The sequence below is a fragment of the Delftia sp. HK171 genome (assembly GCF_001886655.1).
Taxonomy (GTDB): domain Bacteria; phylum Pseudomonadota; class Gammaproteobacteria; order Burkholderiales; family Burkholderiaceae_C; genus Comamonas; species Comamonas acidovorans.
Genome location: NZ_CP018101.1, coordinates 6,200,459 through 6,256,100, shown reverse-complemented (window position 1 = coordinate 6,256,100; position 55,642 = coordinate 6,200,459). Strand labels below are relative to the sequence as shown.

Below are 55,642 nucleotides of genomic sequence, written 5' to 3'. Positions count from 1 at the left end.
GCTTCGCCTGTGTGGGTGCAGAGGACTTGGATGCGGATGGGGTCTTGTCTTTCATGGCGTCTTCCTTTCGTTCGCGGGCCTGCGCAGGCGGCGCTTGGGCCATGGTCTCTTCGCCCGTGCGCAGCCGCCGTGGGACCACGCCGAAAGCGCAGGAACGAAAAGATGCCTCGCGCATGAACGCCGTTCTCAGGCACGTCGTTTGCCCTGTGGGAGACGCCCCACGCCGGCGGGCGCCCATGGCCCGCTGCCTGGGCCTTGCGCGCTGCCTAGACTGGAAGTCCGGCCCTGCAGCGATGGGGCCCGGCACCCTAGACAAGGAGCGCGATATGAGCAGCGACAGACAGGAGCCCGGCAAGGGCAAGGTGGAGAACGATCACAACCGCCAGGGCGCGAAGCCGCCCACGCAAAGGAACGAAGGCCAGCGAACGCCCGAAAGCCGCCATGACCGCGAGGCCCATGTCGGCAGCGGCAACCAGGCCCAGACGCGCCAGAACAAGGGCGGCGGACCAGGCGGTGACCGCGGCGCTGGATGAATTGCCGTTTCCTCGCGACAAGGGCACCCTCGGGTGCCCTTTTTCATGGCGTGCAAGGGTGCATCACCGCCCGTTCTTGCGGTCGCTGGGGCCATTGCGGTCGGACAGGATTTCGGCGGGCGGCCTGAGGCTGCCGCTGTCCGCGCCCTCGGCCTGCCAGGTGCCGCCTTCGCGCTGCGTGTTGCCGCGCGGGTGGCCCATGTCGGTTCCATCGTCGAAGTTCAGCGGGCCGTCCTGTGGCATGTCGTCGAAACGGTGCGCCGAGGCCTCGGCGATGGAATCGGCCACATCCTTTTCCGCGCTCAGGTGCTCGTTGATGTCCTTGCCTTCGGGCAGGTCGGCGCTGGCGTCTTCGCTGCGGTCGATCTGGGGAGTGTCGCTGCCGGTGGCAGCCGTGTTGTTCGGGGTGCGCATGGTGATCTCCAAGGGGGTCCGGCCACCGTGGCCGGGTCATGGACCAAGCCTGCCTGCGCGGGCTTGCAGCGGGGGTGGGCACAGCACTTTCCTGGAGGTAGGAGCGTGCCGATGCGCTCGGATGCAGTCCGATGCGGGAGGGCCGGCAGGCACGTCGATTGCCCTGTGTTTGCCCTGCGCCGGGGTGCGAAAAATGGCCACAGGCCGCTGGCGCGATGTCCGCAAGGGCAGGGCGCTGCGTTCCTACGGCACATGGCCGCAAGCGCGCACGCCGGACGGCCTCCGCGGCCATCAGCATAGGAATCACTTTCAACTGCCAAGGAGCACATTCCATGACGCAATCGAACCCCGCAAACCGTGACCCGCTGTCCGACGCACCCGGCGCGCACCCGGTGGGCACCGGCATAGGCGCAGCAGGCGGCGCCGTCACCGGCGCTGCATTCGGCGCAATGGGTGGCCCCATCGGCGCTGCCGTGGGCGGCGTGGCCGGTGCCGTGGTCGGCGGGCTGGCCGGCAAGGGTGCGGCCGAGGCCGTGAACCCCACGGTTGAAGATGCCTACTGGCGCGATGCCTACCAGAGCGAGCCCTATTACGTGGCTGGCCGCAGCTACGAGGAATACCGCCCCGCCTACGAGCTGGGCTGGAACGCTGCCGCCGCACGCCGCGATGCCGACTTCGATGCCTTCGACGCCGAGTGGGAGCGCGAATGGACCACGCGCCGTGGCGCCAGCCATCTGGACTGGGACCAGGCCCGTCCCGCAGCCCGCGCCGCCTGGGCGCGCGCAGGCAGCCGTGATGTCCGTGACGAGACGGGCACCATCGTCGCCCCCGCCTACACGGGCGATATCGACAACGACGATGTGGTGGACGTGCTCAACGACCTGCTTGAATCCTGCCGCGATGGCGAGTACGGCTTTCGCACCTCCTCCGAGAACGCCGACTCGCCCGACCTCAAGGCCCTGTTCATGCGCCATTCCACCGAGTGCGGTGTTGCCGCGCGGGAGCTGGAAGCGGAAATCCGCAGGCTCGGCGGAGAGCCGGCATCGGGCGGCACGGTGGCCGGCGCGCTGCACCGGGGCTGGGTGTCCGTGAAGACGGCCCTGACCTCGCAGGACGACAAGGCGGTGCTGGAGGAATGCGAGCGCGGCGAGGACTCCGCCCTCGCCCAGTACCGCAAGGCGCTCAAGCAACCGCTGCCACCGGCCGTGCGCGTGGTGGTGGAGCGCCAGGCCCAGGGTGCCCAGCGCAACCACGATGAAGTGCGCGACCTGCGCGACCGTTACCGCAGCGCAGCCTGACCGCGCATCCCGCGCACCGCGCGGGCCACGGAATCGTCAGCCGCCCACGCCATAGGGTGCAAAGCGGCTGGCGTTCTCATCCACATGCAGCGCCTTTCCCACATAGGGAAAGGCGCGCTGCGTGCACTGGTCGCGTTCGCAGACCTTGCAGCCCATGCCGATGGGCGTGGCCGATTCCGGATCGCCCAGGTCCAGTCCCTTGGCATAGACCAGGCGCGCGGCATGGCGTATGTCGCAGCCCAGGCCGATGGAGAAGGTCTTGCGCGGCGAACCATAGCCGCGCTGCCCGTGCGAGACCGAGCGTGCAATCCACAGGTAGCGCCGCCCGTCGGGCATGCTGGCCAGCTGGCGCAGCACCTGGTCGGGCTGGCCGAAGGCCTCGTACACCGTCCACAGCGGGCAGGTGCCGCCCGTGCGGCTGAAATGGAAATGCGTGGCCGACTGGCGCTTGGAGATATTGCCCGCGCGGTCCACGCGCACGAAGAAGAAGGGCACGCCCGGTGCGCCCGGCCGCTGCAGCGTGCTCAGCCGGTGGCAGACGGTTTCAAAGCCCACGCCAAAGCGCTGGCCCAGCAGGTCGATGTCGTAGCGCAGTTGCTCGGCCGTCTCCAGGAACAGGTCGTAGGGCAGCAGCAGCGCGCCCGCAAAGTAGTTGGCCAGGCCCACGCGGGCCAGCTTGCATGACGCCGGATCGCCCTGGAAGGCGGCGGTGGCGAGCAGCCGGTCCAGCGTATCGCCCATCTCCAGCAAGGCCAGCTGCGTGCCCAGCTGGAAGGCCTGTTGCGCAGGCTCCAGCGCCGAGGACAGCCACAGCGAGCGCGTGGCCGGGTCGAAGCGGCGCTGGCTTTGCCGGGAGTCTTCCGAGCGATGCACCTGAACACCGTGGCGCTGCTGCAGCCGCCGGACCAGCCAGTCCGCCAGATGGCCCGGGTCCGCGCGCGCCTCGCCGGCCAGGGCCTGGGCCGCGCGGTCCACTTCATCGAAATAGTTCTGGTGCGCAAAGAAGAAATCGCGCACGGCCTCGAACGGCATGGTGCGCGCCACCGGCATGTCCGAGCGGTCATCGCCCAGCCTGAGCGACATGCTCTCGATGCGCTCCAGGGCTTCCAGATGGCGGCGGTGCAGCGCCATCACCGCACGCCCCAGCGCCGGCATCTGCGCGGCGACTTCCTGAAGCTCGGGCAGGGCAATGGATTCGGGCGCCTCGGCAAGGGCCTCGCGCAGGCCGGCGACCAGGCGCGCTTCCTCGTCCTCCGAGAACTGCTGGATATCGACGCCCAGCGCACGGTTGAGCTTGAGCAGCACCGACACCGTCAGCGGCCGCTGGTTCTGCTCCAGCTGGTTCAGGTAGCTGGGCGACAGGCCCAGCGCGTGGGCCAGGGCGATCTGGGACAGGCCGTGCTCCGCGCGCAGTTTGCGCAGCTTGACGCCCATGAATGTCTTCTTCATGCCTGTTTCCTCGGATGGCTGTTATTCGCAGAATTCGCAATATCGTGGGTTTCGTTTCGCAAGAATTCGCCTTTTCAGCCCTATGGCTGAGCCGCTATTTTGCGTAGATTGCGAAGCATGACAACACCTACTGGAACCGCCGAGCTGCGCGAACTGGTATTGCCCACGCTGGCCAACCACCACGGCACGCTGTTCGCAGGCCAGGGCCTGCAGCTCATGGCCAAGGCCGCCTTTCTGGCAGCGCGCAGCCTGGCGCAGCGCGAGGTGGTGATGGCCGCCGTCACCGGCGTGGACTTCCTGGCGCCCGTGCCCGTGGGCCACGAGATCGTCCTGCGCGGCTGGGTCAGCCGGGTGGGGCGCAGCTCCATGACGGTCTGCGTCACCGCATCGGCCCAGGCGCCGGGCATTGCCTGCGAGGACGTGCTCAAGGGCCTGTTCGAGATGGTGGCTGTCGACCACAACGGCCTTCCTGCCGCCATTGCCCATTCCTATCTGAACCAGGAGACCCTTCCATGAGTACCACGATCATCGACGCGCCATCTGCGTCCGCATTCAAGCCCAAGAAGTCCGTGGCCCTGTCGGGCGTGACCGCCGGCAACACGGCGCTGTGCACCGTGGGCCGCTCGGGCAACGACCTGCACTATCGCGGCTACGACATCCTGGACATTGCCGAGGTCTGCGAGTTCGAGGAAATCGCCCATCTGCTGGTGCACGGCAAGCTGCCCACGCGCCCCGAACTGCAGGCCTACAAGACCAAATTGCAGGCGCTGCGCGGCCTGCCGGCCAGCGTAAGGCAGGCGCTGGAGCAGCTGCCTGCCGGCGCCCACCCGATGGACGTGATGCGCACCGGCGTCTCGGCCCTGGGCTGCGTGCTGCCCGAAAAGGACGACCACAACCTGGCGGGTGCCCGCGACATTGCCGACCGGCTCATGGCCAGCCTGGGCTCCATGCTGCTGTACTGGTACCACTGGAGCAATTCGGGCCGGCGCATCGAGGTGGAGACCGATGACGACTCCATCGGCGGCCACTTCCTGCACCTGCTGCACGGCCACCGGCCGTCCGAAGGCTGGGTGCGCGCCATGCACACCTCACTCAACCTCTATGCAGAGCATGAGTTCAACGCCTCCACCTTCACGGCGCGCGTGATCGCGGGCACGGGCAGCGATATGTATTCGTCCATCGCAGGCGCCATCGGTGCGCTGCGCGGCCCCAAGCATGGCGGCGCCAACGAGGTGGCCTTCGAGATCCAGAAGCGCTACGACACACCCGACGAGGCCGAGGCCGACATCCGCCGCCGCGTCGATGCCAAGGAAGTGGTCATCGGCTTCGGCCACCCGGTCTACACCGTCAGCGACCCGCGCAACGTGGTCATCAAGGGCGTGGCCAAGCGCCTGTCCGACGAGGCGGGAACCACCCGCATGTACGACATTGCCGACCGGCTGGAATCGGTGATGTGGGAGGTCAAGAAGATGTTCCCCAACCTGGACTGGTTCAGTGCCGTCAGCTACCACATGATGGGCGTGCCCACGGCCATGTTCACGCCGCTGTTCGTGATCGCGCGCACCAGCGGCTGGGCAGCGCACGTGATCGAGCAGCGCCAGGACAACAAGATCATCCGCCCCAGCGCCAATTACACGGGGCCGGAGGACCAGAAGTTCGTGCCCCTCGATGCGCGCGCCTGAGCCGCCGCTGTTCTGAACCTGGCGGGCGGGCTGCAGGCCCGCCCGCATTGCATCCGCCCCATGAACCACACCCACAAGAAACCCCTGCCCGGCACCACGCTGCACTACATCGACGCCCGCGCCGCCGTCGATGCCCTGTCGCCCGGTGCCTGGGCACGCCTGCCCTACACCGCCCGCGTCCACGCCGAGAACCTCGTGCGCCGCGCCGATCCCGCGCAGCTGGACAGCTACCTGCTGCAGCTCATCGAGCGCCGCCGCGACATCGACTTTCCCTGGTACCCCGTGCGCGTGGTCTGCCACGACATCCTGGGCCAGACCGCCCTGGTGGACCTGGCCGGCCTGCGCGACGCCATCGCGGCCGAAGGCGGCGACCCGGCCCAGGTCAACCCCGTCGTGCCCGTGCAGCTCATCGTGGACCACTCGCTGGCCGTGGAGTGCGGCGGCTTCGATCCCGATGCCTTTGCGAAGAACCGCGCCATCGAGGACCTCCGCAACGAGGACCGCTTCCACTTCATCGAGTGGACAAAAAAAGCCTTTGCCAACGTGGATGTGATCCCCGCAGGGAACGGGATCATGCACCAGATCAATCTGGAAAAAATGTCCCCCGTGGTCACCGTGCAGGATGGCCTGGCCTTCCCGGACACCTGTGTCGGCACCGACTCGCACACGCCCCATGTCGATGCCCTGGGCGTGATCGCCGTGGGCGTGGGCGGGCTGGAGGCCGAGAACGTCATGCTGGGCCGCGCCTGCTGGATGCGCCTGCCCGAGATCGTGGGCGTGCGCCTCACGGGCCGGCGCCAGGCGGGCATCACCGCCACCGACATCGTGTTGGCCCTGACCGAATTCCTGCGCCAGCAAAAAGTTGTCGGGGCCTATGTGGAATTCTTTGGCGAGGGCGCCGACAGCCTGAGCATTGGCGACCGCGCCACCATCTCCAACATGTGCCCCGAATACGGCGCCACGGCGGCCATGTTCTCCATTGATGCCCAGACCCTGGCCTACCTGCGCCTGACCGGCCGCGACGAGGCCCAGGTGCGCCTGGTCGAAGCCTATGCGCGCACCGCAGGTTTCTGGAGCGACAGCCTGGCCGATGCCCAGTACGAGCGCCTGCTGCAGTTCGACCTGTCCACCGTGGTGCGCAACATGGCCGGCCCCTCGAATCCGCACCGGCGCCTGCCCACCTCTGCCCTGGCCGAGCGCGGCATTGCCGATGCGGCCAAGCTGCAGGCCGCCCGCGCCCAGGAGGCGCAAGGCCTGATGCCCGATGGGGCCGTCATCATCGCGGCCATCACCAGCTGCACCAACACCAGCAACCCGCGCAACGTCATCGCCGCGGCGCTGCTGGCGCGCAATGCCAACCGCCTGGGTCTCACGCGCAAGCCCTGGGTCAAATCCTCGCTGGCGCCGGGCTCCAAGGCCGTGGAGCTGTACCTGAAGGAGGCCGGGCTGCTCACCGAGCTGGAGCAGCTGGGCTTTGGCATCGTCGCCTTTGCCTGCACCACCTGCAACGGCATGAGCGGCGCGCTGGACCCCAGGATCCAACAGGAAATCGTCGAGCGCGACCTCTACGCCACGGCCGTGCTCTCGGGCAACCGCAACTTCGACGGGCGCATCCATCCCCAGGCCAAACAGGCCTTCCTGGCCTCGCCGCCGCTGGTTGTGGCCTATGCGCTGGCGGGCACGGTGCGCTTTGACATCGAGCAGGATGTGCTGGGCGTGGTGGACGGCCGCGAGATCCGCCTCAAGGACCTGTGGCCCGCCGACGAGGAGATCGACGCCATCGTCGAGCAATCGGTCAAACCTGCGCAATTCCGCGCCGTCTACGAACCCATGTTCGCCATCCGCAAGGACGATTGCGACAAAGCCTCGCCCCAGTACGACTGGCGCCCCCAGTCCACCTACATCCGCCGCCCGCCCTACTGGGATACCGAAGGCGTGGGCGCGCTGGCGGCCTTCCCGCGCACGCTGCGCAACATGCGGCCGCTGGCCCTGCTGCCCGACAACATCACCACCGACCACCTGTCGCCCTCCAACGCCATCCTGGCCGACAGCGCGGCGGGCGAATACCTGGCGCGCATGGGCCTGCCCGAGGAAGACTTCAACTCCTACGCCACCCACCGCGGCGATCACCTGACGGCCATGCGCGCCACCTTCGCCAACCCGCAGCTGGTCAATGAAATGGCCGTCATCGACGGCGTGCAGCACAAGGGCTCGCTGGCGCGCATCGAGCCCGAAGGCCGCGTGGTGCGCATGTGGGAGGCCATGGAAACCTACCTGAACCGCCGCCAGCCGCTGATCATCATCGCGGGCGCCGACTACGGCCAGGGCAGCTCGCGCGACTGGGCGGCCAAGGGAGTGCGGCTGGCCGGAGTCGAGGCCGTGGTGGCCGAAGGCTTCGAGCGCATCCACCGCACCAACCTCATCGGCATGGGCGTGCTGCCGCTGCAGTTCCTGCCGGGCACCGACCGCAAGACCCTGGCCCTGGACGGTACGGAGGTCTATGGCGTGGAAGGCGAGCGCACGCCGGGCACCCAACTCACGCTGGTGATTGAACGCAGAGACGGCCAGACGCTGCGCGTGCCCGTGACCTGCCGGCTGGACACGGCCGAGGAGGTATCGGTCTACGAGGCGGGCGGCGTGCTGCAGCGGTTTGCGCAGGACTTCCTGGCGCAGGCTCAGGCAGCCTGAGCAGGGGGGGCGCCAGCGGCCAGCGGCTGGCGCGCCAGCTCGATGAAGGCCTGCAGATAGTCGGTCTGCAGGTCCGCCACGCGCGCGCCCAGGAAGATCTGCTTGGCAATGCCCTTGGCGCCCAGGCGCACGGGCACCACGTCCAGCTTGCCCGCGTACTCCTGCACCAGCCAGCGCGGCAGGGCCGCCACGCCCCGGCCGCTGGCCACCATCTGCATCATGATGTCCGTGGTCTCTATGGCCTTCTGGCGGCGCGGCGTGATGCCGGCCGGCATGAGGAACTGGTTGTAGATGTCCAGCCGGTCCATGGGCACGGGATAGGTGATCAGCACCTCGGGCGCGAGCTGGGCGGCTTCCACGAAATCGGCCCCTGCCAGCGCATGCGCGCTGGAGACCACCAGCACCTGCTCGTAGTCGAATACGGGCACGAACTCCAGGCCCGTCTTGAACAGCGGATCGGGCGTGACCAGCAGGTCGATCTCGTAGCCGAACAGCGCGCCGATGCCGCCGAACTGGAATTTCTGCTTCACATCCACATCCACATCGGGCCAGCTCGCCAGATAGGGCGCGACGATCTTGAGCAGCCACTGGTAGCAGGGATGGCACTCCATGCCGATGCGCAGCGCGCCGCGCTCGCCCTGGGCGAACTGGCGCAGCCGCTCCTCGGCCAGGTCCAGCTGGGGCAGCACGCGCTGGGCCACGACCAGCAGGTACTGGCCGGCCTGCGTCAGGCGCAGGCTGCGGCCTTCGCGCAGCCAGATGTCCGTGCCCAGCTGCTGCTCCAGCTTCTTCATGCTGTGGCTCAACGCCGACTGCGTTACGCACAGCACGCCGGCCGCCGCCGTCAGCGAGCCCTGTTTTTCGACTTCACGGACGATGGCAAGGTGGGTGCGTTCGAGCATTTTGGTGAGAAAAATTCATGGATTTATGAGCTAAAAAAATTCTAGTTCATTGATGTGAATCCATTCCATGGCTGCCTTCATCGATTGAAAGCAGTGCATGACCATCATTCATCACCTCGGTTTCCCCATCGGCGCCCTGCGCGCTACGCGGCTGGTGCGCCGGGCTGCAGGGCGCCGTGCAGGAAGGCCTGCTCCATCACGGCCGCCACGCTGGCCCGCGCCACACGGCCGCGCCGCTCCGCATCCAGCAGGCCCACGGCCATGGAAAGCCACAGCTCGGTCATGGCCGCGGCCGTGATGTCGATGCGGAACACGCCGGCCTGCTGGCCGCGCAGGAAAAAGGCATCCATGGCCGCCACCCATTCGCTCTCTATCTGGCCGACCACCGAGATGTCGGAGCGCCAGAAATACATCAGGAACAGCAGCAGCGTCTGGTGGTCCTGGCAGTGGGCGGTGAGGCGGCGCAGCGCCTCCAGCGGCGCGTGGCGCTCCAGCTCGGCCGCGTGCATGGCGCGCGACAGGGTGTCGGCCGCATGCCCTATGAGCCGGTCGATGAGCTGGTCGCGCGTGGGGCAGAAGCGGTAGAGCGTGGCCTTGCTGATGCCGATGGCGCGTGCCAGTTCCTGCAGATTGGCCTTGGGATCGTCCAGCAGCGCCAGTGCCAGTGCGCCCAGCAGCTTGCCTTCGTCCTCTTGCTTGGTGCTCGTCATCGCTTGTCATGCCTCCTTGAAAAGTGCATGGATTTTATCTGTTGATGTTTTAAAGCATCAAATGAATCGATGTTGACTCATTTGATTCTGATATGTACCATCGCGGCCTTCGTATCGAACTCAATCAGGTTGTGAACATGAGCATGCGTCTGAACAAGCGACGTGGCCTGCCGCTGGCGGCCCTGGTGCTGGCCGCCCTGGCCGCCCTGGCAGCGGGCTGCGGCCGCAACGAGGCTCCGGCCGCAGCGGGTGATGCGCTGCCCGTGGTGCAGGCCGTCACCGTGCAGCCCGCGCCGCTGGCCCTGTCCAGCGAGCTGCCGGGCCGTATCGAGCCCGTGCGCGTGGCCGAGGTGCGTGCGCGGGTGGCCGGCATCGTGCTGCGCCGCCATTTCGAGGAAGGTGCCGATGTCCGGGCCGGCCAGGTGCTGTTCCAGATCGACCCGGCGCCCCTGCGCGCCGCCCTGTCCCGCGCCCAGGGCCAGCTGGCCAGCGCCGAGGCGGCCCTGCTCGATGCGCGTGCCGTGGTTGGCCGCAACGCGCCGCTGGTGGCGCAGGAGGCAGTCAGCCGCCAGGACTTCGAGGCCATGCAGGCCCGCCTGCAGGCGGCCCAGGCCGCGCGGCAGTCCGCCCAGGCCGAGGTGCAGGCGGCCGCCTTGAACCTGGAATACGCCACGGTCAGGGCGCCGATCGCGGGCCGCATCGGCCGTGCGCTGGTCACCGAGGGCGCCCTGGTGGGCCAGGGCGAGGCCACGCCCATGGCGCTGGTCCAGCAGCTCGACCCGGTCTATGCCGACTTCCAGCAGCCCGTGGCCGAAGCCCAGCGCCTGCGCGCGGCCCTGGCCGAGGGCCGCCTGGCACAGACAGCGGGCAAGGACGGCACGCCGGTCTCCCTGAAGGTGGACGGCACGGGCCTGCAGCGCACGGGGCGGCTGCTGTTCTCGGATGTGACGGTGGACCGCGGCACCGGCCAGATGGCGCTGCGCGGGCGCTTCGACAACCGCGACGGCATGCTGCTGCCCGGCATGTATGTGCGCGTGACCGTGGGCCAGGGCGTGGACCCTGCCGCCATCCTGGTGCCGCAGCGGGCGGTGCAGCGCAGCACCGACGGGCAGGCCCACGTGCTGGTGGTGGATGGCCAGGACACGCTGCAGATGCGCCCCGTGCAGACCGCGGCCATGCATGGCGCGCAGTGGCAGATCAGCGCAGGCCTCAAGGGCGGCGAGCGCGTGGTGGTGGGCCGCATGGCGGGCCTGCAGCCCGGGGCGCGGGTTCAGGTCACGGCCCTTTCCGATGCCGCGGCCTCCCCTACGGCGGGGCTGTCCGGCACCTTCAGCGCCTCCGGCAGCTCCGCCACGTCCAGCGACTGAGCCGGCGCCTGCCCAAGGAATAGACCATGTCCAAGTTCTTCATCAACCGCCCCAACTTCGCCTGGGTGGTGGCCATCTTCATCATGCTCGCCGGGCTGCTGGCCATACCGGCGCTGCCCGTCTCCCAGTTTCCCAACGTGGCGCCGCCGCAGATCTCGATCACCGCCAACTATCCGGGCGCCTCCGCCACCACGGTGATGGAGTCGGTGACCAGCGTCATCGAGGAGGAGCTCAACGGCACCAAGGGGCTGCTGTACTTCGACTCCTCCAGCGGCTCCACGGGCCTGGCCGAGATCACGGCCACCTTCGCCCCGGGCACCGAGCCCGCGCTGGCCCAGGTGGAGGTGCAAAACCGCATCAAGAAGGCCGAGGCGCGCCTGCCCGCGTCCGTGATGCAGATGGGCCTGCAGGTCGAGCAGGCCAGCGCCAACTTCCTGATGATCTACTCGCTGACCTACAAGGACGGCAGCGGCAGCGGCAACAGCGAGGTGGCCCTGTCCGACTACGCCGTGCGCAACATCAACAACGAGATCCGCCGCGTGCCCGGCGTGGGCAAGGTGCAGTTCTTCGCGGCCGATGTGGCCATGCGCGTCTGGGTCGATCCGAACAAGCTGCTGGGCTACGGCCTGTCGGTGGCGGACGTGAACGCGGCCATCGCCGCCCAGAACGCGCAGGTGCCGGCCGGCAGCTTTGGCGCCTCGCCCGCAGGGCCCGGCCAGGAGCTGAGCGCCACCATTGCCGTCAAGGGCACGCTGGCCTCGCCCGAGGAGTTCGGCCAGATCGTGCTGCGTGCCAGGGCCGATGGCTCGGCCGTGCGCCTGGCCGATGTGGCGCGGCTGGAGGTCGGCCAGCTGGACTACAGCTTTTCCTCGCGCGAGGACGGCCGCCAGGGCGTGGCCGCCGCCGTGCAGCTGGCGCCCGGCGCCAACGCCATGCAGACCGCCAAGGCCGTCAAGGCGCGCCTGGCCGAGCTGTCGCAGAACTTCCCTGCCGGCATCCAGTACGCCGTGCCCTATGACACCTCGCGCTTCGTGGAAGTGGCCATCGGCAAGGTCATCCAGACCCTGGTGGAGGCCGTGGCGCTGGTGTTCCTGGTGATGTGGCTGTTCCTGCAGAACCTGCGCTACACGCTGATTCCCACCATCGTCGTGCCCGTGTGCCTGGCCGGCACCCTGGGCGTGATGTATGCGCTGGGCTTTTCGGTGAACATGATGACCATGTTCGGCATGGTGCTGGCCATCGGCATCCTGGTGGACGACGCCATCGTGGTGGTGGAGAACGTGGAGCGCCTCATGGCCGAGGAGGGGCTGTCGCCGCTGGCCGCCACGGTCAAGGCCATGCAGCAGGTCTCGGGCGCCATCGTCGGCATCACCCTGGTGCTGGTGGCGGTGTTCCTGCCGCTGGCCTTCATGAGCGGCTCGGTGGGCGTGATCTACCGGCAGTTTTCGCTGTCGCTGGCCGTGTCCATCCTGTTCTCGGGCCTGCTGGCGCTGACCTTCACGCCGGCGCTGTGCGCCACGCTGCTCAAGCCCGTTGCCAAGGGCCACCACGCCGAGCGCAAAGGCTTCTTCGGCTGGTTCAACCGCCGCTTCGCGGCGCTGACCGAGCGCTTCGACCTGCTCAACCAGCGGCTGGTGCGCCGCGCCGGGCGCTGCATGCTGGTGTATGCCGCCATCGTGGCCGGGCTGGGCGTGGCGTACACGCGCATGCCCGAATCCTTCGTGCCCTACGAGGACATGGGCTACTACATCGTCGGCGTGCAGCTGCCGCCGGGCGCCACCACGGAGCGCACCAAGGCCATGGTCAAGGACATGGAGGACTACATCCAGGGCCGCCCCGCCACGGCCCAGGCCGAGTTCCTGATGGGCTACAGCTTCTCGGGCATGGGGCAGAACGCGGCCCTGGCCTTCGTCACGCTCAAGGACTGGTCGGTGCGCGGCGCCGGGCAGGCGTCGTGGGACGAGGTGCAGGCCTTCAACCAGCGCTTTGCCAGCCTGTCCGACGGCACCGTCATGGCCGTGGACCCGCCGCCCATCGACGGCCTGGGCAACTCCGGCGGCTTTGCGCTGCGCCTGCAGGACCGCGCCAACCTGGGCCGCGAAGCGCTGATCGCCGCGCGCGACCAGCTGCTGGCCAAGGCCAATGCCTCGCCCATCATTGCCTACGCCATGATGGAAAACCTGGAGGATGCGCCGCAGCTGCGGCTGGACATCGACCGGCGCAAGGCGCAGGCCCAGGGCGTGGATTTCAGCGCCATCAACACCGCCCTGTCCACGGCCTACGGCTCGGCCGTGATCAACGAGTTTCCCAACGCGGGCCGCCTGCAGCGCGTGGTGGTGCAGGCCGATTCCCAGGCCCGCGCGCGGCCCGAGGACATCCTGCGCCTGCACGTGCCCAACGCCGGCGGGCAGCAGGTGCCGCTGGCGGCCTTTGCCTCGGTGCGCTGGGAAAGCGGGCCGGTGCAGATCTCGCGCTACAACGGCTATCCGGCCTTCCGCATCTCGGGCGATGCCAGGCCCGGCCACACCACGGGCGAGGCCATGGCCGAGCTGGAACGCATCATGGCCGAGATGCCGCGCGGCATCGGCTACGAGTGGACGGCCCTGTCCTTCCAGGAGAAAGCCGCCGGTGCCCAGGCGCCCAAGCTGTTCGCGCTGGCCATCGTGGTGGTGTTCCTGCTGCTCGTGGCCCTGTACGAGAGCTGGAGCATTCCCGCCGCCGTGATGCTGATCGTGCCCATCGGCGCGCTGGGATCGGTGCTTGCCACCTCGGCCGTGGGCCTGTCCAACGACGTGTACTTCAAGGTGGGCCTGATCACCATCATCGGCCTGGCGGCCAAGAACGCCATCCTGATCGTGGAGTTCGCCAAGGACCTGCATGCGCAGGGGCACAGCCTGGCGCAGGCCGCGCTGCAGGCGGCGCGGCTGCGCTTTCGGCCCATCGTCATGACCTCGCTGGCCTTCATCCTGGGCGTGGTGCCGCTGGCGCTGGCCTCGGGCGCGGGCGCCTCCAGCCAGGCCGCCATCGGCTTCGGCGTGATCGGCGGCATGCTGTCGGCCACGCTGCTGGGGGTGGTCTTCGTTCCCGTCTTCTTCGTCTGGGTGCTGTCCCTGTTCCGGCGCAAGGCGCCGGCCGGCACCCCGCCTGCCCTGCAGGCCCCGGCAACCCCCACGGAGTAAGCGCCATGTCCATGCACTTCTTCCCACGCGCCCTGTGTGCGCTGGCCGCCAGCCTGGTGCTGGCGGGCTGCTCCCTCGCCCCGGTCCACGAGCGTCCGCAGGCGCCCATTCCCACGCAGTGGCCGCAACAGGATGCGGCGCCCGTGCTGTCCTCGTCGGCGGCCACGCTGGACTGGAACAGCTTCATCGCCGACCGCCAGCTGCGCCAGCTGGTGGACCTGGCCCAGGCCCACAACCGCGACCTGCGCCAGACCCTGCTCAACGTGGAGGCGGCACGCGCCCTGTACCAGGTGCAGCGCGCCGACCGCCTGCCGGGCGTGGGCCTGCAGGGCGGCGGCACGCGCCAGCGCCTGCCGGGCGACATGAATGCCACGGGCCAGCCGCAGGTGCAGGGCAGCTGGCAGGCCGGCCTGGGGCTGGCCGCCTTCGAGCTGGACCTGTTCGGCCGCGTGCGCAACCTGTCCGAAGCCGCCCTGGGCGAGTACCTGGCCACCGAAGAGGCCGCGCGCGCCGCCCGCATCAGCCTGGGTGCCGAAGTGGTGCAGGCCTACCTGTCCCGCGACGGGGCACTGCGCCGCCTGCAACTGGCGCAGCGCACACTGCAAAGCCGTGAATCCTCGCTGCGGCTGACCGCGCAGCGGCGCAATGCGGGCACGGCCACGGCCCTGGACCACCAGGACGCCCTGGGCCTGGCCGCCCAGGCCCGCGCCGACGTGGAGCGCAGCGAACGCGAGCTGCGCCAGGCCGGCAACGCCCTGCTGCTGCTGACGGGCGTGGAGGATCTGGGGCCGTACCTGTCCGCACGGTCCGCAGGGTCTGCACAGTCGGCAAAGTCGCCCGACGTACCCATGCTGCTGCAGGATTTGTCGGCCGGCACGCCTTCCGAACTGCTCATCCACCGCCCGGACATCCAGGCGGCCGAGCACCGGCTGCGCGCGCGCAGCGCGGACATTGGTGCGGCGCGCGCGGCCTTCTTCCCGCGCATCTCGCTCACCGGCTTCCTGGGATCGTCCAGCGCCGATCTGTCCGACCTGTTCCGCTCGGGCCAGCGCGCCTGGTCGTTCACTCCCCAGGTCACGCTGCCCCTCTTCGACGGGGGGCGCAACCGCGCCAACCTCGACCTGGCCGTGCTGCGCAAGGACATGGCCGTGGCCGCCTACGAGCAGGCCATCCAGACCGCCTTCCGCGAAGTGGCCGACGCCCTGGCCGCCACCGACACGCTGCGCCGCGAGGAAGCCGCGCGCCTGGCGCTGCGCGACAGCAGCCGCGAAAGCCTGCGGCTGGCGCAGGCCCGTTACCAGGCGGGGGTGGACGACCATCTGCGCTACCTGGACGCACAGCGCAACGCCTTCGCCAATGAAAGCGCCTACATCGATACCGTGACCCAGCGGCAGCTGGCGCTGGCCCAGCTGTTCCGCGTGCTGGGCGGCAGCTGGACTGCGCCGCCGCCACCACCACCGCAGTCCCAGCCTGTGGCGGCCTTCCAGCAGCCCTGAGCACCGAGCAGCCCTGAGCCCCGGCTACGCCGCCTCCACCCGCGCGTTGTAGGCCGCCAGGGTCCGCTGCCAGGCGGGCCGGGCCAGGCATCTGTCGCGGTAGGCCACCACGGCGGGGCAGGGCGCGGTCAGCGTGCTGTCCGGGATGCAGGCGAGCACATGCGCCATCAGGATGTCGGCCACCGTGAATTCGTCGGTGGCAATGAAGCGGCGCCCGTCCAGCCAGCGCTCCAGGTTGCCCAGCATGCGATGCGCCCAGCCCACCAGGAATTCGCGGTGCTTGCCGCAGCTGCCATCGGCCGTCCAGTCCAGAACCATCAGGCTGAGCAGCGGCGGCTCCACCGTGTTCATGGCTGCAAAGCACCAGCGCAGCACCTGTGCCTCGCCGGTTGCATCGGAGGGCATCAGCCGGCCGCACTTCCTGGCCAGATGCAGCACGATGGCGGCCGACTCCGAAATCACCTGCCCGTCATCGTCCAGCGCAGGAATCTGCTCGAAGGGGCTGAGCCGGCGGTAGGCCTCGGTGTTCAGGTCGTGCGCGGGATGGTCCATGCCCGCGATCTCGAAGGGCAGCTGCATCTCTTCGAGTGCCCACAGCACGCGCAGATCGCGCGTGCGGCCGCGCGCGCCGGCATTGACCCTGGAAAAACCATAGAGCTTGAGCATGGTGGCGTTCTCCGCAGTGGTGATCCTGCCGGCCATGCTACTCGCGGCTGCCGAGGTGCGGGCACCACCTGGCGTCCCGTTCACGGCAGCGCGTTCACAGCGCCCCGAACACCTCGGGCAAGGCGGCATCGCGGGGCATGCCGCCATAGCTCTTGGTGCCGCCCTGGCTGTCGATCACCACGATGCCCGGCGTGCCACGGAAGCCCAGGGACATCATCAGCTTGCGGTGGGCCTCCAGCGTCTTGCGCACGTCGGGGCTGACGCTGAAGGCGGGGCCTATGCCGCCCTGGGCGGACTTCTTCTCGTGCTCCATCAGTGCGGCCGCGCGGTCCGGGGCCTGCAGGATGGCGGCGGCCTTGGCCGGGCTGTCGTCCCGGATCACGCCCACCAGGATGTGGCGCAGCTGCACCTTGCCTGCGTCCACCCAGGGACGCGCGGCCTCCCAGAACTTGTGGCAGTACTTGCAGTTGGGGTCGGTGAAGGTATAGATCACGCGCGGCGCATCGGCCTTGCCGTCGGGCACCCAGTTGGAGGCCTCCAGCTGCGCCTGCACGGTGTCGCCCGCCGGCTTGGCGGCCTGAGCCTTGGCCTGGGGGGCCTGGGCGGTGGCAGGACCTTCTGCGGCCATGGCCCATCCCGCCGCCAGAAAGAGGCTGGCAGCCATGCCTGCAAAAAGGACGGTGCGTTGAAGATGCATGGGAACTCCTTGAAACGGTTGAATAGGGGGCAGCGGGTTTCGCAGGGTGGCTAGTCTATTGCCCGCACGTCCTGCCCGCCGCATCCCCCTGGCCGACCGTCAGAACGAGCCACGCAGCGTCAGCATCACATTGCGCGGATCGCCGTAGTGACTGCTGTTGAGCAGATTGCCCACGGAGACGTAGTAGGTCTTGTCGAACATGTTGTTGAAGTTCAGCGACGCTTCCCACTGGCGATTGATGCGATAGCGCACATAGCTGCTCCAGACCGCGCGGCCGGGCACATGCACGGCCACGGCGCCGACTTGGCGGTAGTTGGAGCTTTGGGCATTGACGCCGCCACCTATGGTGAAGGCATTCCACTCACCGGGCAGCTGGTAGGTGGTCCAGGCGCGCAGCAGGTGGCGCGGCGTGTAGGTGTTGAAGCTCTTGCCCTGGTTGTTCAGGTCCTGGGCGTACTTGTTGCTGTTGTAGGTGTAGCCCGTGAACAGCTTCCAGCCGCGCGCCAGCTCGCCGCTGACCTCGGCATCCAGCCCCTGGCTGGTGACCTTGCCGGTGTCGGTGTAGCAGTAGTAGCCGTCGCGGCAGGTGGGGCTGGTGCTCAGGTCCTCCTGGGCGCGGTGGTTCTGGTTCACGCGGTACAGCGCAAGCGACGTGTTCAGCCTGCCGTCCATCAGCTCGCCCTTGATGCCGACCTCGTAGGTGTCGCCCATGATGGGCTTGAGGTTCTCGCCGGCCGCGTTCAGCAGCGTCTGGGGCTTGAAGATGCTGGCGTAGCTGGCATAGGCGTTCCACTGCGGATTGATGGCGTAGATGGCGCCCGCGAACGGCATGAACCGGGTATTGCCCTGATGGGTGCTGTTGAAGCTGGGCACGCCAGCGCTGCGCAGGTAGGTGTCCCAGTCGCTCTTGTAGTTGCTCAGCCGTCCGCCCACCACCAGCTTGAGCGGATCGCTGACCTGCAGGCGCAGCGCGCCGTAGACGCCGGCCTGCTGCACCATGGCCCTGCGTTGTTCGTTGAACACGGCTGCCAGGGCGGCATCGCTGGGCTCGGGAATGTGGGCGTTGGGCGCCGTCACATCGATGGGGTTGGCCGCCGTCAATGCGTTGTAGGTGGGGTTGGCGTGCGAGCGGCTGTAGGTGGCGCCCAGCACCAGCTCGTGCTGGCGGCCGAAGGCATCGATGTCGCCAGTCACGTGGGCATCCAGGCCGGAGGCGTTCATGCGCGCCTGGGTCATGGCCGCGATGTTGCCCCCCAGCATGGTGGAGGGATTGACCGCGCGCAGCGAGGCCGCGTACTTCATGTCCAGCTCCTCGCGCACGTGGATGGCCGAGACCTTGGCGCGCCAGCGGTCGTTGAACTGGTGAGACAGGTCTGCGTACAAGGCCTTGTTGCTGTTGTCCTGGCGGTTCCAGTCGGCGCCCAGGAAGGTGGAGCGCGGCAGGCCGATGTCGGCGCCCGTGGAGTAGCGCGGCAGGCCCGAGATGAAGGGCCGGCCCTTCATGCTCTCGATGCTGGCGCCCACGCTGACCTGCGTGTCGGCCGACAGCCGGTAGTCCAGCGTGCCGTACAGCGTGGTGTTCTTGCTGTTCACGTAGTCGATGAAGGAGTGCTCGTCCTGTCGGTCCAGCACGGCGCGGCCGCGCAGCGTGCCGTCCTGGTTGAGGGAGCCGCTGGCATCGATCTGCGCGCCATAGCGGTCCCAGGAGCCGGCCTTGGCCATGACGCTGACGCCTGGCTCGGTCAGAGGGCGCTTGCGCACCAGGTTGACGGCGCCGCTGGGGTCGCCGCCGCCCTGCACCAGGCCCGTAGCGCCGCGCAGCACTTCCACGCGGTCATAGATGACCGAGCTGCCTGCGTAGTTGCTGGCGCGGCCGTACAGGCGCTCCACGGGAATGCCGTCGTACTGCATGCCCGTCACGTCCAGGCCGCGCGAATAGATGTACTTGCCGCCCTGCGGGCTTTGCAGCAGCGTGATGCCCGTGGTGCTGGCCAGGGCCTCGTAGACCGAGGTGATGTTCTGCTCCCTCATCAACTGGTCGGTGACCACGCTGACGGATTGGGGCGTGTCCTTGAGCGCCTGCTCGCTCTTGCCGATGCTCACGGCCCGCGCCGCATAGGCGCCCGTGCCTTCGGTGGCCGTGCTGCGCAGGGCCTGCGCGGTCACGTGGACCTCGCCCAGCGTCAGCGCGCCGGCCGCGGGCCGGGGTGCGGGCTTGAGCGTGAAGCCGCCGCTGCGCTCCGTGGCCACGGCCATGCCCGAGCCGCCCAGCAGCTGCTCCAGCGCCTGGCGTGGCGTGAACCGGCCCTTGACGGCCTGGGCGCTGCGCCCGGCCAGATCGGCCTCGTCGAACAGCACCTGCTGCCCGGACTGCTTGCCGAACGCACCCAGCGCCGTGGCCAGCGGCTGGGCCGCAATGTCGAACGGCAACTGCTGCGCACGCGCCTCCTGTGCCGGTACCTGCGCTTGCGATGGAACAGGCAGCGCCATCGCTGCCACCGCGCCGGCCACCAGCAGCGCCATGGCGCCCTGGCGTGCCGTGCACATCTGTGCTCCCGCTTGGTCGTGGCGCGTCTGCGCCGTCAGTCCCTGGCCCCCCAGGGCCCCTCTCAGTTGTCTTGCCCGCTTCACGTTTGAATCCTGCGTCATGTCTGCACGGCGCCCATGCGCCCCATCGCACCGTGCGCGCAGGCCCGGGCCCTTGCCCGGCATACCCACCAGTCCATGCCGGCCCGGCCACCAGGCCCAGCCCGCCGGTCTGCGCGCGCGGCGCACCGCGTTTGCGGCCGTTGGCTGGGGGGCGAAGTCCTGCTTCGGCCCTGCTGGCTGGCAGCCGAGGGAGTGCCGGAAAAATCCGGTCCCTATCTGTTCAAGACGAGGTTTTGGCGAAGACCACGAACCTGTGTTGCCGTGGTTGATTGAAACAATTTGTAAACAGAGTGGTTTCGCCGGTCGGCTCAGCGCCTGGCAATCAGCCAGCCGCCCGAGGCCTGCCTGCGCACGCGCACGGGAATCAGGTCCGGCAGCAGCTCGATGAAGGGCTCGGGCGAGGCCGTGGAGAAAAAAGCCGAGACCGGCAGGCTGCCCAGCTCCTCGGAAGCCAGCACCACGGGCTGGCCCAGGTAGCGCGACAGCTCCCGGGCCACCTCGTCCAGCGGCGTGCGCCTGAACCGCAGCTGCCCGGTGCGCCAGTCGCCCACCGTGTCCGCAGGCGCGGCCACCGTGTCATGGCCGCCCGTCACGGGGTCGATGGACACGCCGCTTGCCGGGCCCAGCAGCATCACCGGCCCGTCTGCGGCATCGCGGTCGGCGCGCACCTCGACCTTGCCGCGCAGCACCTTCACCACCAGGCGCGGCGGCGCAGCCCGCACGTTGAAGGCCGTGCCCACCACCTTCACGCGGCTGCGGCCCGAGTCCACGGTGAAGGGCCGCGATGCATCCGGCGCCACCTCGAAGAAGGCCTCGCCGCTGTCCAGCACCACCTCGCGGCGGCGCGGGTAGTAGCGTACCTGCAGCGTGCTGCTGAAATTCACGGCCACATGGCTGCCGTCGGGCAGGTCCACCTCGCGCCGCTCGCCGGGCCCGGTCGCCATCTCCAGCGTGTAGCGCGCGGTGTTGTCCCAGGCATGCCAGCCGCCCACCAGCAGGGCGCAGCACAGGGCAACGCCTGCCGTGGCGAAGGCGGCCCGCCAGCGGCCAGGCCAGGTCTGCATGGCAGACGGCGCTGTGCGCCGACGCGCAGGCTCATGGGCCGGCGGGCGCTGTGCCTTTACCTGCTTCTGTGCCTGTGCCTGTGCCTGCACGCGCTCCTGCTGCAGCTGGCCGAACAGCTGGCGCGTGCGGCCCATGCTGTCGAAGATCTCGCGGTGAAAGGGGTCCGCCTGCAGCCAAGCGTCCAGCGCGCGCTCGTCCGCGCCCGTCCAGCCCGCCGTCTGGCGGCGCGTGAACCACTGGGCGGCGGCTTCGTGCAGGTCCACCAGCGTGTCTGGCGCCATTCCTGGGGGCGGTGTCTTGTTCATGGCGTGGGGCCGCGTCCTGGGGCGTGTTCGGAAGGGGCTGCGGCATTGGTGCGCAGGCGCTGCATCTGTTCCAGGCTCCCGTATTGCAGCCGCAGTTCGCAGTAGGCGTAGGCCCGGCTCACATGCCTGGACACCATGCGCAGCGAGATGTCCATGCGCTGCGCCACTTCCTCCTGCGTGAATCCTTCCATGATGTGCAGCGTGAACGCCTCGCGCTGGCGCTCGGGCAGCTCGCCCAACGCATCGTCCAGGCGGGCCAGGTACTGGCGGTTCTGGGCCTGGCGCACGGGGTCATGGCTGTCATCGGCCGCCAGGCCCTGCAGTTCATCACCGCAGTTGTCGGCCGACACCGTGGCCAGGGCCTGGGCTCCGCCCTGCCGGCGCCACTGGTCCACGGCGAGATTGCTGGCGGCGCGGCTCAGGTAGGCCTGCTCCTTGCCCTCTTCGGGCAGGCGGCCCGAGGCCGCCATCTGCGTGAACACCTGCTGGGCCGTGTCCTCGGCCTGCGCGCGGCTGCCCAGGCGCCCCTGCAGCAGCCGCACCAGCGGCTGGCGCCAGCGCGCATACAGCGCGGCCAGTGCGGAGGGTGGTGCCATGCCGCCCTGCGTGGCGAAGGGGTCCCGTTTCACGGCCGCCGCCCCGCATCAGGCAGCCATGGCGCGGCCACCCGGGGCAGGGCGCGGGCGGCGGTCAGGCAGGCGGTGGTCGGGGAGTGCAGGGGCACGGCGCGCGGCAGCTTGCCAGCGGTCCGGAGCGGCTGCCGGGCCTGGGCTGGCTGAAAACAGCGGCGATTGTACTGAGATTGATTCTCATTGGCGCGGGTGCGGGGGCGCTTTACATGGGTGGGACGGCACCGTGCCGTGGCTCCGGCTCCAGAACCACGGCGTCCAGCCCGCTGTCCTGGAACCAGCAGCCATCCTGCGCAACCACTTCATGCGGCCCGTGCGGTTGAGGTCCCTTTGCATGCAGGCGTACCCGGGCGGTATGGCCGGTGGCCCAGGGCATGTCCTGGCCGAAGGGAACGATCAGCAGGGCTCGCGGGGACAGGTGCTCGGCCTGCAGGCTGCCTGGCGCCAGCCCCTGAAGGGATTGGCGCGCCTGGACCTCCACCCCAACCACCCATGCCCAAAGAATGCTGGGCGCGCTCCTGGCCCAGACATGCAACTGCAGCAGCGCGCTGCCGCCGTTCTCAAGCGCGTGGGTACAGACCTGCACGCTGGCCGGCGCAGCGCTCCAGCCCGGCAGCCATTGCTGCAGGACATGCGCCATCTGGCGGGCATCCGGCTGCGCAGGCAGGCCGGGCGGCAGTTGCATGGACCGCCATGGCCGCTGCGCCAAAACGGCGGCGCACCGCTGCGCACACCACCATGCGCCATGGGGATCGGCCTGTGCACAGGCGTCTGACACCATGGGCAGCCGCGCCCAGCGCACCCTGCCTGTGGAGCCGCGTGCCTGGTAGTACCAGAACGAGTGGAAGCGCAGGCCGGGGATGAAACGGTGGAACAGGGTTTTGCTGGCTGCATTTTTCATGGGAAAAATTTAGCATAGCTATCAAAAAATTAAAAGCATTGCTAATGCTTTCGATTATTAGCATCGCTACATGAAAGTTTGGACCACCGAGCAAGAGGCGGCGAACCTCAAGCGCCTGCTCTCTACTGTGAAAAGCAAGGCCGAGTTCGCAGAGAAGGCAGGCATTCCTGGCGGCTCCTCCATGGTCTCCCAGCACCAAAGCGGCAACCGGCCCATCAGCCTGGAGGCGGGCATTGCGTATGCCAAGGGCTTGAAGGTTTCGCTTTTCGAAATCAGTCCCAGGCTGGTGAAGATGGTTTCCGATCTGCCGGCCCTGCTTCCAGATGGGGACACGCCCGGCACCAATCTGCCCGAGTTTCCCAAAGGATTGCGCCAATATCCCGTTCTCTCGCATGCCCAGGCTGCAGCCCTGACAGATGACGGCGCATTCCCTGATTCCGCTGAAACCCTGGACATCGAATTCGGCAAGGACAACGCATCGCCCGGTGCGTTTTTTCTTGCGCTGGAGGGCGAGGCCATGTCGCCCGAATTGCGCGAGGGCGACCGCGTGCTGATCGATCCGCAGGCCAGCCCCCGGCCCGGCGACCATGTGCTGGCCAGGAATGGCAAGCGGCAGGTGCTGCTCAGAAAGTACCGCGTGCGCGGTGTGGGAGAGGACGGCATCGAGGTCTTTGATCTGGTACCGCTCAACGAAGACCATGCCGTGCTGCGCAGCGACAGGAACCGGCTGGTTCTGCTGGGCACGGTGGTCGAACACCGGCGCCGGCTGCGGGGAAGCTGACGACCGAGCTGTTTCGATCAACCGCCGCGCGGCCCCGGCGCCCCGCCTCCGTGCTCAGGGCGCAGCGGCAATCTCGGTCTGGCCATCGGGCCCGGCCACCAGAGTGACGGGCAGGATCTGGGCCAGCATGCGTGCGAACTCGGCGGGGCGGCTGGTCTGGTAGCTGCCGCCGATGCGCAGGGCCGCCACGGCCGGGTCGTGCACCACCAGGCCGGTCGGCCCGTAGCGCTCCAGCTCCGCCAGGGCGTCGGCCAGGGGCGTGTTCTCGAAGCGGATCAGTCCCTTGCGCCACAGCGCAATGCTGCCGGGCGCCACAGCCGACACCGGACCGAGCACGCCTGCAGGCGACACGCTCAGGGCCTGGCCAGCGACCAGGGCGGCGGGCGCGGCGCCAGCGGCTGCCGCGCCTTGCGCACCGGCCACGCGCACATGGCCTTCCTGCACGGCCACCTGGGCGCTGCCCGCCTCCATGCCCGTGGCGCGATAGCGCACGGAAAACCGCGTGCCGCCCACGGTGACGCGCGCCGGGCCGGCCAGCACATGAAAGGGCCTGGCGCTGTCGGGCGCCACGGCAAACAGGATCTGCCCTTGCGTGATGCGCACCTCGCGCCGGTCGCGGTACAGAGTTACCTGCGCCTGGGTATCGGCATCCATGGACAGTGCGGTGCCATCCGGCAAGGTGATGGTCTTGGCCTGGCCGCGTGGGGTCAGGTGGCTGCTGGTGAAGGTGGGCTGCTGCTGCCACTGGTGCCAGCCCACGCCCACGGCCAGGGCCAGGGCCACCGTGCAGCACAGGGCCGCCAGGGCAGGGCGCGGCAGCAGGCGGGACCAGCTCCAGCCTTGGCGCTCTTCGGAGGACGGGCGCTGCGGGGCCGGTTCCGGGTGTGCGTGAGGCGCCGACTGCGAGCGCCGGCGTGCCTGCTCCGCGCGCAGGCGTGCCACCTGTTCGGGGGGAGTGGACCGCGCGGCCGCCAGGCTCTGGCCCAGGTGGCGCAAGGCGGCCTCGTGCGCCGTGCTGGCTGCCAGCCATTCAGTGAATTCGGCTTCTTCCTCGGCGGTCAGGCCTTGCTCCATGCGCGTGTGCCAGTCGGCCGCAGCGAGGTCGATGGGGTTTTGCCCGCGGAAGAACTCTTCCAGTTCGCGCACCTGCGCAGCCTTGTCCAGGGGCGCGGTGCAGGAGCGGTAGCGGCGCATGCGTGCGGATTCCCGGCCTCAGAAGCTGGTCCAGTCCTGCGATTCGGCAGACGGTTTGGCCGCAGCGAGGCGTACAGGTCGTGCAGGGCGAGCACCGGCTGAGGGCTGTGCCGGCGCAGGCCTGGCCGGGGCCAGAGCAGATGCCGTGGCCGCCCGGGTGGGCACGGACGCCGGCAGCGGCGCCTGCAAACGCGGCTGCTGTGCCGCGCCGTCCTGGTCGCCCAGGCGGAAGATGGCCACGGCCTGCACCAGGCGCTGGGCCTGGGACTTGAGGCTGGAGGCCGCCGCCGCGCTTTCCTCCACCAGGGCGGCGTTTTGCTGCGTGACCTGGTCCATCTGGCTCATGGCCTGCCCGACCTGGGCCACGCCGGCGCTTTGCTCGTCGCTGGCATTGCTGATCTCGCCCATGAGGTCGGTCACGCGCTGTATGGATTGCAGCACCTCGGCCATGGTGGCGCCGGCCTGGTCGGCCAGTTCCGCGCCCTGGCTGACGCGCGTGGCGCTGTCAGTGATGAGCTGCTTGATCTCGCGGGCAGCCTGCGCGCTGCGCTGGGCCAGGGTGCGTACCTCGGCGGCCACCACGGCAAAGCCCTTGCCCTGCTCGCCGGCGCGCGCGGCCTCGACGGCGGCGTTCAGGGCCAGGATGTTGGTCTGGAAGGCGATGGAGTCGATCACGCCCACGATGTCGCCGATCTGGCGCGAGCTGGCATGGATGTCCTGCATGGCGCCCACGACTTCCTGCACCACGGTGCCGCCCTTGGCCGCGATCTGGCTGGCGCCGCGCGCGAGCTGGTTGACCTGGCGTGCGTTGTCCGCGTTCTGCTGCACGGTGGAAGACAACTCGTCCATGGAGGCTGCGGTTTCCTGCAGCGCGCTGGCCTGCTGCTCGGTGCGGCGGCTCAGGTCGGCATTGCCCTTGGCGATCTGCTCGCTGGCCACGGCCACGCTGTCGGCGTTGTTGCGCACATCGCTGACCACGCTGGCCAGGCTCTGGTGCATGGCGTTGAGCGAGGCCTGCACGCTGCCTGCGGGCGCTTCGCTGCGCACCAGTCCGGGGTCGAGGTTGCCGTCGGCGATCTGGCGGGCGACTTCACCGAGCTGGGCAGGCTCGGCCCCCAGCGCGCGTGTCAGGCCGCGCGCGATCAGCCGGCCCATGAGCAGGGCCAGCACGAAGGCGACCGCGCTCACGCCGATCTGCATGTTGCGTTGCTGCACATAGGACTGCGTGGCCTGCTCCACCATGACCTGGGCGTGCTGGCGCGTGAGCTGGCTGTACTCGTCGGTGGCCGCGATCAGCTGGGCCAGCAGCGGCCGGCACTCGCTGTTCATCTTGGCAATGGCCTCGTCCCTTTGCTGGCGCAGCGCCAGCGAAACGATGTCCAGCGCCACCGGGCCATATCGCTGCTCTATCTGGTCGATGCGGGCGACCAGGGCGCGAGCCTCCTCGCCTACCCCGGGCGCGGCCACCAGGGCCTTGAGCTGGTCCAGGTGGGACTTGACCGCGGCATGGGCGGCGTACACGGCCGTTTTTTCCATGTCCAGATCGGCTGGCGTGTTCACCAGCACCAGGTTGCGCGCCGCGATGGCGCGGCTGTCCACGGCCGCGCGCACCTGTTCGGCGAGATGGGCGCGGGCGTTCACGCCGTCGACGAACTGCGTCAGGTTGCGGTTGGAACCGTCCAGCGCATGAAGGGCAGATACGGAAACCAGTGCGACCAGTAAAGCCAGGGCGGTAAAGGCGGCGTAGAGCTTGGTCTTGACGGTCCAGGTGCGGAGATTCATGGCGCTTTCCAGGTAGGTGGTGCAAGTATCAGTTTCTATCAAAAATAAATGATCAATTTGATAAAAACCCTAAGGGTGAATTGTTAAATTTCAACTTGAATTGACAAATTCAGGCTAGGTGGGTGCCAGGCGTTACAGCCCGCTTCCCAGGCGGGCTGGATCAAGAAAGTCCGCATTTCATGAACGCATGCGGGTCTTGCACCTGGGATGCCGGGTGCGCCGGCGCTACAGTCGGGGCCCCTACCCCATGCATACCCCTCCCCACATCCAAGGCTGGTGCCCCGGCGCCTGGCAGCCCATGGCCTCCGGCGATGGGCTGGTGCTGCGCGTGCGCCCGCCGCTGGGCCGCCTGACGGTGGCCCAGGCGCGGCGGCTGGCGCGCCTGGCCTGGGTGCATGGCAACGGCGCGCTGGAGCTGTCCAGCCGCGCCAATGTGCAGTTGCGCGGCATTGCGCCCGGGCGGCACGCCGCCGTGCTGCGCGCCCTGGCGGCCGTGGGCCTGCTGGACGCCGACGCGGGCCGCGAGCGCCGCCGCAATCTGGTGATCGACCCGCTGTGCCGGCCGCAGGAGGCCGTCCATGCGCTGGGCCAGGCCCTGCAGCAGGCACTGGATGCGGCCGAGGATCTGGCCGGCCTGCCGGCCAAGTTCGGCTGGTCGGTGGAAGGCGCGCCGGGCCGGCTGGCGGGCGTGTCCGCCGATATCCGCCTGCAGCGCACCTCCACCGGCTGGCTGGTGCAGCCTGATGGACGGCAGCAGGCGCTGGCCGTGGCCGTGGCCGATGCCAGCCAGGCCGTGGCCGCAGGCCTGGCGCTGGCGCGCTGGTTTGCCGGTCAGGCCTCCCTTCGCCGCGCCCAGGGCTTGCGGCCCGGACGCATGGCCGCGGTGGCGGCGCAACTGCAGCCGCCCCCCGGACTGGACTGGGTGGAGACAGAAGCCCCGGCCCACGGCGAAGGACCGGCGCCCGGTGCCGTGCCCGACGTGGGCTGGCTGCTGGGCGCGCCGCTGGGCCGCTTGCCGGCCGTGGCGCTGGCGCGGCTGGTGCGCGCCTTGCCTGAGCAGGCCTTTTTGCGTGTGACACCCTGGCGCATGCTGCTGGTGGAAGACGAAAACGCGGAAGCTGGTGCCGCCCTGCCTTGCTGGTGGGCGGCTGCAGGGCTGGACAACGCCGCTGACTGGATCACCCACGCCCATGACCCGCGCCTGCGCGTATCCGCCTGTACCGGCGCGCCGGGCTGCACCCAGGCCCTGGGTTCCACACAGTCCCTGGCGCTGGAGCTGGCGCCGCAGGTGCCCCATGGCGCTCACCTGCATGTGACCGGATGCGCCAAGGGCTGCGCGCGGCAGGCGCCGGCCACCGTGGTGCTGCGGGCAGAAGGTGAAGACGAGGGCGAAGGCCCTGTCTATTCCGTAGTGCGCCACGGCCGTGCCGGGGATAGGGCGCAGGAGCAGCGGACCCTGGCCTCGGTGCGAGACAATCCGGGATTGCTGTTTTCAAAAGAATAATGCTGCACCGCTACGAAACCGATGGCGCCGAGATCTACCGGCAGTCCTTTGCCACCATCCGCCGCGAGGCGGCGCTGGAACGCTTCACGCCTGTCGAGGAACGCGTGGTGGTGCGCATGATCCACGCCGCCGGCCTGGTGGAGCTGGCCCCGCACGTGGCCTTCTCCCCCGGCATGGCCGAGGCCGCCGCGCAGGCCCTGCAAAACGGCGCGCCCGTGCTGTGCGACGTGCGCATGGTCAGCGAGGGCATCACGCGCTCGCGCCTGCCCGCCGCCAACCCCATCATCTGCACGCTGCCGGACGAGCGCGTGCCTGCGCTGGCCCGTGACATGGGCAACACGCGCAGCGCCGCCGCGCTGGAGCTGTGGCGCCCGCACCTGGCCGGGGCCGTAGTGGCCATCGGCAATGCGCCCACGGCCCTGTTCCACCTGCTCAACATGCTGCAGGACCCGGCCTGCCCCCGGCCGGCCGCCATCATCGGCTGCCCCGTGGGTTTCGTGGGCGCCATGGAATCCAAGCAGGCGCTGATGCAGGACCTGCCCGTGCCCTGCATGGCCGTGCATGGCCGCCTGGGCGGCTCGGCCATTACCGTGGCCGCCATCAACGCACTGGCCAGCCATGTCGAGTAGGCAGCCGCGTCCCAGCCAGGGCGGGCCCGGCATTGTCTGCGTGGGCCTGGGCCCGGGCGACCCCGAGCTCATGAGCGTCAAGGCCGACCGCCTGGTGCGCGGCGCCCGCCAGGTGGCGTTCTTCCGCAAGAAGGGCCGGCCCGGCAAGGCCCGCCAGCTGGTGGACGGCCTGCTGGCCCAAGGCGCTGCCGAGCACGCCATGGAGTACCCCGTGACCACCGAGCTGCCCGTGGACAGCCCCGCCTATGTGGACCTGCTGGCGCGCTTCTACGACGACTGGTGCCTGCGCCTGGAAGCGCTGGCGCAGACCGGGCAGGTGGTGGTGCTGTGCGAGGGCGACCCCTTCCTCTACGGCTCCTTCATGCATCTGTACACCCGGCTGCGCGAACGCGGCCAGGTGCCGCTGGACGTGGTGCCCGGCATCCCCGGCATGGTGGGCTGCTGGCACGCCACGGGCGAGCCCATCACCTGGGGCGACGATGTGCTCAGCGTGATGACCGGCACCCTGTCGGAAGACGAGCTGGTGCGCCGCATGCAGACGGCCGAGGCCCTGGTCGTCATGAAGGTCGGCCGCAACCTGCCGCGCATTCGCCGCGCCCTGCAGCGCACGGGCCGGCTTGATGCCGCCTGGCTGGTGCAGAACGGCACCACGGACAGCGAGCAGGTCGCGCGCCTGGGCGATGTGTCCGACGACGCCTGCCCCTATTTCGCCATCGTGCTCGTGCACGGCCAGGGCCGCCGGCCGGAGGCCGCATGGTGAGCGCCGGCCGCCTGACGGTGGTGGGGCTGGGCCCGGGCGCACTGGACCAGATCACGCCCGAAGCCGCAGCCGCCTTGCTCGCGGCCGACGATGTGGTCGGCTACCTGCCCTATGTGTCCCGCGCGCAGGCCCTGCTGGCGCAGGCGGGTCAGGGCCAGGCCGTGGCCTGGCATGCCTCGGACAACCGCGTGGAGCTGGAGCGCGCGCGCCAGGCGCTGGCGCTGGCCGCACAAGGCCGGCAGGTGGTCGTGGTGTCCTCGGGCGACCCGGGCGTGTTCGCCATGGCGTCGGCCGTGTTCGAGGCCATTGAATCTGCCGATGCGGTGCAGGCCGCCGCCTGGCAGGCGCTTGATATCCAGGTGCTGCCCGGCATCACCGCCATGCTGGCCGCCGCCGCGCGGGCCGGTGCGCCGCTGGGCCATGACTTTTGCTGCATCAATCTCTCGGACAACCTCAAGCCCTGGCCCGTGATCGCGCGGCGCGTGGAACTGGCGGCCGAGGCCGACTTCGCCATGGCCTTCTACAACCCGCGCTCCAAGAGCCGGCCCGAAGGCTTTGTGCGCCTGCTGCAGCTGCTGCGCACCCGCTGCGAGCCGCAGCGCCTGCTGGTGTTCGCGCGCGCCGTGTCCACGCCCGAGGAACACTTGCACGTATGCACGCTGGCCGAGGCCACGCCCGAGATGGCCGACATGCGCACCGTGGTCCTGGTGGGCAACAGCGCCACGCGCCGCGTGGGCCGCTGGGTCTACACGCCACGCCACTACGGCATGGATGGCGGCGCGGGCGGTGCGGGCTGCGCGGGCGGTGCTGTCGGCGCCGTCGGCAGCACGCCATGAGCAATCCAGTGCAGCACCGCAGCCACCGACCCGGTGCGCTGGCGCTGCGGCAGCGCCGGGCGCTGCACCATCACCACGGGCAGGCCCAGGGCGCGTGCGGCATCGAGCTTGCCGCGCGTGGCCTCGCCGCCTGCGTTCTTGGCCACCAGCCATTCGATGCCGTGCGTGCGCAGCAAGGCTTCATCGTCGTCCGCGCTGAAAGGCCCACGCCCCAGAACCACCGTGGTGTGGGGCAGGGGCAGGCTGCCGGGCCCGGGCGCATCGACCAGGCGCAGCAGATAGTGGTGCTGCGGCTGGCCCGCAAAGGCCGCAAGCTGCTTGCGGCCCACGGCCAGAAACACCCGGGCGGCTGCCTGGGGCAGGGCGGCAGCGGCGGCTTGCATGTCGGGCACGTCGATCCAGGCATCGCCGGCATTGGCCTGCCAGGGCTCGCGCTCCAGCGCCAGCAGCGGCGTGCCGGTGGCGGCGCAGGCCTGGCAGGCATTGCGGCTCATCTGCGCGGCAAACGGGTGGGTGGCATCGACCACATGGCTGATGGCCTGCCCGCGCAGGAACTGCGCCAGGCCCTGGGCACCGCCAAATCCGCCCACGCGCGTGGGCAGGGGCTGGGCCACGGGCGACTGCGTGACGCCCGCATACGAGAACACGGCGGCAATGCCGGCGCGGTGCAGGGCCTGGGCCAGCTGGCTGGCGCCGCTGGTGCCGCCCAGCAGGAGAACATGGGGCATGACTGATCCCTGGTTGACATTGGTGGGCCTGAACGAAGACGGCCTGGACGGCCTCGCACCCGCCGCGCTGCGCGCGCTGGACGCGGCCGAGACCGTTTTTGGCGGGCCGCGCCACCTGGCGCTGGCCGGTGCCGGCGAGCGGGGCCGTCCCTGGCCCGTGCCCTTTGACGTGGCGCCCGTGCTGGCCTGCCGTGGCCGGCCCACGGTGGTGCTGGCGTCGGGCGATCCGTTCTGGTTCGGGGCGGGCGGCAGCCTGGCGGCGCATCTGGCGCCGCAGGAGTGGCGCTGCCACGCCCAACCTTCGACATTTTCGCTGCTGGCGTCCCGCCTGGGCTGGAAGCTGGAAGACACGGTCTGCCTGGGCCTGCACGCCGGCCACGTGGAGCAGCTGCTGCCGCACCTGTCGCCAGGCCGCCAGTCGCTGGTGCTGCTGCGCGATGGCGCCGCCGTGGCCGCATTGGCGGACTGGCTGGTGCAGGAAGGCTGGGGCGACAGCCGCCTGGAGGTCATGGAATCCGTGGGCGGCCCGCGCGAGCGCCGCCGTGCATGGCGCGCCGCCGAAGCCGCCCAGGCCCTGGCCGCCGACCCTGCCTGCGCGCCCGTGGCCGTGTCCGTGCTCGCCCAGGGCGGCGCGGCCCTGCCGCTGGTGCCGGGCCGGCCCAATCACTGGTACGCCAACGACGGCCAGATCACCAAGGCCCCGGCCCGCGCGCTGACCCTGGCGGCTCTTGCGCCGCGCCACGGCGAATGCCTGTGGGATGTGGGCGGCGGCTCGGGCTCGGTGGCCGTGGAGTGGTGCCTGGCCGGTGGCTCTGCCATCAGCCTGGAGCAGCATGCGGCGCGTGCGGACAACATCCGCCTCAACGCCCGGCGCTTCGGACTGCAGGCGCGCCTGCGCGTGGTGCAGGGCGTGGCGCCCGAGGCGCTGGCCGGGCTGCAGGCGCTGGCCCGGCCCCAGGCCGTGTTCGTGGGCGGGGGCTTTGACGCCGCCCTGTTCGAATGCCTGCAGGCCCTCATGCCCGCAGGCTGCCGCCTGGTCGTCAACGCCGTGACGCTGGAGACCGAGGCCCTGCTGGTGCAACTGCAGGCCGAGCACGGCGGCCAGCTGCTGCGGCTGGAGATTTCCAGCGCCGAGCCGCTGGGCCGCATGCGCAGCTGGAAGGCTGCGCGGCCGCTGGTGCAGTGGAGCTGGCAGCGGTGAACCCGGACGAAGCCATCCCCCACCGCTGCGGCGTGCTGGGCCTGGGCCTGCACACGGACGCACTGCCCCATGCGCTGCAGGCGCTGTGGCAGCGGGCCCAGGCGCACCTGCTGCAGCAAGCCTGCGCGCCGCAGCCCGTCTGCGCCGTGGCCGTGCTGGACACCAAGGCCGGCCATCCGGCGCTGGAGGCCTGGATGTCGGCGGTCGTTCCCTCGGCCGTCCTGGTCCGTGTGCCGTCCGCGCAATTGCCGGGCCAGCCGGTGGTCACCCAATCGCCGCGCATGCTGGCGCGCTACGGCACCGGCAGCGTGGCCGAGGCGGCGGCACTGGCCGCAGCAGGACCTCATTCCGCGCTGAGCGTCACCCGCCTGGTGGCGGACGACGGCAGCGCCACCCTGGCCCTGGCCTTCGGCCAGGCCGGGCCATTGAACTGTTGCCTGGCCCTTGCCGGCAAGGCATGCAACCCCAAGGAGCAAACGGCATGACCGTGCATTTCATCGGCGCCGGCCCCGGCGCCGCCGACCTGATCACCGTGCGCGGGCGCGACCTCATGGCGGCCTGCCCGGTCTGCCTGTACGCAGGCTCGCTGATACCGCGCGAGCTGCTGGCGCACTGCCCGCCGGGCGCGCGCATCGTCAACACCGCATCCATGAGCCTGGACGACATCGTGGCCGAGATCCAGGCCGCCGAGGCGCGTGGCGAAGACGTGGCGCGCCTGCACTCAGGCGACCTGTCCGTCTGGTCGGCCATGGGCGAGCAACTGCGCCGCCTGCGCGAGGCCGGCATTGCCTACACCGTCACGCCCGGCGTGCCCTCGTTCGCGGCCGCCGCCGCCACGCTGGGCGCGGAGCTGACCCTGCCCGGCCTGTGCCAGTCCGTGGTGCTGACACGCACCTCGGGCCGCGCCACGGCCATGCCCGAGGGCGAGAACCTGGCCGCCTTCGCGGCCACGGGCGCCGTGCTGGCCATCCATCTGTCCATCCATGTGGCCGCCAAGGTGCAGTCCGAGCTGCTGCCGCACTACGGCGCCGACTGCCCCGTGGCCATCGTCTGGCGCGCCAGCTGGCCTGACGAAACCGTGGTGCGCACCACGGTGGGCAGCCTGACCGAGGCCGTGGCCACCCATATGGAGCGCACGGCCCTGATCCTGGTAGGCCGCAGCCTGCAGGCCGAGGACTTCGGCGAAAGCCGCCTCTACGCGGCCGACTACGACCGCCGCTACCGCCCGCTGGGCACCGAGCCGCGCTTTCCCGCCACCGATGTGCATGCGAATGCCGCGCTGGATACCGCGAGGGATACCTTGAGGGACACCGTGAGCGACCCCGGGAGCGACATGCCCCTCGGGAACCCCGCCCCATGAGCGCGGCCCTGCCGCCCGTGGCGCTGAGCCTGATCGGCATCGGCACGGGCAACCCCGACCACCTCACGCGCGAAGCCCTGGCCGCCATGCAGGCCGCCGACCTGATCCTGCTGCCGCACAAGGGCGAGGACAAGGCCGAACTCGCCGCCCTGCGCCGCGACCTGTGCGATGCCGTGCTCACTGCGCCCGGCCCGCGCATCGAAGGCTTCGACATGCCCGTGCGCCGCAGCGTGGGCGACGACTACCTGGCCCAGGTCGATGAATGGCATGCGGCCATCACGCGCTGCTGGCAGGCGGCCATCACCCGGTCCATGGCCGATGGACTGGCGCCGCGAACGGCGGGCCAGCCCTTGCAGGTCGCCCTGCTGGTCTGGGGGGACCCGGCGCTGTACGACAGCACCCTGCGCATTGCGGCGCGCATGCAGCCGGCGCCGCACAGCGTGCGCGTGGTGGCGGGCATCAGCTCCATGCAGGTGCTGTGCGCCGCGCATGCGATCGCGCTCAACGGCATAGGCCAGCCCTTCGTGGTGACCACGGGCCGCCAGCTGCGCGAGCAGGGCTGGCCGCCCGGCGTGGACACGGCCGTGGTGATGCTGGACGGGCAGTGCAGCTTCACCGAACTGCCCTCCCATGGCCTGCACATCTGGTGGGGCGCCTACCTGGGCATGGACCGCCAGATGCTGGACAGCGGCCCGCTGGCCGAGGCCGCCCCGCGCATCGTGCAGGCCCGCGCCGCAGCGCGCGAGCGGCATGGCTGGATCATGGATATCTACCTGCTGCGGCGCGGGGACTGAGGCCGAGGCTGCTGCAAAGCCGGTCCCCAAGCTGAACACCCCCTTCATCAAGGAATCCCGCCATGCAGATGGACAACATCCCCTTCAACACCACCGACTGGGCCGCCGTGGCGCCCACCGAGCATTCGGCCGAGGCCGGCCAGGCGTTCTGGCGCACGCAGAACTTCGGCAACATCCGCGTGCGCACGGTGGAGTACACGCCCGGCTATGTCTCCGACCACTGGTGCACCAAGGGCCATGTGCTGCTGTGCCTGGAAGGGGAGCTGGAGACCGAGCTGGCGGACGGCCGCCGCTTCACGCTGACGCCCGGCATGAGCTACCAGGTGGCGGACAACGCCGAGCCGCACCGCTCGCGCTCGCCCAAGGGCGCCAGGCTCTTCGTGGTGGACTGAGCGGACTGCCGCCACAGCCACAGCAGCGCGCCTCAGGCCTGCCCGCTCAACGCCCGCCCGTCACCATGCGGCCCGCGTCCAGGATGGAGATCAGCGTGACCTGCAGGGCGCGCACGCTCTGGCCCTTTTCGATGTCCAGATACTCCTTGGTGGAGTGGTTGAGGCTGCCCACGCCCGAGGCCACGGTGACGGCCGGGATGTTCAGGCTCATGGGCAGGTTGGCGTCGGTGCTGGCGCTAGCCACGCGCGCGGGCCAGCCCTGGGAGCCCGAGGCGGCCAGCGCGATCTGCACGATGCGCTGGTCGGCCGCCGTGCTGCCTGCGGGGCGGTCGCCGACCAGCTTGTACTGCATGCTGATGCTGCCCGACTGCGTGGAGCGCGCCTGGTTCTCGGCCGCCACGGGGGCTGCGATGAGCTTGAGGAATTCGGCTTCCAGCGCGGCCAGGTCGGGCTGCGAGGCCGAGCGCATGTCCACCTGCATCCAGGCATCGTCGGGAATGGAGTTGATCGAGGTGCCGCCGCCGATCAGGCCGATGCTGTAGGTCGTGCCCTTGGGCGTTTTCAGTCGCCCGATTTCGCCCATGGCCGCACCCAGCGCATACATGGGGCTGACGATGCCGAAGGCGCGGTAGCTGTGGCCGCCCGGGCCCTTGTAGTGCACCTCGTAGCGCTTGCTGCCTGCGGCCTGGGCGACCACCTGGTCGGGCGAGCCGGTGTCGACCATCACGGCCGAGCGGATGCGGTCCTTGTATTCGCTGTGCAGGAAAAGCTGCTTGACGCCGCGCAGATCGCCCATGCCTTCCTCGCCCACGGTGGCGACGAAGAGCAGGTCGTCATGCGTTTGCACGCCGGCGTGCTTCATGGCGCGCACGATGGCCAGCAGGGCGGCCAGGCCGCGCGAGTCGTCCAGGATGCCCGGGGCGATGAGCCGCGTGCCCTCGCGCTGGATGCTGAGGTCCACATCGCGGCCGAAGACGGTGTCCAGATGGGCGCCGACCACGTGCACGTCAGCCTTGCCAGCCTTGCTGTCCCGGCCCTTCCACAGGGCCAGCACGTTGCCGGCCTCGTCGATGGTGGTGGACAGCCCGGCCTCCTGCATGAACTGGGCGAACAGCTTGGCCTTGGCGCCTTCCTCGAACGTGGGGGCAGGCACCTGCTGCAGGGCGATGTTCTGTTCGACGATGCGGTCGTGGTCCTGGTCCAGATAGGCCGCCATGGCCTTGTACTGGGCCGAGCCGAGCAGGGACTGTACGGCCGCCGTGGCTTCGGCCGGCGTCATGGCGGATGCGCCTGCGGGCAGGGCCAGGCAGGCGGCCATGGCGGACAGTGCGGCCAGGCTGCGCAGGCAGTGGTGATGGAGCTTTTTCATGGAGGGGCGTATGGGCGTATGGGGAGGTGAAAAAAAGGGGCTCACGCCTGGACCGTGGAAGGTCGGACGGACGGATGGCTCTCGAAGTACGCCGCCATGGTCTTGAGCAGGCCCGTGATGTCCTGGCGCACGGCCTCGAAGCCGGCGTTGCGCTCGCGAGTGTCCTCATCCATGTAGATGGGCCGGCGGATCTCGATCTGCATGCTGTGCCGCTGCAGCGCGGGCTGGCCGATCCTGGCGATCAGCTGTACGCCCTTGTAGGGATCGTTGCGCGCCACGGTGTAGCCGCAGCCGCGCAGGTATTCCTCCACCAGGGCGACGAAGGCGGGCTCGCAGGTACTGCCGTCGCGGTCGCCCAGCACGAAGTCGGCCAGAGGCCGCTCGCTGCGGATCTGCAGCCGCTCATAGGCGTTGTTGGGCATGGAGTGCAGGTTCAGGTGCCAGACCGCGCCAAAGCGCCGGTGCGTGTCCTCCACAGCCTGGGCCAGCGCCTGGTGGTAGGGCCGGTAGCAGCGCGCAATGCGCTGCTGCACCTCGTCCACGGGCAGCAGGCGGTCGTAGATGGGCTGGTTCTTCACGGTGCGCCAGATCAGGCCCGAGCCGATGCGCGTCTTCTCCCCGGGCGACAGCGGCGTGGGCCAGGGCGTGGCCAGCAGGGCCGGGTCTATGTCGTCGAGTGTGCGGTTCAGGTCCAGGTAGCTGCGCGGGAACAGCGCCTCCACCAAGGTGGCGCCGACTGCGGGCGCGGCGCCCCACAGGGCCTCGACATGGGTGTCCTCGGCCGCACGCAGCACGGAGCGCGGCACGGCGTGCCCGAAATCGCCGGGGTAGCACACACCGCTGTGCGGCGAATCGCACACCAGCGGTATGGCGGCGCCCTCTGGCGGGTGCAGCACGTACAGGGCCTGGTCCTGGAGGGTGTCCTGCATCTTCATCTCACTCCGCGCTGATCTTGGCGACCTTGGCCACGGCGGCGTAGCGCGCCACGGCCTGCTCGATCTGGGCCTGGAACTGCTGCGGCGTGTTGGGGATGAGGGTGGCACCCGCTTCCTCCATCTTCTTGATGAAGTCCGGCTGCTTCATGGCCGCATGGATGGCCTGGTTGAGCCGGCGCACCACCGGCGCCGGCGTGCCTGCCGGCGCGACGATGCCAAACCAGCCGCCATTGCCCATCTGTGGAAAGCCGAGCTCGCCGTAGGTGGGCACGTCGGGCAGGGCGGGGGAGCGCTTGTCCGAGAGCACGGCCAGGGCGCGCAGCCGCCCGGCCTGGATGTGGGTGAGGGCCGAGGGCAGGTTGTCCGTGATCGCATCCACCTGGCCGGCCACGGCGTCGTTGAGCGCCATGCCCGATCCCTTGTAGGGCACGTGCAGCAGCTCGATCTTCGCCAGGCTGGAGAAATACTCCACGTTGGCATGGCCCAGCGAGCCCATGCCGGGCGAGGCGAAGGTGATCTTGCCCGGCTCCTTCCTGGCCATGGCCAGCAGCTCGGCCATGGTCCTGGCGGGGAACTTGGCGTTGACGGCCAGCACGCTGGGCACGGTCGCCACATTGCTGACGGGGGCGAAGTCCTTGACCGGGTCGTACTTGAGGCGGGCGCCGTAGGCGGCGGCATTGGAGCCGTGCGTGCTCATGGTGGCCATGCCCAGGGTGTAGCCGTCGGGGCGCGACTTGGCCACCTGCTCCATGCCCAGCGAGCCGCCTGCGCCGGCGCGGTTTTCCACCACGATGGCCTGGCCCAGTTCGCGGGCCGCATATTCGCCGATCAGGCGTGCGGCCAGGTCGGTCGAGCCGCTGGCCGCAAAGGGCACGATGAGGCGGATGGGCCGGTCGGGAAACTCGGCACGGGCCGCCGTGGCGCCCAGCAGGGCGATGCCGGCGATGGTGCCAAGTGCGAGGACGGTGCTGCGGCGTGCACGAAGCGGTGCGCCAAGCGGTGAGCGAAGGGATGTGGGCGTGTTCATGACGACAAAGTGTCGGTGGCATGGCCCGTGCTTCCAAACGACAATTTGGCCGCTAGCATGACTGTTGCGCATGCTCGCACCGGCTTCGGGCGCGCCGTTGTGCTGCCCGCCAATGCCCGTTCAGGGTCTGTATTCCATGCGTCTGCACTCGCCTTCGATGTCCGAGCTTCATGCCTTCGCCACGGCGGCGCGGCTGGGCAGTTTTTCGCGCGCGGCGGCCGAGCTGTGCGTCACCCAGAGCGCGGTCAGCCGTGCCGTGGCACGGCTGGAGCAGCACTACGGCCTGGCGCTGATCAAGCGCAATGCGCATTCCCTGCACCTCACGCCCGTGGGCCGGGAACTGCTGGACGCCGTGCGCGAGCCGCTGGCCGCCATCGAGGAAACCAGCGCCCGCCTGCGCCTGGGCGCGGCCGACCGGCCGCTGAACCTGGCGGTGGTGCCCACCTTGGCCAGCGCCTGGCTGATTCCGCGCCTGCGCGCCTTCCAGCAGCTGCACCCCGGCATCCGCGTGAACTTCGTGCCCTACCGCAAGAGCGAGGATTTCACCGGCCCCACGCCCGACGCCGCCGTGCTCACCGGCCTGGGCCCAGAGGACTGGCCGCACTGCAGCTGCGACTACGTCATCGGCCGCGAGATGGTGCCCATCTGCCACCCGGCGCGCATGGCCCAGCGGCTGGCCCAGGGCGCCTGGCGCAAGCCCGGCGACCTGGCCACCGAGCCGCTGCTCTATCACACCACCGCCCCGGGCAACTGGACGCAGTGGCTGCGCGCGGCCGGCGCTGGCCGCAAGGCGCCCAACCTCGCCACGGCGTTCGATCAGGTGTCCATCCTGATCCAGGCCGTGATTGCGGACATGGGCCTGGCCCTGGTGCAGCGCTGCCTGGTGCGCGAGGAACTGCGGGCCGGCACCGTCGTGGTGCCTTTTGACCTGCCGGTCACGCTGCAGCGCGGCTATTTCCTGTGCGTGCCCGGCGACCGGCGGCCCCGGCCCGGCTTTGCCGAGTTCCGCCGCTGGCTGCTGGACACGGCGGCAGCCGATATCGCCGCCATGGGCATCCACCCGGCCGCCGCCTGAGACCCGTCACGGCGTCATTGCCAGCGTGGCGTTGTCGATCACGAAGCGGTACTTCACATCGCCTTGCAGCATGCGCTCGTAGGCGGCGTTGATCTCGTCGGCGCGGATCATCTCGATATCGGCCACGATGCCGTGCTCGGCGCAGAAATCCAGCATCTCCTGCGTTTCGGGAATGCCGCCGATCATGGAACCGGCCAGGCTGCGGCGCTTCATGATCAGGTTGAACACCTGGGGCGAGGGATGGGGCGTGGCCGGCGCGCCCACCAGGGCCATGGTGCCGTCGCGCTTGAGCAGGGTGAAGAAGGCATCCAGGTCATGCGGCGCGGCCACGGTGTTGAGGATGAAGTCCAGGCTCTTGGCGTGCGCCGCCATCTCGGCCGCGTTGCGCGAGACCACCACTTCGTCGGCGCCCAGGGCGCGCGCCGCCTCGCGCTTGGACTCGGAGGTGGTGAAGGCCACCACATGCGCGCCCATGGCGTGGGCCAGCTTGATGCCCATGTGGCCCAGGCCGCCAATGCCCACCACGCCCACCTTGTGGCCCGGCCCCACGCCCCAGTGGCGCAGCGGCGACCAGGTGGTGATGCCCGCGCACAGCAGCGGCGCCACGGCGGCCAGCTGCTCCTCGGGGTGGCGGATGTGCAGCACATAGCGCTCATGCACGACGATGCTCTGCGCGTAGCCGCCCAGCGTGTGGCCGGGCGCATCGGGCGTGGGGCCGTTGTAGGTGCCGACCATGTGGTCGCAATAGTTCTCCAGGCCCTCGTCGCAGTCCGCGCAATGGCGGCAGCTGTCCACGATGCAGCCCACGCCGACCAGATCGCCGGCCTTCACGCCCGAGACATGGGCGCCCACGGCCGAGACGCGGCCCACGATCTCGTGGCCCGGCACGCAGGGGTAGAGCGTGCCCGCCCACTCCGAGCGCACCTGGTGGATGTCGGAGTGGCAGACGCCGCAGAAGGCGATCTCGATCTGCACATCGTGGGCGCCCGGTGCGCGGCGCGTGATGTCCAGGGATTGCAGGGGCAGGTCGCCCGCATGGGCTCCATAGGCTTTGACGGTCATGGGATGTTCCTCGTGGGAGGCCTGGTGGGTGTGGAAAGGGATGCGGGCATTCTTGCCGCCGCCTGCCCTGCTGACTAGCTAATCAATGCTTAATGGGCTTATCAGCACAGCTAATCAATGGATGGCGCTAGGCTTGCGGCCATGGCAAGACGCAACCTCAATGACCTGCTGGCCTTCGTCACCGTGGCGCGCGAGGGCAGCTTCACGCGCGCGGCGGCTGCGCTGGGCGTCACCCAGTCGGCGCTGAGCCAGACCGTGCGCGCGCTGGAGGAGCGGCTGCAGATCCGCCTGCTCACGCGCACCACGCGCAGCGTCTCGCCCACGGCGGCGGGCGAGCGGCTGATGCAGGCCATAGGCCACCGCTTCGACGAGATCGAGGCCGAACTCGACGCCCTGACCGCGCTGCGCGACAAGCCTGGCGGCACGGTGCGCATCACCTGCGGCGACTACATGCTGCAAAGCACCCTGCTGCCCCGGCTGGCGCCGCTGCTGCTCGCCTATCCGGACATCTGCATGGAGTTCGACGTGTACTACGGATTCCGCGACATCGTGGCCGAGCGCTTCGACGCCGGCGTGCGCCTGGGCAGCACCATCGACAAGGACATGATCGCCGTGCCCATCGGCCCGCCGCTGCGCATGGCCGTGGTGTCCTCGCCCGGGTATTTCGCGGAGCACGGCATTCCGAAGAATCCGCAGGACCTGATGGCGCACCGCTGCATCAACCAGCGCATGGTGACCTCGGGCGGCCTGTATGTGTGGGAGTTCGAGCGCCGGGGCCGCAAGATGAATGTGCGCGTGGACGGGCCGCTGATCTTCAACACCACCCAGCCCCAGATCGATGCGTCCCTGGCCGGGCTGGGCATCACGCTGCTGCCCGAGGACGAGGTCATGCCCTGGATCCAGAGCGGCCAGCTGCAGCGCGTGTTGGAGGACTGGTGCCCAAGATTCGACGGCCACCACCTGTACTACCCCAGCCGCAGGCAGCCCTCGCCCGCGTTCTCGCTGGTGGTCGATGCGCTGCGCTGGCGCGGCTGAGGCGACCGGCCATCAACGCAGCGGCGAAGTAGGCATTGCCGCCGGCGACATACGCGGCCGGTCAGCTTGGGCACAATGAACGGCTTTCGCCCAGCCTCTTTCGCGGTCCTTTGACGCGACTCCTTCACGCGATTTCCTTACGCGATCTCTTCACGCGATGCAGCAAGAACCCGACTTCCTCCACAACCTGAACCAGGAATTCCGGGACGGCAGGCGCTGGCTGGACCGCACCATCGTGCTGGCCTATGCGGCCGCCGCCGGGCTGTGCGTGGTGGCCTTCACGCTGATGGCCGACGCGGGCTTTGAACTCTTCGAGAGCATCTACCACTGGCAGGGCGGCTGGGCCGTGCTGCTGTGGATGCCTGCCGTCACGGCGGGCGCCGTGTGGCTCACGCGGCGCTGGGCGCCGGGCGCGGCGGGGTCGGGCATTCCGCAGGTGATCGCCACGCTGGACCCGGCGCTGGACCCCGCGCAGCGCGGGCGCTTCGTGTCGCTGTGGCTGTCCTTCGCCAAGATGGTCCTGGCCAGCGCGGGCTTTGCGGCGGGGCTGTCGATCGGGCGCGAGGGGCCTTCGGTGCAGGTGGCCGCCGGTGTCATGCACCATGCGCGGCGCTGGTTCGGGCCGCATTCGGGCATCAGCCACCATGCGCTGCTGGTGGCCGGCGGCGCGGCCGGCATTGCGGCGGCCTTCAACGCGCCGCTGGCGGGCGTGGTCTTCGCCATCGAGGAGCTGTCGCGCAAGCTGGAGTCGCGCTCCAGCGGCCTGATCATCGCGGCCATCGTGCTGGCCGGCCTGATGGGCGTGTCGGCCTTCGGCAACCTCAGCTATTTCGGGCGCATCCAGGTGCCCCACCTGACCTGGGACGCGCTGCTGCCCGGCCTGTGCGTGACCCTGGCCTGCGGCGTGCTGGGCGGCCTGTTTGCCAAGCTGCTGGCCGCCTCGCTGACCCGCACGCCCGAGCGGCTCAACCAGCTGCGTGCACGCTTTCCCATCCGCTTCGCGGCGGCGATCGCGCTGGTGATCGCCGTCATCGGCATGGTCACGGGCGGCGCCACCTTCGGCGCGGGCTCGGAGGCCGTCAAGCACATGCTGGCGGGCCAGGCCGACGTGCCATCGTTCTACGTCACCCTGAAGTTCATCGCCACCTGGCTGTCGGCCTGGGTGGGCGTGCCGGGCGGCATCTTCGCGCCCTCGCTGTCGATTGGCGCGGGCGTGGGCCACAACGTGGCTGGCCTGATGGGCGCAGACATTGCGCCCGCCCTCATCGCCATGGGCATGGCCGCCTTCCTGGCCGCCGTGACACAGGCGCCGCTGACGGCCTTCATCATCGTGATGGAGATGGTGGACGGCCACTCCATGGTGCTCAGCCTCATGGCCGCTGCCATGCTGGCCAGCCTGGTCTCGCGCATGCTGGCCCGGCCGCTGTACGAGACGCTGGCCCAGCACATGCTGAGTCTGGTGCCTGCTCCTGCTCCCGAGCCTGCACCTGCAACTGAGCCAGTACCTGAGCCCGTACCAGCACCGGCCGCCGCGCCGGAACCGGAGCCCGCCAGCGCACCCGCCAGCACCGCAGAGCCGGCTGCACCGCCCAAGGACCAGGACAAGCCCGCAGGCGCCTGAGCCGGGCGCGCTTGGCTGACAGGCAATGGCGAAGGGCGATGGCCTGGGCGCGCTGCACGCCACGCCATGCTCGCTTCCTGAGTCCTGACGCACAACCCGAGGAAAGGAACGCGCCATGTGGGAGGAAGTAACCAGCACCCTGGCCGAGGAATTCTCCAGCCTGCCCGATGCGGCCGAGGTCACGCGCGTCATGGTGCGCCTGCTGCTGGCGGCCCTGCTGGGCGGCATCGTCGGCTACGAGCGAGAACACAAGGGCAAGGCCGCCGGCCTGCGCACCCACATGCTGGTGGCCATGGGCGCGGCGCTGTTCGTGCTGGTGCCCGAGCGCGGCGGCATGGGCATTGCCGACATGAGCCGCGTGATCCAGGGCGTGGTGGCCGGCGTGGGCTTCCTGGGCGCGGGCGCCATCATCAAGCGCCACTCAGAGGAACAGGTGCAGGGCCTGACCACGGCTGCCGGCATCTGGATGACGGCCGCCATCGGCGTGGCCTGCGGCCTGGGGCGCGAAGCCATCGCGCTGCTGGCCACGCTGCTGGCCATCGTCATCCTCGTGATGCTGCCGCACGTGGTCAGTGCGCCGCCCCCGCAGGCTGACGCGGAGCCGGATACCAAGCCGCGCGAGACTTGAGGGCGGGCTGCGGCCTGAAGCCTGGCATTCCGGTTTTGTTCGCTTTTTCCTGATGTTCGTGCCACGTGAACATGGCAAACATCACGAACGCAGCCAGTGAGGCTTGCGAGGCTCTCGCCAACTACCGATAGGCAGTCACCTGCGTGCATGGCATCTCTGGCCATGCACGCATGCCATTAGAAATCCACACTCGCACTCAGCGAGAACGTGCGCGGACCGCCCACCGTCAGGTAGCCCGAACCCGGGTAGCCGCCCACGGAGGCCCAGTAGTTGCGGTCCGTCGCGTTGTCCACGCGCAGGCGCAGCGTGAGCAGCTTGCCCTGCACTTCGGTCATGTAGCGCACGCCCAGGTCCAGGCGGTTCCATCCGGCCACGCGCAGGGTGTTGACGTCGTTGGCGTAGCTGGCGCCGGTGTGCACCAGGCGGCCGTCCAGCGCCAGGCCGTTGATGCCCGGCACATCCCATTCCACGCCCGCCGTGGCCTGGAAGCGCGGCACGCCGATGACGCGCTTGCCGTCGGTGGTGGCTCGGCCCGTGCTTTGCTGCCTGGCGTCCAGCCAGGTGGCGCCGCCCAGCAGGCGCAGGCCGCGCATGGGTTCGCCGAAGACGTTGAATTCCACGCCCTGGTGACGGTCCTTGCCGGCCGAGGTGAACAGGTTGCCGTCGATCAGCGAGCGCGGCTTGTCGGTGGAGAAGAAGGCCAGGCCGCCGCCCAGCTTGCCGCCGTCGTACTTGACGCCCACTTCCTTTTGCTTGGTCACATAGGGCGACATCTGCTGGCCCGCGTTGGCGATGATGGTGTCGCCTGACTTGGCCGGCGCCGTGTCGCCCTGGGCCAGTCCCTCGATGTAGTTGCCGTACAGCGATACCTGGGGCGTGAGCTTGAACACCGCGCCCAGCACCGGGCTGGTGCGGCTCTGGTCGTAGGCCGTGCGCACGCCGCCCTGGCTGGTGACGGCGCCGTTGCTGACGATGCGATAGCTCACCGAGTCGGTCTCTATCGTCTGGCGGCGCACGCCGGCCGTCACCAGCATGCGGCCGTCCATCAGCGACAGCGTGTCGCCCAGCGCAAAGCTGTTCAGGCGCGTGCCCCGGTTGTAGGCGGGGTTGGACAGGTCGTTGCCCAGGTAGTTGAGCGGTGTGATCGCGTAGTAGCTGGGGTTGTAGAGGTTGGTGTTCAGCACATTGCCCTGGACCGCAGACGTGCTCATGCCATAGGCGTTGTAGACCTTGAGGTCGAAGGCCGAATAGCTGGCGACGATCTCATGGCCCACATCGCCCGTCTGCAGGCGTGCGCGCACGCCCAGCTCGCCCGTGCTCACGCGGTCCTTGCGCGCGTTGTCGAAGCGGCTGGTGGTGGCCGCGCCATTGCCGGCCGCCGCCAGCGTGATGTTGGCCAGCGAGTTGTTCTCGGAGCTGCGGCGCAGGCCGTAGGCGGCCCAGGCCGTCACGTTGCTGTTGATGTCCCATTCGCCGCGCAGCGTGCCGAACAGGTCGCGCTCGTCGGAATAGGTCCAGGGCTGGGCCCAGTTGGAGGAAGCATCGGGCGCCGCAGGAATGGCGGCCAGCCCTGCGCCCGGCGTGACATTGGTGCGCGTGCGCTTGAGGCGGTTGTCCTGCCAGCCGATGTCGCCCGACAGGCGCACATTGCGGCTGCGCCAGTCCATGCCCACGGACAACAGATCGAGCTTGGAGCTTTCCTGGTCGATGGCGGTATCGCCGCCCCGGTGCGCAGCGTTCAGGCGGATGCCCGTGGCCTGGTCGGGGCCGAAGCGCCGGCTCACGTCGGCCGCCACAAAGGCCTGGCCGCCGCTGGCAATGCCTGCCGTCACGCGCGACAGCGGATCGCTGCCCGCGCGCTTGGGCAGCAGGTTGATGTTGCCGCCCAGGCCGCCGCCATTGGGGCTGGCGCCCATCAGAAAGGCCGATGCGCCGCGCAGCAGCTCCACGCGCTCGAACAGCTCGGTGGCGATGTACTGGCGCGGCAGCAGTGCATACAGGCCGTTGTAGGCCACGTCGTCCGAGCCCAGCACGAAGCCGCGCACGAAGTAGGACTCCTGGAAATTGCCGAAGCCGCGCGCCACGCGCACGGAAGGATCGTTCTGCAGCACATCGCCCACGCTCTTGGCCTGGCGGTCCTGGATCAGCTCGTTGGTGTAGCTGGTGATGGAGAACGGCGTCTCCATGTTGTCGCGCGTGCCCAGAATTCCGGCCCGCCCGCCGCGCGCCACCTGGCCGCCCGCGTAGGGCCTGGACAGGCCTTCAGCCGACGCATCGGCGCTGGCCTCGACGGTGACGGTGCCCAGCTCGGGCGCGGCCGTTGCCGTGGAAGGGGCAGGCTGGGCCCATGCGGCGCCAGCAGACAAAAGAAGGGCCAGGGCCCCGGCGATCGGGGTCAGCGTGTGGAGGGGGGAGTGCATGGAGAAAACGGGATGAGAATGCGGGATGAGAATGATTCCCAATAATTTTATCGATGCGACTCCCCCGTATGGAGCTTGTAGGGAGATGTGTCTGTTTGTGCCCACACTCCGCCTGGCCCGCCTTCACGCCTGTCCAAGCAGCTCCCACGAGCAGACCTGCGCCTCATCCTCCCCCTGCACGAACGCAACCCGCATGCCCAGCGCCTTGCCCATGCCCTGCACGGCCAGGCGCAGGGCGGCGGGCACGGCGTGGTCGCCCGTGATGACGACCATGCCCCGGCACAACTGGCGCATGCGTTCGCGGTTGCGCTTGAAGAACAGGGCGCGCTGCTTGCGTTCTTCGTGGCTTTCCTCGAGGTGGTCGCCGGGCAGGTGATCGGTGAGCAGCACGAATTGCCGGCCCTGGTCGAGCAGGGATTCCAGCTGGCCTTCGGCCGATGCGTTTTCGTTGGTGCGGGCCTCCTGCGCCGCATGCTCGCGCAGGTAGACCAGGGGAAAGTGGGTGGTGTCGAGCAGCATGGCATTTCTCCTGAAAGGGGCGGGCTGTCAGTACAGGTCGTTCCTGACCGCATGGGCGTAGTGGGCGTTGGCCTGTTCCTGTTGCGCGGCATCCATGGCGGGCGCCGTGGCATCGGCCAGCTGCGTGAGGGCGGCCATCATCTGGCCCACGGAGGGCAGGGCGGTGCGGTCCAGCTGGCTTGACGGGTTCCACAGGCCGGAGCGGTGGATGGCCTTGCCGCAGTGCAGCAGCACCTCGTCGACCAGGACCACGGTGGCGGTCTTGGGCGTGCCCCGGCCTTCGCTCAGCTCCTGCAGCAGATGGGGGTCGGTGGAGATGCGGCCGCGCCCGTTGATGCGCAGGAAGATGTCCAGTCCCGGGAACAGGAAGAGCATGGCCAGGCGGTCATCGGCCTGCAGGTTGCGCAGGGATTCGATGCGGTTGTTGCCGGGCCAGTCGGCAAAGGCCACGGTGCGCTCGTCCAGCACCTGCACAAAGCCGGGCGGCCCGCCGCGCGGCGAGGCATCCAGGCCGCGTTCGCCGGCCGTGGCCAGGCAAAAGAAGCTGGCCTGGCGCAGATAGGCCTCGTGGAAGTCGGACAGGCGGTCGCGCACGGCCTTCTGGATTCTTTCTGCCGGGGCGGCGTAGAGCGAGTCCAGGTCGATGGCCGGGCCTGGCGGGTCTGCAAGGGCGGTGTTGTCTGTGTGCATGGCACAAGCGTAAGAACAAAGGCGTTGGCGGCTGTAGACTGGATCAGCCAATAAATAGCTCAAAGACGCCATGACCGATGCCATTCTTGAACTGGTCAGCCATGTGAACCGTGCCGATGGCCCCGTGCTGATCGCGGCCGTGGGCAACCAGGACGAGGAGCTGGCCTCCGAGCCGCACCGCCACGCGCGCGGCCAGCTGTTCGGCTCGCTGCGCGGGCTGCTGTCGGTGGGCGTGGAAGACGCGGTCTGGGTGGTGCCCGCCATCCATGCCGTGTGGCTGCCGCCGCACCAGCTGCATTCGGGCCGCTCCCATGGTCCCTTCCACGGCTGGAGCGTCTATGTGGCGGAGCCGGCCTGCGCCGACCTGCCGCAGCGGCCCTGCGCCATCCGCACCTCGGGCCTGCTGCGCGAGGCCGTGCTGCGCGCCGCCGGCTGGGGATGGCAGCAAGGCGTGCCCACAACGCAGCCCGTGCAACCAGGCCCTTCGGTGGACCAGGCCCGCGCCCATGTGATGGCGGTGATCCTGGACGAGATCCGCACCCTGCCCGTGGAGCCCCTGGGCCTGCCCCTGCCCGCAGACCCGCGCCTGCAGCGCATCGCCCGCGCACTGATCGCCGACCCGGCCGATGCCCGCGACCTGGAGGCCTGGGCGCGCTGGGCAGCGGTCAGCTCGCGGACGCTGGGCCGGCGCTTTGTCTCGGAAACCGGCTTCAGCTTCACCGCCTGGCGCCAGCGCGCGCGGCTGATGCGCTCGCTGGAGATGCTGGCCGCCGGCGCGCCGGTAACGAACATCGCGCTGGACCTGGGCTACGCCACGGCCAGCGCCTTCATCGGGCTGTTCCGGCGCACGTTCGGGGAGACGCCTGCGGCGTACCGGGGGAGGCTGGGGGCGGCTCGGGACTGAGGGGCTGCACTGCCCGCCCAGCTAAGGACTTCGCCTACAACCGCTGCAACTGCGCATTCAGATACGCATCGCGCGAGGGCAGCAGGTGCTCGGCGCACAGGCGGACCAGGGCGTCACGGTCCTGGGCGCGCAGGGCTTCGATCATTTGCCAGTGTTCCTGGCGTGCGCGCTCGCGGTAGTCGGCCGAGACCAGGGAGGCGAAGCGGATGGGGTGCGTCTGGCGCGCGTATTCGGTGATGGCCTTGTGCAGCGTGTCGTTGCCCGCCAGCGCAAACAGTTCCTGGTGAAAGGCCAGGTTGATGCGGAACACCAGGCGCGCGTTGCCTTCGGCCACGGCGGCGTCGTGCTGCTGCTGGATGGAGGTCAGGCGTTCGAGCCTCTCGGCCGGCACGGGCAGGGGGATCTTGCGCGCGGCCTCGACTTCCAGCATGCCGCGCAGCTCGTACAGCTCCTGTACTTCCTGGGTGGAGAAGGAGCGAACCAGGGCGCCGACGTTCTTGCGGCGCTCGATCAAGCCCATGCGGTCCAGCGCGGCCAGGGCCTCGCGGGCGATGTGGCGCTTGACGTCGAAGCGGGCCATGAGGTCGTCTTCGACCAGGCGCTCGCGCGGGTGCAGCCGGCCGAAGACCACGTCCTCTTCCAGCGCGGCCACCATGGCGCCCAGGGCGTCGGCTGCGGGGGCGGGTTCGGCATCCAGGGAAATCAGCAGTGAGGCGGCAGCGACCATCAAGACAGGCGTTTGGGACAAAAACGCCATTTTGTCCGAACTGATGGCCTTCACTGGGCATGGCGGGCGTGCCGCGCTGCCTGGCATGGACTATTCGCGCGGGCCGGGAATGGTGCCGCGTTCGGTGGCGCAGCGCAGGAAGTCGAAGTCCACGCCCTGGTCGGCCTGGTTCACGGTGGTGAGGAAGAGCTTGCGGTAGCCGCGTTCGGCCGTGGGCTCGGTCACGGGGTGGAGCCGGGCGCGGCGGGCCAGTTCCTCGTCGCTGACCTGCAGCGTGAGCTCGCGCCGCGCCACCGACAGCGTGATGCGGTCGCCGTTGTGCACATGGGCCAGCGGGCCGCCCACGGCCGACTCCGGCGTGACGTGCAGCACGATGGTGCCGAAGGCCGTGCCGCTCATGCGCCCGTCGGAGATGCGCACGATGTCCTTGACACCCGCGCGGGCCAGCTTGCGCGGGATGGGGATGTAGCCGGCCTCGGGCATGCCGGGCGCACCCTTGGGGCCGATGTTCTTGAGCACGAGGATGTCGTCGGCCGTCACGTCCAGATCGTCGCTGTCGATGCGGCGGGCCAGGTCGGCCGCGTTCTCGAAGACCACGGCGCGGCCTTCGTGCTCCATGAGCCGGGGATGGGCGGCCGACTGCTTGATGATGGCGCCGCCCGGCGCCAGGTTGCCCTGCAGCACGGCGATGCCGCCCTGAGGGTAGATGGGGTTGGAGCGCGGGCGCACCACGTCCTGCGCAAAGCCGGGGCCGGCGCGGTCGATCTCTTCGCCCAGCGTGCGGCCGGTGACGGTGAGGGCGTCCAGGTTCAGCAGGGGCTTGAGCTCGCGCAGCAGCGTGGCCATGCCGCCCGCGTGGTGGAAGTCCTCCATGTAGTGATCGCCCGAGGGCTTGAGGTCCAGCAGCACGGGCGTGTCGCGGCCCATGCGGTCCAGGGCCTTGAGGTCGATGTCATAGCCCATGCGCCCCGCGATGGCGGCCAGGTGCACGATGCCGTTGGTGGAGCCGCCAATGGCCAGAAGCACGCGCATGGCGTTTTCGAAGGCGGCGGGCGTGAGGATTTTGTCGATGGTCAGGCGCTCGCGCGCCATGCGCACGGCCTCGGTGCCGGTCTGCTCGGCAATGCGGATGCGGTCGGCCGTGACGGCGGGGGGCGAGGCGCCGCCGGGCACGGTCATGCCCAGCGCCTCGGCAATGCAGGCCATGGTGCTGGCCGTGCCCATGACCGAGCAGGTGCCCACGCTGGCCACCAGCTGGTTGTTCACGTCGGCAATCTCTTCGGCGTCGATCTCCTCGGCGCGGAACTTGCCCCAGTAGCGGCGGCAGTCCGTGCATGCGCCCACGCGCTCGCTGCGGTGCGAGCCGGTGAGCATCGACCCGGTGATCAGCTGGATGGCCGGGATGCCCGCCGAGGCCGCGCCCATCAACTGGGCCGGCACGGTCTTGTCGCAGCCGCCGATGAGCACGACGGCATCCATGGGCTGGGCGCGGATCATCTCCTCGGTGTCCATGGACATGAGGTTGCGCAGGTACATGCTGGTCGGCGCCGAGAAGCTTTCGTGCACCGAGATGGTGGGGAAGTCCATGGGCAGGCCGCCTGCCAGCATGACGCCGCGCTTGACGGCCTCGATCAGCTGGGGTGCGTTGCCGTGGCAGGGGTTGTAGCTGCTGCCCGTGTTGGCAATGCCGATGACGGGGCGCTGCAGCGCCGAGTCCGTATAGCCCGCGCCCTTGATGAAGGCCTTGCGCAGGAACAGCGAAAAGCCGCGGTCGCCGTAGTTGGTCAGGCCCTTGGAGATGCCCGTGGCCGCATCGGCTGGGGCGATGTCATGGCCTGGAGCGCCATCGGGAGTCTTGGGGTCGGTCATGGGTGGGGTGCTTTGCAGAGGGTCTTGGCGGGGTCGGAAGGCAAGCGCTGCCTTGTCGAGGGGCAGGATAGCGGCGGATGCCGCGGATTATTATCGTCGTTATCACCTATATTATTAATAATCTATCTGACCAACCATGCAGCCGTGCCCGGCGTGCGTGCCGGGCATGTTTTTCCGACACAAGACAAAAGGAGGAGACACCCATGGTTGTTGCTGCATCCCGCATCCGTCGCATTCATGCGCCCAACCGGCGCGCCGCCCTGGCTGCGGCGCTGCTGGCCTCGCTGGCGCTGGGCTCAGGCCTGGCCACGCCCGCGCTGGCCGACGGCGCCTATCCGGCCCGGCCCATCAAGCTGGTCGTTCCCTACACGCCCGGGGGCGCCACCGACGTGATCGGGCGCGTGGTGGGGCAAAGGCTCTCGCTGGCGCTGGGCCAGCCCGTGGTGGTGGAGAACCGGGCCGGCGCGGCGGGCAACCTGGGCGCCGCGGCCGTGGCCAAGGAAAGGCCCGATGGCTATACGCTGCTGCTGGGCGCGCTGACCAGCCACTCCATCAACAGCGTGCTCATGGCGTCCACGGCAGGCTTCACCATGGACAAGAGCTTTGCGCCCATTGGCGTGGTGGGCCGCGTGCCGCTGGTGGTGACCGTGGGCCCGTCGGTGAAGTCGGCCAATTTCGCGGAGCTCATCGCGCTGGCCAAAACCAGGCCGGCCGGGCTGAACTACGGCTCCTCGGGCAATGGCTCGCCCCAGCACCTGGCGGCCGAGCTGTTCAAGCGGCAGGCGGGCGTGCCGCTGACCCATGTGCCCTACAAGGGCAGCACGCCGGCGCTCAACGATCTGATGGGCGGCCAGGTGGATGTGGTGTTCGACACCCTGCCCGCCACGCAGGGCTTCATCAAGGGTGGCCGCCTGCGCGCCCTGGCCGTGACCACGGCGCAGCGCGTGCCCTCCATTGCCGACATTCCCACCACGGCCGAGGCCGGGCTGTCGGGCTTCGAGGTGACGTCGATGTTCGGCCTGCTGGCGCCTGCGGGCACGCCCGGGCCCATCGTCGCCCGGCTCAGCGGCGCGCTCAAGGAGGTGATGGGGCAGCAGGAAGTGAAGGACGCCCTGGTCGCCCAGGGCGCCATGCCCACCTTCACCACGCCTGCCGAGGCGCGTGCCCAGATCGCCGAGGAGGTGGCGCGCTGGTCCGCCGTGATCCGGCAGGCGGGCATACAGCCGGATTGAGGCTGCGCCTCAGCGTCGTCGGGCCCGCGTTTCCGGCAGAAAGGCCGTTGCCAGCCCCAGCAGCGGCAGGTATGCCACCAGGCTGTACACCCAGACGATGCCGTGGGTGTCGGCCAGGTTGCCCATGCCGGCAGCCCCCAGGCCGCCAATGCCGAACATGAGTCCGAACATCAGCCCCGAGACCAGACCCACGCGGCCGGGCACGGCCTCCTGGGCGTAGACCACCAGCGCCGCAAAGGCCGAGGACATGACCAGGCCGATGACGATGGACAGCACGGCCGTCCAGAACAGGTCGGCATGCGGCAGCAGCAGCGCAAACGGCGCCACGCCCAGGAAGGACACCCAGATCACGGCCTTGCGCCCTATGCGGTCGCCCACCGGGCCGCCCGCGAAGGTGCCCGCCGCCACGGCCGCCAGGAAGGCGAACAGGTACAGCTGCGACTGCTGCACGGGCAGGGCAAAGCGCTCGATCAGATAGAAGGTGAAGTAGTTGGCAAAGGCCGCGATGTAGACGAACTTGGCGAACATCAGCACGCAGATCACGGTCACCGCGCGGATGACCTGCGAGCGGTTCAGCGCCGTCAGCGCATGCTGGCCGGCCGCCACCACCTTGGCCGGCGCGTGGTGCAGGCGCCAATGCGTGATGCGCAGCAGCACCCAGATGGCCAGCAGCGCCACCAGCATGAACCAGGCGATCGCATGCTGGCCAAACGGAATGACGATGGCCGCCACCATCAGCGGGCCGATGGCCGAGCCCGTGTTGCCGCCCACCTGGAAGGTCGATTGCGCCGTGCCGAAGCGCCCGCCCGAGGCCAGCCGCGCCACGCGCGAGGCCTCGGGGTGGAAGGTGGACGAGCCCACGCCGATCAGCGACGCGGCGGCCAGCAGCATGGGGTAGCTGGTGGACAGGGCCAGCAGGCCCACGCCCACCAGCGTCACCACCATGCCCAGCGGCAGCAGGTAGGGCTTGGGATGCTTGTCGGTGTACAGGCCGATCCAGGGCTGCAGCAGCGAGGCCGTGACTTGGTAGACCAGGGAGATCCAGCCGATCTGCGCGAAGCTCAGCGAGAACTCCGTCTTGAGCATGGGATAGACGGCCGGCAGCACGGCCTGGATCAGGTCGTTGAGCAGGTGGGCAAAGGCGGCGGCGCCGACGATGCGCAGCAAAAAGCCCTGCGCGGCATGGCTGGGTGCTGGATGGGCGGGCGCCGGATGGGCGTGCGTCGCAGGCGCGCCCAGCTCGCCCGGGGCGCCAAGAGTGGTGGTGTTGCTTGTCATGGAGGAAAGGGCCCCGCAGGGCGGCACGGTCAGGGTCCGGCGTTGACGAAGGTCAATGGGCCGTGGGATCGAAGATAGGCGTTTGGTGCCCGTCTGTCTCTCTCTATACTGACTTCAATTGTCGAGATCGGGACAGAGAGCCGCATAGAGCCGCATAGAACCGCACAGGACGGAAAGCCCCATGGCCGCAGAACTGCCGCGCATATACCTCAAGTACCACCAGACCGGGCGCCCCATGGCCGCCATGGAGGCCAACTGGGCGCATGGCACCAGCACGGGCTGGCACTCCCACCCGCGCGGCCAGCTGCTGTATGCGATCGAAGGCGTGATGTCCGTGCAGCTGCATTCCGGCTCCTGGCTGGTGCCGCCCAACCGGGGGCTGTGGATAGAGGCCGACGCCGAGCACGATGTGCGCATGTCGGGCGATGTGAAGATGCGCACGGCCTACATCGACGCATCGGCCTTTGCGGACCTGCCCGCGCGCACCTGCGTGGTCAATGTGTCGCCCCTGCTGCGCGAGCTGGTGGTGGCCGCCGTCGGCGTGCCGCTGGACTATGCCGAAGGCAGCCGCGACGAGCGCCTGATGCACCTGCTGGTCGATGAACTGCGCGCCGCCGAGGTCCTGCCCCTGCACCTGCCCCTGTCCACCGATGCGCGGCTGCGCCAGGTCTGCGAGGCCCTGATGCGCGAGCCTGCCGACACCGCCACCGCCGAACACTGGGCGCAGCGCCTGGGCGTGAGCGCCAAGACGCTGCAGCGCCTGTTCGTGAAGGAAACCGGCATGCCCTTCGCCCAGTGGCGCGAGCAGGCGCGGCTGATGTTCGCGTTGGGCCGCATTGCGGCGGGCGAGCGCATCATCGACATCGCCCTCGATTGCGGCTACGCCAGCCAGAGCGCGTTCACGGCCATGTTCAAAAGGCATTTCGGGGTGCCGCCTTCGGGCTTCCAGCGCTGAGGCACGACCGGACCAAGGTCGGGCCGGGCGGACTTGGATGCAGATCCAGATATCGATTGCGGCACAAGCATATGCCCAAAGATTCGTTCCCCCGCGCCTGCATCGTGGCGATACTGGCCGGCCGCATTCCCTCCACTGCCTTGCCTGTACCACCGTGCTACCCGACCCAGTCCCCGACAGCGCGGCCGAAGCGCAGGTCGATCGCGTCATCGACGGCCTGCTCAACGGCCTGCAATGGCGCGCCAGCGTGTTCCATGTGGGGCAGTACTGCGGGCGCTGGCGGGCCTCCACGGCGGGGCGCGCGCGGGCCAGCTTTCACCTGATCCTGGACGGGCGCTGCTGGCTGCACCTGCCGGGCCAGCCTTCGGTGGAGCTGCAGCCGCGCGACGGCGTGTTCCTCTCGCGCGATGTGCCGCATTTCATCTCGCCCTATGCCGACCCGGACATGGCCTGCGCCCCGCAGGCCATGCGTCCCGCCACTGGCGATGCCGGCATCGGAGAGACGGCGCTGGCCTGCGGCTTCTTCACCTTCGAGGGGCCCATGCGCGGCCTGCTGGTCGATGCCTTCCCCGACCACCTGGTGCTGCGCGGCGACGACCATGCGATGAGCGGCGCCTCCATGCTGTTCGACCTGATGCGCGCCGAGGCGCTGCGCACGGGCACCGAGCCCTCGGCCGTGATGGACCGGCTGGTGGGTCTGCTGTTCTTCTACGGCCTGCGCCAGCTCGCGCATGGCGATGCGCGGGCGCGCGGCATCTGGAGCCTGCTGCGCCGGCCGGGCTTTGCGCCGCTGGTGGCCGAGCTGCTGCGCGAGCCGGCCCGCAACTGGAGCGTGGCCGACATGGCTGCGCGCGTGTGCCTGTCGCGCGCCACGTTCTTTCGGCAGTTTGCCGAGGCCTGCGGCCAGCCGCCCCAGCAATTCCTGCTGCTGCTGCGCATGCAGCTGGCCGCGCGCCGGCTGGCCCAGGGCGAGGCGATAGGCCAGGTGGCCGAGGCCGTGGGCTACGAGTCCTATGCGGCCTTCTCGCGTGCCTTCAAGCGCGTGATGGGCGAGCAGCCCGGCGCCTGGCAGCGCGCGCAGGCACGCTGCTGCTGAGCCGCCATCCGAGCCCGCCGCATCTGCCTGCGGGTTGACACGTTCGGGCATAAATCCGCGACGCGGCGGCATTGATGGCAAGGGGGGCGCGGCCGATCATGAAGGCATTCCTTCATTCCTGCAAAGCACCATGGCACGCCTGACCCTGCACACCCCGCAAACCGCCCCTGAAGCCAGCCGCCCCTTCGTGGAGCGCGCCCTGGCCGGCAACGGATTCCTGCCCAACCTGATCGCCATCCTGGCCAACTCGCCCCAGGCGCTGGAGACCTATGTGACCGTGGGCCAGATCAACGCGCGCGCCCAGCTCACGCTGGCCGAGCGCGAGGTGGTGCAGATCACGGCGGCGCGCATCCATGGCTGCGACTTCTGCGTGGCCGGCCACACCAAGCTGGCCTTCAAGCAGGCCGGCCTGACCCAGGCCGAGGTGGTGGCGCTGCAGGACGGCCGCGACACCGGCCAGCCGCGCCTGGACGCCGTGCGCCGCTTTGCTGAAGCCGTGATCGCCACGCGCGGCGCCGTCGCCGACGAGGCCCTGGCCGCCTTCCATGCAGCAGGCCTGAGCGAGCAGCAGGCGCTGGAGGTGGTGCTGGGCATCAGCCTGGCCACGCT

General features: G+C 69.5%; 51 protein-coding genes (2 of these 51 cut by a window edge). 27 read left to right on the top strand and 24 right to left on the bottom strand.

Annotation, left to right across the window (positions count from 1 at the left end; all coding sequences use genetic code 11):
• Positions 1–55, bottom strand: partial view of a hypothetical protein gene (locus BO996_RS27965; protein WP_013800490.1) — the 5' end (the start) only. The gene continues 269 nt to the left of window position 1, outside the view; the window shows 55 of its 324 coding nt (coding positions 1–55); the start codon lies at positions 53–55; its stop codon lies off the left edge, out of view.
• 271 nt (positions 56–326) lie between these two features.
• Between BO996_RS27965 and BO996_RS27960 the strand changes: the two genes are divergently transcribed.
• On the top strand, positions 327–533 hold the full coding sequence (locus BO996_RS27960) for a hypothetical protein (RefSeq protein WP_013800491.1): 207 nt from the start codon (positions 327–329) through the stop codon (positions 531–533).
• 63 nt (positions 534–596) lie between these two features.
• Here BO996_RS27960 and BO996_RS27955 read toward each other — a convergent pair whose 3' ends face one another.
• Positions 597–947 carry a hypothetical protein gene (locus BO996_RS27955; protein WP_013800492.1) on the bottom strand — a complete coding sequence of 117 codons (351 nt, stop codon included), beginning with the start codon at positions 945–947 and terminating at the stop codon, positions 597–599.
• Between the two features lie 332 nt (positions 948–1,279).
• Here BO996_RS27955 and BO996_RS27950 point away from each other — a divergent pair, with 332 nt between their 5' ends.
• Positions 1,280–2,245, top strand: coding sequence for a ferritin-like domain-containing protein (locus BO996_RS27950; RefSeq protein WP_012207662.1), 966 nt, complete (start codon positions 1,280–1,282; stop codon positions 2,243–2,245).
• Positions 2,246–2,281: 36 nt separating this feature from the next.
• On the opposite strand, the gene BO996_RS27945 is transcribed toward BO996_RS27950, so the two are convergent.
• On the bottom strand, positions 2,282–3,694 hold the full coding sequence (locus BO996_RS27945; RefSeq protein WP_071956932.1) for a short-chain fatty acyl-CoA regulator family protein: 1,413 nt from the start codon (positions 3,692–3,694) through the stop codon (positions 2,282–2,284).
• Between the two features lie 117 nt (positions 3,695–3,811).
• Between BO996_RS27945 and BO996_RS27940 the strand changes: the two genes are divergently transcribed.
• From BO996_RS27940 to acnD, 3 genes are read left to right on the top strand one after another with little or no spacing between them, the layout of a single operon-like run.
• Entirely contained in the window at positions 3,812–4,210 is a 399-nt protein-coding gene (locus tag BO996_RS27940; RefSeq protein WP_071956931.1) for an acyl-CoA thioesterase, read from the top strand.
• Positions 4,207–5,376, top strand: a complete 1,170-nt coding sequence (gene prpC / locus BO996_RS27935) for a bifunctional 2-methylcitrate synthase/citrate synthase (protein ID WP_013800495.1) — start codon at positions 4,207–4,209, stop codon at positions 5,374–5,376. Before BO996_RS27940 ends, prpC begins: the two co-directional genes overlap by 4 nt.
• Positions 5,377–5,436: 60 nt before the next feature.
• Entirely contained in the window at positions 5,437–8,064 is a 2,628-nt protein-coding gene (acnD, locus tag BO996_RS27930) for a Fe/S-dependent 2-methylisocitrate dehydratase AcnD (protein WP_071956930.1), read from the top strand.
• Here the strand turns inward: acnD and BO996_RS27925 are convergent.
• Together BO996_RS27925 and BO996_RS27920 are read right to left on the bottom strand one after the other, a co-directional pair.
• Entirely contained in the window at positions 8,052–8,966 is a 915-nt protein-coding gene (locus tag BO996_RS27925) for a LysR family transcriptional regulator (RefSeq protein ID WP_071956929.1), read from the bottom strand. The genes acnD and BO996_RS27925 overlap by 13 nt on opposite strands.
• A gap of 143 nt (positions 8,967–9,109) precedes the next feature.
• The gene (locus BO996_RS27920; RefSeq protein ID WP_013800498.1) at positions 9,110–9,676 is read right to left on the bottom strand and encodes a TetR/AcrR family transcriptional regulator; all 567 of its coding nucleotides are present in this window, start codon (positions 9,674–9,676) and stop codon (positions 9,110–9,112) included.
• Positions 9,677–9,813: 137 nt separating this feature from the next.
• On the opposite strand from BO996_RS27920, the gene BO996_RS27915 reads away from it, so the two are divergent.
• Genes BO996_RS27915 through BO996_RS27905 form a run of 3 tightly spaced genes read left to right on the top strand, consistent with a single transcriptional unit; the run spans position 9,814 to position 15,718 of the window.
• A complete protein-coding gene (locus BO996_RS27915) occupies positions 9,814–11,043 on the top strand; it encodes an efflux RND transporter periplasmic adaptor subunit (protein ID WP_047327959.1) in 1,230 nt (409 codons plus the stop codon).
• A gap of 26 nt (positions 11,044–11,069) precedes the next feature.
• Complete coding sequence (locus BO996_RS27910) at positions 11,070–14,222, top strand: multidrug efflux RND transporter permease subunit (protein ID WP_071956928.1); 3,153 nt, start codon at positions 11,070–11,072, stop codon at positions 14,220–14,222.
• 5 nt (positions 14,223–14,227) lie between these two features.
• Positions 14,228–15,718, top strand: a complete 1,491-nt coding sequence (locus BO996_RS27905; RefSeq protein WP_071956927.1) for an efflux transporter outer membrane subunit — start codon at positions 14,228–14,230, stop codon at positions 15,716–15,718.
• A gap of 24 nt (positions 15,719–15,742) precedes the next feature.
• Here the strand turns inward: BO996_RS27905 and BO996_RS27900 are convergent, their stop codons facing one another.
• The 6 genes from BO996_RS27900 to BO996_RS27875 all read right to left on the bottom strand — a co-directional run bounded on the left by BO996_RS27900 (position 15,743) and on the right by BO996_RS27875 (position 22,630).
• Positions 15,743–16,420 carry a glutathione S-transferase family protein gene (locus tag BO996_RS27900; RefSeq protein ID WP_232240429.1) on the bottom strand — a complete coding sequence of 226 codons (678 nt, stop codon included), beginning with the start codon at positions 16,418–16,420 and terminating at the stop codon, positions 15,743–15,745.
• Between the two features lie 58 nt (positions 16,421–16,478).
• Positions 16,479–17,081: a thiol:disulfide interchange protein DsbG gene (gene dsbG, locus BO996_RS27895; protein WP_071956926.1), complete on the bottom strand. Its 603-nt coding sequence runs from the start codon at positions 17,079–17,081 to the stop codon at positions 16,479–16,481.
• 99 nt (positions 17,082–17,180) lie between these two features.
• Positions 17,181–19,712, bottom strand: coding sequence for a TonB-dependent siderophore receptor (locus tag BO996_RS27890; protein WP_199961950.1), 2,532 nt, complete (start codon positions 19,710–19,712; stop codon positions 17,181–17,183).
• 326 nt (positions 19,713–20,038) lie between these two features.
• Positions 20,039–21,100 (bottom strand): FecR family protein, encoded by a 1,062-nt coding sequence (locus tag BO996_RS27885; protein ID WP_071956924.1) that lies wholly within the window; start codon positions 21,098–21,100, stop codon positions 20,039–20,041.
• Positions 21,097–21,696 (bottom strand): RNA polymerase sigma factor, encoded by a 600-nt coding sequence (locus BO996_RS27880; RefSeq protein ID WP_071957237.1) that lies wholly within the window; start codon positions 21,694–21,696, stop codon positions 21,097–21,099. The genes BO996_RS27885 and BO996_RS27880 overlap by 4 nt, the downstream gene beginning before the upstream one ends.
• 238 nt (positions 21,697–21,934) lie before the next feature.
• Entirely contained in the window at positions 21,935–22,630 is a 696-nt protein-coding gene (locus BO996_RS27875) for a hypothetical protein (protein WP_071956923.1), read from the bottom strand.
• Positions 22,631–22,700: 70 nt separating this feature from the next.
• On the opposite strand from BO996_RS27875, the gene BO996_RS28870 reads away from it, so the two are divergent.
• Complete coding sequence (locus tag BO996_RS28870; RefSeq protein ID WP_083571206.1) at positions 22,701–23,411, top strand: LexA family protein; 711 nt, start codon at positions 22,701–22,703, stop codon at positions 23,409–23,411.
• Between the two features lie 54 nt (positions 23,412–23,465).
• Here BO996_RS28870 and BO996_RS27865 read toward each other — a convergent pair whose 3' ends face one another.
• Positions 23,466–24,605 (bottom strand): FecR family protein, encoded by a 1,140-nt coding sequence (locus tag BO996_RS27865; protein ID WP_071956922.1) that lies wholly within the window; start codon positions 24,603–24,605, stop codon positions 23,466–23,468.
• Between the two features lie 18 nt (positions 24,606–24,623).
• A complete protein-coding gene (locus tag BO996_RS27860; protein ID WP_071956921.1) occupies positions 24,624–26,387 on the bottom strand; it encodes a methyl-accepting chemotaxis protein in 1,764 nt (587 codons plus the stop codon).
• A gap of 247 nt (positions 26,388–26,634) precedes the next feature.
• Between BO996_RS27860 and cobG the strand changes: the two genes are divergently transcribed.
• From cobG to cobJ, 4 genes are read left to right on the top strand one after another with little or no spacing between them, the layout of a single operon-like run.
• A complete protein-coding gene (gene cobG, locus BO996_RS27855; protein WP_071956920.1) occupies positions 26,635–27,891 on the top strand; it encodes a precorrin-3B synthase in 1,257 nt (418 codons plus the stop codon).
• A complete protein-coding gene (locus BO996_RS27850; protein WP_034397236.1) occupies positions 27,891–28,520 on the top strand; it encodes a precorrin-8X methylmutase in 630 nt (209 codons plus the stop codon). The genes cobG and BO996_RS27850 overlap by 1 nt, the downstream gene beginning before the upstream one ends.
• Entirely contained in the window at positions 28,510–29,280 is a 771-nt protein-coding gene (gene cobI, locus BO996_RS27845) for a precorrin-2 C(20)-methyltransferase (RefSeq protein WP_013800508.1), read from the top strand. The genes BO996_RS27850 and cobI overlap by 11 nt, the downstream gene beginning before the upstream one ends.
• On the top strand, positions 29,274–30,116 hold the full coding sequence (cobJ, locus tag BO996_RS27840) for a precorrin-3B C(17)-methyltransferase (protein ID WP_071956919.1): 843 nt from the start codon (positions 29,274–29,276) through the stop codon (positions 30,114–30,116). Before cobI ends, cobJ begins: the two co-directional genes overlap by 7 nt.
• On the opposite strand, the gene BO996_RS27835 is transcribed toward cobJ, so the two are convergent.
• Positions 30,041–30,844 (bottom strand): cobalt-precorrin-6A reductase, encoded by an 804-nt coding sequence (locus tag BO996_RS27835; protein WP_071956918.1) that lies wholly within the window; start codon positions 30,842–30,844, stop codon positions 30,041–30,043. The genes cobJ and BO996_RS27835 overlap by 76 nt on opposite strands.
• Between BO996_RS27835 and cbiE the strand changes: the two genes are divergently transcribed.
• The 5 genes from cbiE to BO996_RS27810 all read left to right on the top strand — a co-directional run bounded on the left by cbiE (position 30,843) and on the right by BO996_RS27810 (position 34,591).
• A complete protein-coding gene (cbiE, locus tag BO996_RS27830; protein ID WP_071956917.1) occupies positions 30,843–32,045 on the top strand; it encodes a precorrin-6y C5,15-methyltransferase (decarboxylating) subunit CbiE in 1,203 nt (400 codons plus the stop codon). The genes BO996_RS27835 and cbiE overlap by 2 nt on opposite strands.
• Entirely contained in the window at positions 32,042–32,530 is a 489-nt protein-coding gene (locus BO996_RS27825; protein WP_071957235.1) for a cobalamin biosynthesis protein, read from the top strand. Before cbiE ends, BO996_RS27825 begins: the two co-directional genes overlap by 4 nt.
• Positions 32,527–33,405, top strand: a complete 879-nt coding sequence (gene cobM, locus BO996_RS27820) for a precorrin-4 C(11)-methyltransferase (RefSeq protein ID WP_071956916.1) — start codon at positions 32,527–32,529, stop codon at positions 33,403–33,405. The genes BO996_RS27825 and cobM overlap by 4 nt, the downstream gene beginning before the upstream one ends.
• Entirely contained in the window at positions 33,402–34,199 is a 798-nt protein-coding gene (cobF, locus tag BO996_RS27815; protein WP_071956915.1) for a precorrin-6A synthase (deacetylating), read from the top strand. The genes cobM and cobF overlap by 4 nt, the downstream gene beginning before the upstream one ends.
• 62 nt (positions 34,200–34,261) lie before the next feature.
• On the top strand, positions 34,262–34,591 hold the full coding sequence (locus BO996_RS27810; protein ID WP_013800515.1) for a DHCW motif cupin fold protein: 330 nt from the start codon (positions 34,262–34,264) through the stop codon (positions 34,589–34,591).
• A 46-nt stretch (positions 34,592–34,637) separates the two neighbouring features.
• On the opposite strand, the gene BO996_RS27805 is transcribed toward BO996_RS27810, so the two are convergent.
• Genes BO996_RS27805 through BO996_RS27795 form a run of 3 tightly spaced genes read right to left on the bottom strand, consistent with a single transcriptional unit; the run spans position 34,638 to position 37,922 of the window.
• The gene (locus tag BO996_RS27805; RefSeq protein WP_071956914.1) at positions 34,638–35,960 is read right to left on the bottom strand and encodes a M20/M25/M40 family metallo-hydrolase; all 1,323 of its coding nucleotides are present in this window, start codon (positions 35,958–35,960) and stop codon (positions 34,638–34,640) included.
• 41 nt (positions 35,961–36,001) lie between these two features.
• A complete protein-coding gene (locus tag BO996_RS27800; protein ID WP_156898010.1) occupies positions 36,002–36,889 on the bottom strand; it encodes an N-formylglutamate amidohydrolase in 888 nt (295 codons plus the stop codon).
• A gap of 7 nt (positions 36,890–36,896) precedes the next feature.
• A complete protein-coding gene (locus tag BO996_RS27795; RefSeq protein WP_071956912.1) occupies positions 36,897–37,922 on the bottom strand; it encodes a Bug family tripartite tricarboxylate transporter substrate binding protein in 1,026 nt (341 codons plus the stop codon).
• 136 nt (positions 37,923–38,058) lie between these two features.
• Between BO996_RS27795 and BO996_RS27790 the strand changes: the two genes are divergently transcribed.
• A complete protein-coding gene (locus BO996_RS27790) occupies positions 38,059–38,997 on the top strand; it encodes a LysR substrate-binding domain-containing protein (protein ID WP_013800518.1) in 939 nt (312 codons plus the stop codon).
• Between the two features lie 6 nt (positions 38,998–39,003).
• Here the strand turns inward: BO996_RS27790 and BO996_RS27785 are convergent, their stop codons facing one another.
• Entirely contained in the window at positions 39,004–40,059 is a 1,056-nt protein-coding gene (locus tag BO996_RS27785) for an NAD(P)-dependent alcohol dehydrogenase (RefSeq protein ID WP_065347785.1), read from the bottom strand.
• Positions 40,060–40,200: 141 nt separating this feature from the next.
• Here BO996_RS27785 and BO996_RS27780 point away from each other — a divergent pair, with 141 nt between their 5' ends.
• From BO996_RS27780 to BO996_RS27770, 3 genes are all read left to right on the top strand, one after another.
• On the top strand, positions 40,201–41,094 hold the full coding sequence (locus BO996_RS27780; protein ID WP_013800520.1) for a LysR family transcriptional regulator: 894 nt from the start codon (positions 40,201–40,203) through the stop codon (positions 41,092–41,094).
• A 157-nt stretch (positions 41,095–41,251) separates the two neighbouring features.
• Positions 41,252–42,715, top strand: coding sequence for a chloride channel protein (locus BO996_RS27775; protein ID WP_071956911.1), 1,464 nt, complete (start codon positions 41,252–41,254; stop codon positions 42,713–42,715).
• Positions 42,716–42,830: 115 nt separating this feature from the next.
• Entirely contained in the window at positions 42,831–43,343 is a 513-nt protein-coding gene (locus BO996_RS27770; RefSeq protein WP_012207634.1) for an MgtC/SapB family protein, read from the top strand.
• Between the two features lie 176 nt (positions 43,344–43,519).
• Here the strand turns inward: BO996_RS27770 and BO996_RS27765 are convergent, their stop codons facing one another.
• The 3 genes from BO996_RS27765 to BO996_RS27755 form a co-directional block, all read right to left on the bottom strand.
• The gene (locus BO996_RS27765) at positions 43,520–45,763 is read right to left on the bottom strand and encodes a TonB-dependent receptor (RefSeq protein ID WP_071956910.1); all 2,244 of its coding nucleotides are present in this window, start codon (positions 45,761–45,763) and stop codon (positions 43,520–43,522) included.
• 123 nt (positions 45,764–45,886) lie between these two features.
• Positions 45,887–46,282, bottom strand: a complete 396-nt coding sequence (locus BO996_RS27760; RefSeq protein WP_071956909.1) for a hypothetical protein — start codon at positions 46,280–46,282, stop codon at positions 45,887–45,889.
• A 27-nt stretch (positions 46,283–46,309) separates the two neighbouring features.
• On the bottom strand, positions 46,310–46,972 hold the full coding sequence (locus tag BO996_RS27755; RefSeq protein ID WP_071956908.1) for an MSMEG_1061 family FMN-dependent PPOX-type flavoprotein: 663 nt from the start codon (positions 46,970–46,972) through the stop codon (positions 46,310–46,312).
• A gap of 70 nt (positions 46,973–47,042) precedes the next feature.
• Between BO996_RS27755 and BO996_RS27750 the strand changes: the two genes are divergently transcribed.
• The gene (locus tag BO996_RS27750) at positions 47,043–47,876 is read left to right on the top strand and encodes an AraC family transcriptional regulator (protein ID WP_071956907.1); all 834 of its coding nucleotides are present in this window, start codon (positions 47,043–47,045) and stop codon (positions 47,874–47,876) included.
• A 34-nt stretch (positions 47,877–47,910) separates the two neighbouring features.
• On the opposite strand, the gene BO996_RS27745 is transcribed toward BO996_RS27750, so the two are convergent.
• Both BO996_RS27745 and BO996_RS27740 read right to left on the bottom strand, forming a co-directional pair.
• On the bottom strand, positions 47,911–48,603 hold the full coding sequence (locus BO996_RS27745; RefSeq protein ID WP_071957234.1) for a GntR family transcriptional regulator: 693 nt from the start codon (positions 48,601–48,603) through the stop codon (positions 47,911–47,913).
• Positions 48,604–48,693: 90 nt separating this feature from the next.
• On the bottom strand, positions 48,694–50,472 hold the full coding sequence (locus BO996_RS27740) for an IlvD/Edd family dehydratase (RefSeq protein WP_071956906.1): 1,779 nt from the start codon (positions 50,470–50,472) through the stop codon (positions 48,694–48,696).
• A gap of 203 nt (positions 50,473–50,675) precedes the next feature.
• On the opposite strand from BO996_RS27740, the gene BO996_RS27735 reads away from it, so the two are divergent.
• Complete coding sequence (locus BO996_RS27735) at positions 50,676–51,704, top strand: Bug family tripartite tricarboxylate transporter substrate binding protein (protein WP_071956905.1); 1,029 nt, start codon at positions 50,676–50,678, stop codon at positions 51,702–51,704.
• 9 nt (positions 51,705–51,713) lie between these two features.
• Here BO996_RS27735 and BO996_RS27730 read toward each other — a convergent pair whose 3' ends face one another.
• Positions 51,714–52,982, bottom strand: a complete 1,269-nt coding sequence (locus tag BO996_RS27730; protein ID WP_063328454.1) for an MFS transporter — start codon at positions 52,980–52,982, stop codon at positions 51,714–51,716.
• A 181-nt stretch (positions 52,983–53,163) separates the two neighbouring features.
• Here BO996_RS27730 and BO996_RS27725 point away from each other — a divergent pair, with 181 nt between their 5' ends.
• The 3 genes from BO996_RS27725 to BO996_RS27715 form a co-directional block, all read left to right on the top strand.
• Positions 53,164–53,937: an AraC family transcriptional regulator gene (locus BO996_RS27725; protein ID WP_071956904.1), complete on the top strand. Its 774-nt coding sequence runs from the start codon at positions 53,164–53,166 to the stop codon at positions 53,935–53,937.
• Positions 53,938–54,091: 154 nt separating this feature from the next.
• Complete coding sequence (locus BO996_RS27720) at positions 54,092–55,033, top strand: AraC family transcriptional regulator (RefSeq protein WP_016448374.1); 942 nt, start codon at positions 54,092–54,094, stop codon at positions 55,031–55,033.
• Between the two features lie 130 nt (positions 55,034–55,163).
• Positions 55,164–55,642, top strand: the 5' portion of a protein-coding gene (locus tag BO996_RS27715) for a carboxymuconolactone decarboxylase family protein (RefSeq protein WP_016448373.1). It continues 106 nt past the right edge of the window; 479 of the gene's 585 nt are visible here — the first part of the coding sequence; its start codon is at positions 55,164–55,166; the stop codon falls past the right edge of the window.

Bases quoted from the DNA above. Each gene is read 5' to 3' on its own strand.
- BO996_RS27910 (WP_071956928.1), top strand. From the start codon at position 11,070: ATGTCCAAGTTCTTCATCAACCGCCCCAACTTCGCCTGGGTGGTGGCC.
- cobM (WP_071956916.1), top strand. From the start codon at position 32,527: ATGACCGTGCATTTCATCGGCGCCGGCCCCGGCGCCGCCGACCTGATC.
- BO996_RS27745 (WP_071957234.1), bottom strand. From the start codon at position 48,603: ATGGTCGCTGCCGCCTCACTGCTGATTTCCCTGGATGCCGAACCCGCC.
- prpC (WP_013800495.1), top strand. From the start codon at position 4,207: ATGAGTACCACGATCATCGACGCGCCATCTGCGTCCGCATTCAAGCCC.
- BO996_RS27915 (WP_047327959.1), top strand. From the start codon at position 9,814: ATGAGCATGCGTCTGAACAAGCGACGTGGCCTGCCGCTGGCGGCCCTG.
- BO996_RS27795 (WP_071956912.1), bottom strand. From the start codon at position 37,922: ATGAACACGCCCACATCCCTTCGCTCACCGCTTGGCGCACCGCTTCGT.
- BO996_RS27920 (WP_013800498.1), bottom strand. From the start codon at position 9,676: ATGACGAGCACCAAGCAAGAGGACGAAGGCAAGCTGCTGGGCGCACTG.
- BO996_RS27850 (WP_034397236.1), top strand. From the start codon at position 27,891: ATGCTGCACCGCTACGAAACCGATGGCGCCGAGATCTACCGGCAGTCC.
- cobJ (WP_071956919.1), top strand. From the start codon at position 29,274: ATGGTGAGCGCCGGCCGCCTGACGGTGGTGGGGCTGGGCCCGGGCGCA.
- BO996_RS27955 (WP_013800492.1), bottom strand. From the start codon at position 947: ATGCGCACCCCGAACAACACGGCTGCCACCGGCAGCGACACTCCCCAG.
- cobF (WP_071956915.1), top strand. From the start codon at position 33,402: ATGAGCGCGGCCCTGCCGCCCGTGGCGCTGAGCCTGATCGGCATCGGC.
- cobG (WP_071956920.1), top strand. From the start codon at position 26,635: ATGCATACCCCTCCCCACATCCAAGGCTGGTGCCCCGGCGCCTGGCAG.
- BO996_RS27790 (WP_013800518.1), top strand. From the start codon at position 38,059: ATGCGTCTGCACTCGCCTTCGATGTCCGAGCTTCATGCCTTCGCCACG.
- cbiE (WP_071956917.1), top strand. From the start codon at position 30,843: ATGACTGATCCCTGGTTGACATTGGTGGGCCTGAACGAAGACGGCCTG.
- BO996_RS27765 (WP_071956910.1), bottom strand. From the start codon at position 45,763: ATGCACTCCCCCCTCCACACGCTGACCCCGATCGCCGGGGCCCTGGCC.
- BO996_RS27865 (WP_071956922.1), bottom strand. From the start codon at position 24,605: ATGCGCCGCTACCGCTCCTGCACCGCGCCCCTGGACAAGGCTGCGCAG.
- BO996_RS27800 (WP_156898010.1), bottom strand. From the start codon at position 36,889: ATGCAGGACACCCTCCAGGACCAGGCCCTGTACGTGCTGCACCCGCCA.
- BO996_RS27805 (WP_071956914.1), bottom strand. From the start codon at position 35,960: ATGAAAAAGCTCCATCACCACTGCCTGCGCAGCCTGGCCGCACTGTCC.
- BO996_RS27725 (WP_071956904.1), top strand. From the start codon at position 53,164: ATGGCCGCAGAACTGCCGCGCATATACCTCAAGTACCACCAGACCGGG.
- BO996_RS27785 (WP_065347785.1), bottom strand. From the start codon at position 40,059: ATGACCGTCAAAGCCTATGGAGCCCATGCGGGCGACCTGCCCCTGCAA.
- BO996_RS27960 (WP_013800491.1), top strand. From the start codon at position 327: ATGAGCAGCGACAGACAGGAGCCCGGCAAGGGCAAGGTGGAGAACGAT.
- BO996_RS28870 (WP_083571206.1), top strand. From the start codon at position 22,701: ATGAAAGTTTGGACCACCGAGCAAGAGGCGGCGAACCTCAAGCGCCTG.
- BO996_RS27775 (WP_071956911.1), top strand. From the start codon at position 41,252: ATGCAGCAAGAACCCGACTTCCTCCACAACCTGAACCAGGAATTCCGG.
- BO996_RS27925 (WP_071956929.1), bottom strand. From the start codon at position 8,966: ATGCTCGAACGCACCCACCTTGCCATCGTCCGTGAAGTCGAAAAACAG.
- BO996_RS27770 (WP_012207634.1), top strand. From the start codon at position 42,831: ATGTGGGAGGAAGTAACCAGCACCCTGGCCGAGGAATTCTCCAGCCTG.
- dsbG (WP_071956926.1), bottom strand. From the start codon at position 17,081: ATGCATCTTCAACGCACCGTCCTTTTTGCAGGCATGGCTGCCAGCCTC.
- cobI (WP_013800508.1), top strand. From the start codon at position 28,510: ATGTCGAGTAGGCAGCCGCGTCCCAGCCAGGGCGGGCCCGGCATTGTC.
- BO996_RS27885 (WP_071956924.1), bottom strand. From the start codon at position 21,100: ATGAACAAGACACCGCCCCCAGGAATGGCGCCAGACACGCTGGTGGAC.
- BO996_RS27905 (WP_071956927.1), top strand. From the start codon at position 14,228: ATGTCCATGCACTTCTTCCCACGCGCCCTGTGTGCGCTGGCCGCCAGC.
- BO996_RS27730 (WP_063328454.1), bottom strand. From the start codon at position 52,982: ATGACAAGCAACACCACCACTCTTGGCGCCCCGGGCGAGCTGGGCGCG.
- BO996_RS27755 (WP_071956908.1), bottom strand. From the start codon at position 46,972: ATGCACACAGACAACACCGCCCTTGCAGACCCGCCAGGCCCGGCCATC.
- BO996_RS27740 (WP_071956906.1), bottom strand. From the start codon at position 50,472: ATGACCGACCCCAAGACTCCCGATGGCGCTCCAGGCCATGACATCGCC.
- BO996_RS27940 (WP_071956931.1), top strand. From the start codon at position 3,812: ATGACAACACCTACTGGAACCGCCGAGCTGCGCGAACTGGTATTGCCC.
- acnD (WP_071956930.1), top strand. From the start codon at position 5,437: ATGAACCACACCCACAAGAAACCCCTGCCCGGCACCACGCTGCACTAC.
- BO996_RS27760 (WP_071956909.1), bottom strand. From the start codon at position 46,282: ATGCTGCTCGACACCACCCACTTTCCCCTGGTCTACCTGCGCGAGCAT.
- BO996_RS27945 (WP_071956932.1), bottom strand. From the start codon at position 3,694: ATGAAGAAGACATTCATGGGCGTCAAGCTGCGCAAACTGCGCGCGGAG.
- BO996_RS27860 (WP_071956921.1), bottom strand. From the start codon at position 26,387: ATGAATCTCCGCACCTGGACCGTCAAGACCAAGCTCTACGCCGCCTTT.
- BO996_RS27750 (WP_071956907.1), top strand. From the start codon at position 47,043: ATGACCGATGCCATTCTTGAACTGGTCAGCCATGTGAACCGTGCCGAT.
- BO996_RS27735 (WP_071956905.1), top strand. From the start codon at position 50,676: ATGGTTGTTGCTGCATCCCGCATCCGTCGCATTCATGCGCCCAACCGG.
- BO996_RS27835 (WP_071956918.1), bottom strand. From the start codon at position 30,844: ATGCCCCATGTTCTCCTGCTGGGCGGCACCAGCGGCGCCAGCCAGCTG.
- BO996_RS27810 (WP_013800515.1), top strand. From the start codon at position 34,262: ATGCAGATGGACAACATCCCCTTCAACACCACCGACTGGGCCGCCGTG.
- BO996_RS27875 (WP_071956923.1), bottom strand. From the start codon at position 22,630: ATGAAAAATGCAGCCAGCAAAACCCTGTTCCACCGTTTCATCCCCGGC.
- BO996_RS27950 (WP_012207662.1), top strand. From the start codon at position 1,280: ATGACGCAATCGAACCCCGCAAACCGTGACCCGCTGTCCGACGCACCC.
- BO996_RS27780 (WP_013800520.1), top strand. From the start codon at position 40,201: ATGGCAAGACGCAACCTCAATGACCTGCTGGCCTTCGTCACCGTGGCG.
- BO996_RS27880 (WP_071957237.1), bottom strand. From the start codon at position 21,696: ATGGCACCACCCTCCGCACTGGCCGCGCTGTATGCGCGCTGGCGCCAG.
- BO996_RS27900 (WP_232240429.1), bottom strand. From the start codon at position 16,420: ATGGCCGGCAGGATCACCACTGCGGAGAACGCCACCATGCTCAAGCTC.